The following is a 43,471-nucleotide window of genomic DNA, read 5'->3' on the forward strand; positions in this document are numbered from 1 at the left end:
AAATCAGAAATCAGAAATCAGAAATCAGAAATCAGAAATCAGGCAGGCAAAACCGGTTCAGGCATCCCCAACCGCCGCGCCACATACAAATCAATCAGATACCGCGCAATCGACCGCCCCGCCGGCAAAGGCGGCAACTCATGCACATTGAACCACTGCGCATCCTCGATCTCATCCGCCTGCATGACAATCTCCCCCCCAGCGTACTCAGCATGAAACCCGAGCATCATCGAATGCGGAAACGGCCAGCACTGGCTCCCCACGTACTGGATGTTCTTCACCTCGACCGCCACCTCCTCCCGCACCTCGCGCACCAGGCAGTCCTCGGCCGACTCCCCCGGCTCGGCGAACCCGGCCAGGGTGCTGTAGACCCCGGTGACAAAGCGTGGCGAACGGGCCAAAAGCACCTCGTCGCCACGAGTAATCAACACGATCATGCTCGGTGAAATCCGCGGATAGCTGCGCAAATCGCATGGCTGGCAGTACATCGCCCGCTCCCAGTGGATCTGCGTCATCGGCTGGCCACAGCTGCCGCAGAACCGGTGCTCGCGCGCCCAGGTACCGATCTGCGAGGCGTAACCGAGCACCTTGTACGTATCGAAGTCGCCTTCGAGCATGAACCGCCGCAGCCCCTGCCAGCCGCAACCCGATACTTCGCTGGCACTGCGCAGCTCCAGCAGGAACACCGGCTCGCCGTCCAGGTGACCGATGCCATGCTCGCACAACACGTCCAGGTCCTGGCGCTTGAGCCAGTCACGGGGGAACAGCGCGCCGTTGGCGTCCATCAGGAACCCGTCCGGGCTGCGGGCGACGGCCAGCCCCCCGGTGGTCTGCGGGTCGAGTACTGCGGTTGTCCAACGTGCTGACATGGTTCGGGTCCCTAGATGGCGCCCGCCACTGTCAGTCAGTCGGCGAACGTCGGTTGCTGTTTGCTCATGTGGGCGGCCATGGCCACGCGCAGGTCTTCGGACTGCAGCATGGCGGCGTTCCAGGTGGCGATGTACTCCAGGCCATCGTCGATGCGATGGTCGCGCATGTAGCTGATCATCTCCTTGGTGCCGGCCACGGCGATCGGTGATTTTGCGGCAATCTCGCGGGCAATGGCAAAGACCCCGTCGAGCAGCGCCGCCTGGTCATCATAGACGCGGTTGACCAGGCCGATGCGCAGCGCTTCCTGGGCATCGACCATACGGCCGGTGTAGGCCAGCTCACGCATGATGCCGTCACCGATGATACGCGGCAAACGTTGCAGGGTGCCGACATCGGCGGCCATGCCCATGTCGATCTCCTTGATCGAGAACTGCGCGTCGCTGGCGCAGTAGCGCATGTCGCAGGCCGAGACCAGGTCGATGGCGCCACCGATGCAGTAGCCCTGGATCGCCGCCAGCACCGGCTTGCGGCAGTTGTCCACGGCGTTGAACGAACCCTGCAGGCGCAAGATGGTGCGGCGCATCACCCTGGCGTTGCGGCCAACATCCTTGCCCAGCTGCTGGGCCAATGCGGCCAGCATCATCAGATCGATGCCGGAGGAGAAATGCTTGCCGGCGCCGCTGATGACCACCACCCGCACCGCGTCGGTGTCGTCGATCCACTGGAAGATCTGGACCAGCTCCTCCCAGAAGGCGGCGTTCATCGCGTTGATCTTTTCCGGGCGGTTGATCTGCACGTGGGCGATGTTGTCGGTCAGTTCGACCTTGAACGCGGTGTATTCGGTCACGGACGGCACTCCTGTGGGGAAAGGATTCACAACGGCGGATCTTAGCGCACCCGCAAGGCGGTGCATGTGCCAAAAGCCGGACTGGACAACTTGCACCCTGACGCACGATCCGGCACCGTGCGCCACTGCTGAATCAAAAGGATACAAATTCATGTCCCGTTCCCTGACCGGCGCCCTCGCCCACAGCTTCCTGGGCCAGTCGCCGCGTTGGTACAAGGCCGTCATCTGCCTGTTCCTGCTGCTCAATCCCTTGCTGCTGGCGACCCTCGGCCCGGTGGTCACCGGCTGGGTGCTGGTGATCCAGTTCATCTTCACCTTAGGCATGGCACTCAAGTGCTACCCGCTGATGCCCGGCGGCCTGCTGCTGGTCGAGGCGCTGCTGCTGCGCCTGACCACACCCGAAGCTCTGTACGAGGAGTTGCAGCACAACTTCCCGGTGATCCTGCTGCTGATGTTCATGGTCGCCGGCATCCATTTCATGAAGGAGCTGCTGCTGTTCCTGTTCTCGCGGATCCTGCTCGGCGTGCGCTCCAAGGCGGTGCTGAGCCTGCTGTTTTGCGTGTTGTCGGCGTTCCTCTCGGCGTTCCTCGATGCCCTGACCGTGACCGCTGTGATCATCAGCGCCGCGGTCGGCTTCTATGCCGTCTACCACCGGGTCGCCTCGGGCGCCAATCCGCGGGAGGAGTCGGCGCTGGACAGCGACCATCAGGTCGAACAATTGCACCGCGAAGACCTCGAGCAGTTCCGCGCATTCCTGCGCAGCCTGCTGATGCATGGCGCGGTGGGCACCGCGCTGGGCGGCGTCTGCACCTTGGTGGGCGAACCGCAGAATCTGCTGATCGGCCATGAAATGGGTTGGCACTTCGCCGACTTCTTCCGCAAGGTCGCGCCGGTGTCGATGCCGGTGCTGGCGGCGGGCCTGGTGACCTGCGTACTGCTGGAGAAACTGCGGCTGTTCGGCTACGGCACGCTGATGCCCGAGCGCGTGCGCCAGGTGCTGGCCACCTACGCCGCCGAGGACGATGCCGCGCGCACCCAGGCACAACGGGTGGCGCTGGTGGTACAGGGCCTGGCCGCACTGATCCTGATCGTCTGCCTGGGGCTGCACATCGCCGAGGTGGGCCTGATCGGCCTGCTGGTCATCGTGTTGATCACCGTCTTCACCGGCATCACCGACGAGCATCGCCTGGGCCGTGCGTTCCAGGACGCCATGCCGTTCACCTCGCTGCTGGTGGTGTTCTTCGCCGTGGTCGCGGTGATCCACCAGCAGCAACTGTTCAGCCCGCTGATCGCCTGGGTGCTGGCGCTGCCCAGCGAGCAGCAGCCGGGCATGCTGTACCTGGCCAACGGACTGCTGTCGGCGATCAGCGACAACGTGTTCGTCGCCACCATCTACATCACCGAGGTCAAGCAGGCGTTCGTCAATGGCGCAATGAGCCGCGAGCACTTCGAGACCCTGGCGGTGGCGATCAACACCGGCACCAACCTGCCCAGCGTGGCCACGCCCAATGGCCAGGCAGCGTTCCTGTTCCTGCTGACCTCGGCGATCGCACCGCTGATTCGCCTGTCGTATGGGCGCATGGTGTGGATGGCGCTGCCCTATACCGTGGTCATGGGCGGCCTGGGCTGGTGGGCGGTGACCTACTGGCTGTAAACGGACCATCTGTAGGAGCGGCTTCAGCCGCGATCACCCGCAAAGCGGGTGCCAGATACCGTGGTGCCTGCATCGCGGCTGAAGCCGCTCCTACAGATGACCGCGTATCCCGCACCTGCTTTCCCTCCTCCCGTGCCCTCCATCTGTCGAACCCTGACTATCGTTCAGCACTGCTGTCGATTCTCGCCACCCCCGTTCGACTATCCAGCACACCCACGAGGAGGTTCACCCCATGCGCAAGCTCATCGTCGCCGCCTTCGTCACCCTCGACGGCGTCATGCAGGCCCCCGGCGGGCCGGAGGAAGACACCAGCGGCGGCTTCACCTTTGGTGGCTGGATCCCGCCCCTGGCCGACGAGGCCTTCGGCCAGGCCATGCAGACCTTGTTCAGCCAACCGTTCGAACTGCTGCTGGGGCGACGCACCTACGATATCTTCGCCGGGTTCTGGCCAAAGGTCGGGCCCGAGGCGCCGGACCGGCCCTTGGCCGACCTGTTCAATGGCGTGGCCAAGCATGTCGCCACGCACCATCCCGAATCCATCGACTGGCAAAACAGTCACCCGTTGGGCGCTGACGTGCCGGGCGCTGTCCGCGCCCTCAAACAACAGGATGGCCCGGCGCTGCTGACCCAAGGCAGCGGCGAACTGGTACGCCAACTGCTGGCGGCCGGCCTGGTGGATGAACTGCGGTTGCTGATCCATCCCTTGCTGCTTGGGCGTGGCAAGCGCCTGTTCGGTGACGATGCCCAGGCCGCAGCCTTCACACTGGTGGAGTCGAGCAGCACGCCCAAGGGCGTATTGCTCGCCCACTACGTGCGCAGCGGCGAGGTGCGGACGGGATCGTTCTGAACCCAGTCAGTCGAGCAGGCGGGCGATGGCACTGGCGAAGCCTTGCGGGTCTTCGAGCATCATCAGGTGCCCCACCCGCGGCAACACCGTGAAGCTGGCCGCCTGTTCCTCGGCCCATGGCGGCACGTCCCAGCCAGCCCGAGAATGCTCGCCGGCAAACAGATGCACGGGCTTAGTGGCGAACAACCGGCGCAAACCCTCCAGATAACCTGGCACGCCGGTCACCGTCACCACTGAACGCGCCATGGCCTGCAATGTACTCGCCGGTTGATGGGCCAACCACTGACCAGCCAGCGTCAGGCGTGCGGCATTGGCCATGATGCCGGAGCGTGCCAGCCAGGCGCCGGCGTCGGCACGATAGCCTTGAAGCATGGCCTCTGCCTCGGCAGAGGCCATGCGCGCCACCGAGGCCGACCAGAACGCATCCTTCAGGGTGAAGTTACCTTCGACGCTGATCACGCTCGCCACATTGGCCGGGTAGCGCTGGGCAAACAGCATCGCAACCACTCCGCCCACGGAATGGCCGAGCAGATGCACACAAGGCAGATTATGAGCCTCCAGGCTCCGTCGCAGGTGCTCGACCTGGGCGTCGATGTCGATCAGCGTCGACGGCGTGTCGTCCAGGCGACCATAGCCGAGCAGGTCCGGGGCGATCACCCGCCTTGGACCCAGGACGTGATGAAACGCTGGATGGTCCAGGCAGCCGATCAGGCCATTGATCATTACCACGGGCGTATCCATTGCCTGCCTCACCAGAGTGTTCGCGGGAAAGGCGCAGCATGCTGCCTGTCAGGTCGGTTGAAAAGCGCTATCCCATTGCGCCGCGCCAATCACCGTTTGCCTCGGCGCCCTTGTTATCATCCAGGCTCAACCGGGAGGGAACCCATGCTCGACATACGCCGCGCCAGCCGTCACGACGCGCTGCAAACCTACGACATTCGCCGCCAGGCGATCCTGTGGCAGTGCACCCAAGCCTACGATGCCGCCCTGGCCCAGGCCTGGGCCGACGTACCGTTCACCGAAGGCTATGCGGCCCTGGTCGCCGAGCATTTCCACCTCGCCTGCATGGGCGACACGATCGTCGCCACCGGCATGCTCGACCTGCATAGCGGTGAACTGGGCGCTCTATTTGTGCTGCCGGCGTTCATGGGCCGTGGCATCGCCCGGGCGATGGTCGAACACCTCGAAGGCATCGCCAGGGCCGAAGGTCTGGAGGCGGTCAACCTGGACTCGACCTTGAACGCAGCGGCGTTCTATCGCCGCTGCGGCTACACCGGCGATGCGATGTCGGTCTACCAATCCCCATTCGGCCTCGAACTGTCCTGCATCCCCATGCGCAAGGTACTGGTCGGGGTATAAGATCAGGGCCCCCTGCGCCCCGGAGACTCGCCCCATGCTGCCCACCGCCACCTCCCAGCACAGTGCCCGTCGGGTCCGCTTGCAGGCCCTGCGCGGGCGGGTCGGCCTTGGGTTGGTGGCCGGATTGTCGGTGCTGGCCGGCATGACTGACGCCATCGGCCTGCTGGCGCTGGGCGACTTCGTGTCGTTCATGAGCGGCAACACCACGCGCCTGGCGGTGGCCATCAGCCAGGCGGACTTTTCGCTGATGCTGCGACTGGCCCTGGCGATCCTCAGTTTCGTGCTGGGCAATACCCTGGGCGTATTGCTGGCCCGCCGCTTGCGCCGCCGCGCCGCGCCCTTGCTGCTGATCGTCGCCAGCCTGCTGGCGTTTGCCGCGGCCTGGCCTGCGGCCACCACATTCCCTGCACTGATCGCGGCCACCCTGGCCATGGGCATGCTCAATGCCGTGGTCGAACAGGTGAACGGCCTGCCGATCGGCCTGACCTACGTCACCGGCGCGCTGTCGCGTTTCGGCCGTGGCCTGGGGCGTTGGTTGCTGGGTGAGCGGCGCCATGGCTGGCGGGTACAGTTGGTGCCCTGGAGCGGCATGCTGCTAGGTGCCGCGCTCGGGGCTTGGCTGCAGCAACGGCTGGGCTTGCAAGCGCTGGCGGCCAGTTGCGCCCTGGCCTGCGTGCTGGCGCTGGTGACGCTGTTCATTCCGCGAGCCTGGCAACTGGGCTACATGCCGCGCTGAGGGCCTCGAACGTGCGTTGAACAGCAGGCGCGCGGGCGTCGATAGTCACTATCGAGCACAGCGATTTCCATCGTGCCACCGTGGTCAATAACCTGGGTTCATCGATCCGACAGCCCCACGGAATCATCCCGATGAACACCACCGCCCGCCTCCTCCTCGCCGCCCTGGCCATCGCCGTGCTGAGCGGTTGCGCCAGCCATCCTGAGCTACGCCCCTACAGCGCCGAGGAAACCCGTCAGCTGCAACTCGAGGCACTGCAACGCCAGGGCCTGAGCCAGGAAGAGTACGAACGGCGCAAACTGGCCGTGGTGCGCGCCGATCAACAGCAAGCCGTGACCGACGCTGCCAGGGCCAAGACCGCGATCAGCGGTTGACCTCGACCTCCTCCAGGAACGCCAGCAGGTGCTCGTTGAACGACACCGGCGCTTCCTCCATGACGAAATGCCCGCAACCCGGCAGGATCACACCGCGCACCGAATCGGCATGCCCCTCCAGCGTTCGCAGCGGCGCGTCGCCCGTGGCGTGCTCGGCACCGATCGCCAGCACCGGCATGGGCAGCGGACGCCTGGCACGCTCGCGGTTCTGCCTGATGGTCTCGGGGATCGCCCGGTAATAGGCGAAGCCCGCCCGCATCCCGCCCGGCGAGGCGTAGGCACGGATATAGACATCCGCCGCCACCGCATGCCGATGGATCGCCCAACGGTCGAACATGAAGTTGAGGTAGCCCTCCTCGCGCCCGGCGATCAGGAACTCCGGCAGATCGCGCACCTGGTTGAACAGGAAGTGCCAGAGGAAGATGTTGTCCTGCGGCGCCACGAAGATCGACGGCGCCTCGGCAAGCCCAGGGATCACCGCTTCGGCCACTGTCAGCGAACGCACCGCCTGTGGTCGATCACTGGCCAGGGCATAAGCCACCCACATGCCCACATCGTGACCGACCAGGTGATAGCGCTCATGCCCCAGCTGGCTCATCGCAGCATGCAGCACGCCGGCAACGTTACCGGTGTCGTAGCCTTCCTCGGGGCGGTCCGAGTCCCCCAGGCCCGGCGGGTCGATGGCGATGGCACGGAACCCGCGCGCGGCCAGGATCGGCAGCACATGGCGCCAGGCGTACCAGGTCTGTGGCCAGCCCGGCACCAGCAGCACCGGTTCGCCGGCACCGGCCACGACACAGTGGATGCGCTGTCCCTGCACCTGCACATAGACATGCTCGAAGGCGTCAACCAAAGACTCGGCGGCCAGGTTCATACCCGAGCCCCCGTGTCGATGCCCAGCATGCGCTGGATCTGATGGGCGTCGATCGGTGCGCCGGCGAAATCGTCGAACACCTGGTCCGTGACCCGGATGATGTGGCGGTTGATGAACTCGACGCCTTCACGGGCGCCGTCCTCCTGATGCTTCAGGCAGCATTCCCATTCCAGGGTTGCCCACCCCGCGAAGTCGTACTGCGCCAGCCGCGAGAAGATGGCCTTGAAGTCCACTTGCCCGTCACCCAGCGATCGGAAGCGCCCGGCACGTTCGGTCCAGTCGCTGTAGCCGCCATACACGCCCTGCCGACCGCTCGGATTGAACTCGGCGTCCTTGACGTGAAACATGCGGATCAATGGGTGATAGAGATCCAGATAGGCCAGGTAGTCGAGTTGCTGCAGCACGAAATGGCTGGGGTCGAAGAGGATGCGACAGCGCACGTGCTCCCCCACCAGGGCATGGAAACGCTCGAAGCTGGTGCCGTCGTGCAGGTCCTCGGCAGGGTGGATCTCGAAGCACAGGTTGACGCCCTGTTCGTCACAGCAGTCGAGTATCGGCCGCCAGCGCCGCGCCAGCTCTTCGAAGGCAGCCTCGACCAGGCCCTGGGGACGCTGCGGGAACGGGAACAGGTAGGGCCAGGCCAGCGCGCCGGAAAAGGTCCCCATGTCTTCCAGGCCCAGGTTGCGGCTGGCCCGAGCCGCCAGTGTCATCTGCTCGGTCGCCCAGGCGGTGCGTTCTGCCGGCCGCCCAGCCAGCGCGGCCGGGGCGAAGGCGTCGCACATCGAGTCGTAGGCCGGATGGACCGCGACCAGTTGGCCGATCATGTGGGTGGTCAGCTCGCTGACCTGCAAGCCGCGCTCGGCCAGTCGCCCCTTGATTTCATCGCAGTACCCCTTGCTTTGCGCGGCCAGTTCCAGGTCGAACAACCGGGCGTCCCAGGCCGGGATCTGCAGCCCCTTGAAGCCCAACCGCCCCGCCCAGTCGGCAATGCTGTCCAGGCTGTCGAACGGCGCCGTGTCGCTGCTGAACTGCGCGAGGTGAAGGCTGGGGCCTTTGAGTGTTCGCATGATGTCATCTCATTGTTTGTTGATCGACAAACAATAGGATCGAATGGCGCTGCCCGTCAATCGCAAATTGGCTAGAATGCGCGTTCCACGTAATCAGGCAGGCGAGCGATGGCAGGGCGACCTCGGGAATTCGACAAGCAACAGGCGCTGCGCAAGGCGATGCGGCTGTTCTGGGAACATGGCTACGAGGGCACTTCGATGTCGGCCCTGGTATCCACCCTGGGCATCGCCTCCGCGCGCATCTACGCGGCCTTTGGCAGCAAGCAGCAGCTGTTCGAGGAGGCCGTGGCCCTGTACGAATCGGCCGAGGGCGGTTTCGCCGACCGCGCCCTGGCCCTGCCGGACATCCACCAAGCCATGGCGCAGATGCTCGAGGCCGCCATCAGCACCTACACCCGCGTCGACGAACCCCGCGGCTGCCTGGTGGTCAGCGCCGCCAGCGGCGTGGCGCCGGATAACCTGGGGGTCCAGCAATGGTTGGCCGGCCACCGTCGGCAGCGTACCGAGTCGATCATCAGCCGCCTGCGCGAAGCCCGTGACCAGGGGCAGTTGCCAGCCGAGACGCAGGTCGAGGCTCTCGGTCACTTCTATGCCACCTTCCTCCACGGCATCTCCGTGCAAGCCCGCGATGGCGTGCCGGGCGAGGACCTGCGCGGCGCCAGCCGCCAGGCATTGGCCCTGCTTCCAAACAGGCAGCCTTGACCTTATCGCCGCCCCGGCAAAGCTGTTAGCCTTGCCCTGTTCAGGTCACCACGGACAGCCCATGGCCAACCACAAGATCGAAATCCGCCGGCGCAATGTCGAAAAGATCCTGCAAGCCGCCGAGCAGGTGTTCGCCGACAAGGGCTACGCCGCCACCTCCATGGGCGATATCGCCGAACGGGCGCAGTTGCCGCGCTCCAACCTGCACTACTACTTCAGCACCAAGGACGACCTGTACCGCGCCGTGCTGCAGGACCTGCTGGATGTCTGGAAGCAGGATGCCCTGTGCTTCGAGCACTTCGACGACCCGCGGGTGGTACTGACCAGCTACATCCGCGCCAAGATGGGCCACTCGCGCTCGCGGCCGCTGGGCTCGAAGATCTGGGCCGAGGAGATTCTCCACGGCGCCCCGCTGCTGAGCCCCAGCCTGGACGAGATCCTGGTGCCCTGGGCGCAGCTCAAGCAGGCGAAGATCCGCAGCTGGGTCGAGGACGGACGCATCCTGCCGGTGGAGCCATCGGCGCTGCTGTACATGATCTGGGCGGCGACCCAGCACTACGCCGACTTCGGTTTCCAGGTCACCCTGCTCAATGACGGTGAGCCGCTGTCGGACATGGCGTTCGAGCAAGCGGTGCAGACGGTGACCGGCGTCATCCTGCGCGGCATCGGCCTGGAGCCCTGAGCGGCGCCCTCAGCGCCCGAGGTGCTCGCACAAGAAATCGATGAACACCCGGGTCTTGTGCGGCACATGGCTGCTGTTCGGGTACACCACGCTGATCGGCTGCCTGGGCAGGCTGTAGTCCGGCAGTACCCGCCGCAGGGTGCCGTCGGCCAGGTCCTGCTCGACCAGCCAGGCCGGCAGCACCGCTACGCCCAGGGCGGCGCAGGCCATCGCCCGGATGGCGTGGGACGCATTGGACTGGTAGGCCGCCCGGCCGACGACGCTTGCACTCCCCGCCTGCGCGCTGTGCAAGGTCCAGGCGGTCGGGCTCTGCAGGTTGCTGTTGGCAATCCAGGGTGTGTCCGTCAGTTCCTCGGGCCGTTCGATGGCATGGCGAACAAGAAAGGCCGGAGCAGCCACCAACACAATGTCGTACTCGGCCAACTGGCGACTGCGCAGGTTCGAATCCGGCAACGCGCCAAGACGCACCACCAGGTCAAGCCGTTCGGCAATCAGGTCGCTCAGCGACGAGTCGGTATCGTAGCTGAGCGACAACGCCGGGTAGCGCTCGGCGAACAGCGGGATCAGCGGCAGGATGAAGCGCTCGCCGTACTCCCCGGTGGTGCTGATGCGCAGCTTGCCCGATAGGCCGTTGTGCCGGCGCAGTACATTGGCGAAGGCGCCTTCGACATCGCTGACGATCACTTTGAAATCTTCATAGAAACTTTGGCCGGTTTCGGTCGGGGCGATAGCACGGGTGCTGCGCGCCAGCAGCGTCACCCCCAGGGCCTGTTCCAGCGCCTTGACGTGCTGGCTGGCCATGGCTTTGCTGATGCCGAGAAAGTCCGCCGCCTTGGTGAAGGAGCCGAAGTCGACCACTGCCAGAAACGTCTGCACCCGGTTGAGCTGGGTGTGGAGGGTCGTACGCAGCATTGTTCATTTCCATCAAACAGAGTTTCAAGGGTAGCGACATCGACAGGGCCAGTCCACGCACCTAGTCTGCGCCCCGAAAAGGAGTGGCAATGACGTACCGGTATCGCGTGGCAACGATCTTCCTGATGGGTTTTTTCATCGACTGCATCAACCTGTTCATGCCGACCGTGGCGTTGCCACGGATCGCCGCCGAGTTCGCCATTGGCAATGCCAGCAGCGCCTGGGTTGGCAATGCCTATATGCTCGGGCTGACCCTGGCCGTGCCGGTGAGCACCTGGCTGGCCAACCGCTGGGGCGCGCGGCGGCTGTTGAGCGCCGCCATGCTGGCGTTCAGCGTGGCGGTGTGGGGCTGCGGCGAGGCGCAGAGCTTTGCCGCGTTGATTGCCTGGCGCCTGGTCCAGGGCATGGCCGGTGGCTTGCTGATCCCCGTGGGGCAGGCGCTGACCTTCGAACGCTTCCAGGGCCCGGAGCGCGCCCGTGTGTCCACCCTGGTGATGGCCGTTGCGCTGCTGGCACCGGCACTGTCACCCACCCTTGGCGGGTTGATCGTCGACCATGGCCGCTGGCCGTGGGTCTTCCACAGCAACATTCCGCTGGCCCTGCTGACGGCGGCGCTGGCCTGGGCCTGGCTTGACCAGGCACCGGGCCCGACAGCGCCACGCCCGGACTTCAAGGGATTGCTGCTGGTCAGCGCCGCCCTCGCCTGCCTGCTGCTGGGCCTGTCGTTATATGGCGCCGGGCATGGTGCCCTGCTGGCCATCGCCTGCCTGCTGGCGGGTGTGTCCTGCGCCCTGGTGTACCGCGCCCACTATCAGCGCGCGGCGGCAGGCATCGTCGAACTGAAGCTGCTCGCCAGCCCGCGCCTGCGAGTCTCGATGCAGGTCTACCACGCGATCCCCGGCGTGTTCACCGGGGTCAACCTGCTGAACATCTTCTATCTGCAGGATGTGCTGCAACTGAGCGCCCAGGCCACCGGCCTGTTCATGCTGCTCTACGCCGCCGGGGCCTTCGCCGCCATGTTGCTGGCCGGCCGCCTGTACAACCGCGTCGGTGCCGCCCGCCTGTTGCTGCTCGGCATGCTCCTGCACAGCCTGGGTATCTGCCTGCTGGTCATGGTCGACGCCCCGACAGACAACGCCGTACTGATGGCGGCCTACGGCCTCATGGGCGTCGGTGGCGGCATCGGTGCCAACACCGCCCAGACCACCGCGCTGCTCGACTTCAGCGGCGAGCGGATGCAGCAGGCCAGCGTCCTGTGGAACCTCAATCGACAGATGGCCTTCAGCATCGGCGCCGCCTTGCTGCTGATGATCTTCAACCTGTTGCTGGTGGGCCTGAGCACGCCGGACGCCTATCACCTGACCTTCAGCCTGGCCGCGTTGCTGGGGCTGGCGCCACTGATGACACTGCACACACTACCCCCGGAGAACCCTCGCCATGCCTGACCACGCGATTGCCCGCGCCGAGCGCAGCATTCATCACGTCCATGAGCTGATCCACAGAATCTTCACCCGCCCAGCGGTCGAGACCCAGGCAGTGCTCGGCGGGCTGATGGCGGTGTTCGCCGATGATTTCAGCATGGTCGGCACGGCGGGCACGGTGGTGACCCGCGCACAGGTGGAGCAACTGTTCAGCCGGGCGGCCGGCGCACGGCCAGGGCTGGAGATCGTCGTCAGCGACGTCCAGGTGGTATGGCAGGCCGGGGTGAACGTAGCAGTGCGCTACAAGGAAACCCATCGGTTACAAGGTGGGGTGCAGGCACGCTGGTCGCTGGCACTGCTGGAGTGCAGCAACCGCGGCGTGGTGTGGCGCTGCCTGCACGAGACCGCAATCAGCTGACGCGGAGCTCGAGCAGGCGTCACCGCTACCGAGGCGTGTTTATCGCCCTCCTCCTCAACCCGCCTCGCGATAGGGGTTGCGCGGGTCCTGCGTCCAGTTCATGTACGGCTTGCCGGTGTCCTGCGCCTGCATGTCGATGCAACCTTCCACCGGGCAGGTGATCTGGCACAGGTTGCAGCCCACGCACTCGGCCTCGATCACACTGTAGGCGTGGGTGCCGTCGGCCTTCAGGGTGCTGGCGATGGCCTGGTGCGAGGTGTCCTCGCAGGCAATGTGGCAGCGCCCGCAGCCGATGCAGGCGTCCTGGTCGATCTGCGCCACCGACTTGTAGTTGATATCCAGGTACTTCCAGTCGGTGGTATGCCCCACGGCCTGGCCACGAAACGCCTCGAGGCTGCGGTGCCCATGCTGGTCCATCCAGCGCGCCAGGCCATCCTGCATGTCTTCGACGATGCGAAAGCCATGCAGCATCGCTGCGGTGCACACCTGCACCGCGCCGCTGCCCAGGGCGATGAACTCGGCGGCGTCGCGCCAGGTGCCGATACCGCCGATGCCGCAGATCGGCAGGCCACGGGTCTCGGGGTCGCGCGCGATCTCGGCGACCATGTTCAGGGCGATCGGCTTGACCGCCGACCCGCAGTAGCCGCCATGGGTGCTCTGGTCGCCGACGATGGGGTGGGCGACCATGCGGTCCAGATCGACACTGGTGATCGAGTTGATGGTGTTGATCAGCGACACCGCGTCCGCCCCGCCCCGGTGCGCGGCGCGCGCCGACTGGCGGATGTCGGTGATGTTGGGGGTAAGCTTGACGATTACCGGCAGCGTGCAATGGGTCTTGCACCAGCGGGTGACCATTTCCACATACTCGGGCACCTGGCCCACGGCGGCGCCCATGCCACGCTCGGGCATGCCGTGAGGGCAGCCGAAGTTGAGTTCGATGCCGTCGGCGCCGGTGGCTTCCACCAGCGGCAGGATGAACTTCCAGGATTCTTCGACGCACGGCACCATCAGCGACACGATCAACGCACGGTCGGGCCAGTCCTTCTTCACCTGGGTGATCTCGCGCAGGTTGATCTCCAGCGAGCGGTCGGTGATCAGCTCGATATTGTTGATGCCCTGCACCTGGCGGTTGGCGCCGTAATGCGCCGAGTAGCGCGACGACACGTTGACCGCCGCCGGGTCCTCGCCGAGGGTCTTCCACACCACCCCGCCCCAGCCGGCCTCGAAGGCGCGGACCACGTTATAGGCCTTGTCGGTAGGGGGCGCGGAGGCCAACCAGAATGGATTGGGTGCCTTGATGCCGGCGAATACGATGGACAAGTCGGCCATTTACGCAGCCTCCACGTTGAGCATGAGTTGGGCATGGATGGCTTCGGCGGCCAGCTTGCCATGTTGCACGGCCTGGACGGTGAGGTCCTGGCCCAGCGCGGTGCAGTCGCCGCCGGCATAGATGCCCGGGACGGAGGTGCGCATCTGCGCGTCCACCTGGATGCGCTCGCCGTCGCGGGCCAGTTGCGCCGCCAGCGGATCGCCGAGGCTTTGCTCATCGAAGCGCTGGCCGATGGCCTTGAAGATCGCGTCGGCGGCCAGCTCGAAGGTTTCGCCGGTATCGCCCAGGCGTCCGTCGATCAATTGCGTGCGCGCGAAGCGCATGCCGCGCACGCGCCCGGCATCATCCAGCAGCACGGCATCTGGCCGGGCCCAGGTGTGCAGGCGTACCTGGTTGTGCTTGGCAATTTCCTGCTCATGGCCGGTGGCGCCCATGTCGGCTTCGCCCCGGCGGTACACCAGGTTGACGTCGCGGGCGCCCAGGCGGCTCATCTGCACGGCCATGTCGATGGCGGTGTTGCCAGCGCCGAGCACCAGGCAGCGGTCAGCCAGCGGCAGCTGGGTGAGGTCGTCAGCCTGGCGCAGTTCACGGATATAGTCGGTGGCGGCAAGCAAGCCCGGCGCGTCTTCGTCCGCCAGGCCCAACTGGCGCACGGCCCCCAGGCCCAGGCCGAGGAACACCGCGTCGTACTGGCCATGCAGCTCGGCCAATGACAGGTTGCCGCCCAGGCGCTGGCCATGGCGGATCTCGATTCCGCCGATGCCCAGCAGGAACTCCACTTCACGCTGGGCGTAGTCGTCCACCAGCTTGTAGCGGGCGATGCCGTACTCGTTGAGACCACCGGCCTTCTCCCGCGCCTCGAAGATCACCACGTCGTGGCCGTGCATGGCCAACCGGTGCGCGCACGACAACCCGGCAGGGCCGGCGCCGACCACGGCGATGCGCTTGCCGCTGGCCGGCGAACGCTGGAACGGATGCTCGGTGAAGTTTGCATGGTCCAGGGCGTAGCGCTGCAATTGGCCGATCAGCACCGGGGCGCACTCCTGGGCGTTGTTGCGCACGCAGGCTTGCTGGCAAAGGATCTCCGTGGGGCAAACCCGGGCACAGCTGCCTCCGAGGATGTTGGCCGAGAGAATGCGTTCGGCGGCGCCTTGCAGGTTCTCGTCGCTGATGCGGTGGATGAACGAGGGGATGTCGATTTCACTGGGGCACGCATTGACGCACGGCGCGTCGTAGCAGTACAGGCAGCGCGCGCTCTCGACTGCGGCCTGGCGGGCGGTGAGCGGGGGCGCGAGGTCGCTGAAGGCCTCGGCCAGCTGGTCGGCGCCGGCGCGGGGGCGCGGCAAGTGGTTCAGGGCATCGATCACGGTTGTAGCCTCTCTCGTTTTTATTGGAGGCGGCGGTGGTCAGGCGCCGGTCCGTTCTGGGGATGGAGATCTACCTTTGTTGTCGGGGGCGCGAAGCGCCCCTTTCGCCGGCAAGCCGGCTCCCACAGGGGGCTGCGGTACGTGTGTGGGAGCCGGCTTGCCGGCGAAAGGGCTGTGCGGCAGCCCCAACTGCTTCAGCGCTGAACCGGCGTCGGTTTCTGCCGTTCGGCACGCCGCTCCAGCACCTCGTACACCGACGGATAGGCCGGGCGCTCCACGTAACGCCCCGCGCCCGGCTCGGCACGCAGGTCGCCATCGGCCCAGAGCACCTTGCCCTGGCTGATGGTGTGGCTGGGGATGCCGCGCACGGTGCGGCCTTCGAAGATGTTGAAATCGACCCGCTGGTGGTGGGTCTGGGCGCTGATGGTGCGTCTGCCCTGCGGGTCCCACAGCACCAGGTCGGCATCGGCGCCGACACGGATCGCGCCCTTGCGCGGGAACAGGTTGAAGATCTTCGCGGTGTTGGTGGAGGTCAGCGCGACGAACTCGTGCATCGACAGGCGCCCGCTGTTCACCCCGGCGTCCCACAGCACCGCCATGCGGTCCTCGATGCCGGCGGTGCCATTGGGGATCCGGCTGAAGTCGTTGCGGCCCATGGCCTTCTGCTCGGCGCAGAAGCAGCAGTGGTCAGTGGCCGTGGTGTGCAGGTTGCCCGACTGCAGGCCACCCCACAGCGCCTCCTGGTGCTCGCGCGGGCGGAATGGCGGGCTCATCACATAGCCGGCGGCGGTGGCCCAGTCCGGATCACGGTAAACGCTGTCGTCGAGCAGCAGATGCCCCGGCAGCACCTCGCCGTACACCGGCTGGCCCTTGGCCCGGGCGTAGGTGATCTCGTCCAGCGCCTCGCGGCTGGAGACATGCACCAGATACAGCGGCGTGCCCAGGGTTTCGGCGATGCGGATGGCGCGGCTGGCGGCCTCCCCTTCGACCTGGGACGGACGCGACAGCGGGTGTGCCTCGGGGCCGGTCAGGCCCTGGGCGAGCAATTTTTGCTGCAGGTGATAGACCAGCTCGCCGTTTTCGGCGTGCACCGTGGGCACCGCGCCCAGTTGCAGGCAGCGTTCGAAGCTGGCCACCAGGGTGTCGTCGGCGGCCATGATCGCGTTCTTGTAGGCCATGAAGTGCTTGAAGCTGTTCACCCCATGCTGGGCGACCAGCTCGCCCATCTCCTCGGCGACCTGCTCGCTCCACCAGGTGATGGCGACGTGGAAGCCATAGTCGCTGGCACTCTTCTGCGCCCAGCCGCGCCAGGTGTGGAAGGCCTCGAGCAGCGACTGCTGCGGGTTGGGGATGACGAAGTCGATGATCGAGGTGGTGCCCCCGGCCAGGCCCGCGGCAGTGCCGCTGAAGAAGTCCTCGCTGGCCACCGTGCCCATGAACGGCAGCTGCATGTGGGTGTGCGGATCGATGCCGCCGGGCATCAGGTACTGGCCACTGCCGTCGAGGATATCGCAGTCGGTGGGGGCTTCGAGGTCTTTGCCGATGGCGCGGATCAGGCCATCGGCACACAGGACATCGGCGGGGTAGCTCTCTTCATGGGTAACCACGGTGGCGCCACGGATCAACAGGGACATGCCGTCTTCCTCGCAGGCTGACCGGTCTTCTGGCCGGTTCTTGGAATTGTGTTGGCCGGGCACTGGAGGTGATTTCATCAATCCTGTCAGGCCTGACAAGAATCGAGGCTAGTATCTGATCGGATATTGATCAAGAAAAAATATATGCAACCATTAAAAACACTAAATCATTGATTTTTAATAATTTATTTCACTGGTAACCAAAAAGTTACACCCCCTCACCATTTTGACGCACTTGACAGGAAGCCAAATTGGTCAAGATTTTCTACGCAAAATCAGGTGTTTGTTTCCTGGCTGGATGGCGCAGGCCGCGCCGGTGGTTTTCCAGGTTGCACCCGTTTGAATCACGCGGGTGATGGACCGGCCAGACAGACGGCATGCGCGGGCGCTCCCGCTTCGCCTGCCGTGCTGATGAATGCCTTTGCAGGTCAGTGAGTTACCTCCGGTCGGCGGCGGCCCGCCGGGAAGGCGCGGGCTTTCCCGGCACGTTTGTTGAAAACGCAGGCCACAACCGCCTGGCCGGGCCGGAGGTGCAGTACTGGTGGTGTGTGTACTCCGGCCATCGCGTCAGCCCGATGAGCGACAACTACAAGAAAAAAGACCTGGAGAACCCCATGCAACAGAGCAGATCACAAGTGGTCGAGCAGCATGGCCTGTACGAGCTCGACGCCGGCAGCGACGTCCTCGACAGCCCCCGCTACAACCACGACATCGCCCCGACCAAGGTGCACCAGCGCACCTGGAACAAGTGGCACATCACCGCGTTGTGGGTGGGCATGTCCATTTGCGTGCCCACCTACACCCTCGGCGGCGTGCTCACCGCCTACTTCGGCCTGAGTGTCGGCGAGGCGCTGCTGGCGATCCTGCTGGCCAACCTCATCGTGCTCATCCCGCTGACCCTCAACGCCTTCCCCGGCACCAAGTACGGCATCCCGTTCCCGGTGCTGCTGCGCGCTTCGTTCGGCGTTTTCGGCTCCAACGTGCCATGCCTGATCCGCGCCGTGGTGGCCTGCGGCTGGTTCGGCATCCAGACGATGTTCGGCGGGCTGGCCATCCACCTGTTCCTGGGTTCGCTGTTCCCCGAGTGGAAGGCACTGGGCGGCACTGGCGAGGTGATCGGCTTCATGCTGTTCTGGTCGCTGAACCTGTGGGTGGTGCTGCGCGGCGCCGAGTCGATCAAGTGGCTGGAGACGCTCTCGGCGCCCCTGCTGGTGGCGGTCGGTGTCGGCCTGTTGTTCTGGGCGCTGCCGCACATGTCGATGAGCGAGCTGCTGGCGCAGCCGCCCAAACGCCCCGAGGGCGCCAGCGTGGTCAGCTACTTCTGCGCCGGGCTCACCGCCATGGTCGGTTTCTGGGCCACGCTGTCGCTGAACATCCCCGATTTCAGCCGCTATGCGAAAAGCCAGAAGGACCAGATTCTCGGACAGATCTTCGGCCTGCCGCTGACCATGTTCCTGTTCGCCGCCCTGGGCGTGATCATGACCGCCGCCTCCGCCTCGCTGGTGGGCCAGACGGTGTCCGACCCGGTGAGCCTGATCGGCCATATCCAGAGCCCCGGCTGGGTGGCCCTGGCCATGGCGCTGATCATCATCGCGACGCTGTCGACCAACACCGCGGCCAACATCGTCTCGCCCACCAACGACTTCCAGAACATCGCCCCGCGCCTGATCGGGCGCAGCCGCGCGGTCTGGCTGACCGGCTTCATCGGCCTGGCGCTGATGGGCCACGAGCTGCTCAAGAAGCTTGGCTGGATTGTCTCCGACCTGAGCCTGGAGAGCGTGTACTCCAACTGGCTGCTGGGCTATTCCAGCCTGCTCGGACCGATCGCCGGGATCATGGTGGTGGACTACTTCCTGGTCCGCCGCCAGCAGCTGGACCTCGCCGGGCTGTACCGCGACGACGTGTATCCGGCGTGGAACTGGGCCGGGTTCATCGCCTTCGGCGTGCCGGTGGCGCTGACCGTGATGGCCATCGGCAACAGCAGTTTCAGCTGGTTCTACGACTACGGCTGGTTCACCGGTTCGCTGCTCGGCGGCGGGCTCTACTACGCCCTCGGCGGCATCGCGGTGCGCGGCCCGGCGCGGCTGGCCAAGCCGATGCCCTGAGGCGCCGCATCGCGGGGCAAGCCCGCTCCCACGTGATGGTAAAAATAACAGCCTGAGGAGACACCCCATGACCACCCCCGCCAAGGAAATCCTGCAATCCAGCCAACGCCACATCGACAGTAACCGCCTGTGGCAATCGCTGATGGAGCTGGCCCGCCTCGGCGCCACGCCCAAGGGCGGCGTATGCCGCCTGGCGCTGACCGATCTCGATCGCCAGGCTCGCGACTTGTTCGTGCAGTGGTGCGAAGCAGCCGGTTGCACGGTGAGCATCGACGCGGTCGGCAACATCTTCGCCCGCCGCCCCGGGCGCAACGCCAAGCTGCCGCCAGTGATGACCGGCAGCCATATCGACACCCAGCCCACCGGCGGCAAGTTCGACGGCTGCTTCGGCGTGATGGCCGGGCTGGAGGTGATCCGCACCCTCAATGATCTCGGCGTGGAAACCGAAGCGCCGCTGGAGGTGGTGGTGTGGACCAACGAGGAAGGCTCGCGCTTCGCCCCGTGCATGATGGGTTCGGGGGTGTTCGCCAACAAGTTCACCCTCGAGCAGACCCTGGCCAAGCGCGACGCCCAGGGCGTGAGCGTCGGCGAGGCATTGAACGCCATCGGCTACGCCGGCAGCCGCGCCGTGTCCGGCCACCCGGTCGGCGCCTACTTCGAGGCGCATATCGAACAGGGCCCGATCCTCGAAGACCAACACAAGACCATCGGCGTGGTGCTCGGCGCCCTCGGCCAGAAGTGGTTCGACCTGACCCTGCGCGGCGTCGAGGCCCACGCCGGCCCCACCCCGATGCACCTGCGCAAGGACGCCCTGGTCGGTGCCGCCGCCGTGGTCGAGGCGGTCAACCGCACCGCCCTCGCCCACCAGCCCCATGCCTGCGGCACCGTCGGTTGCCTGCAGGCCTACCCCGGCTCGCGCAACGTGATCCCCGGCGAAGTGCGCATGACCCTGGACTTCCGTCACCTGGAAGGCCAGCGACTGGAGTCGATGATCGCCGAGGTGCGCCAGGTGATCGAGGCCACCACGGCCAAGCACGGGCTGGAATACGACCTGGTGCCCACCGCCGACTTCCCGGCCCTGTACTTCGACAAAGGCTGCGTCGAAGCGGTGCGTGATTCGGCGCGCAACCTGGGCCTGGCGCACATGGACATCGTCAGCGGTGCCGGGCACGACGCAATCTTCCTCGCCGAGCTGGGCCCGGCCGGGATGATCTTCGTGCCGTGCGAGGGCGGGATCAGTCACAACGAAATCGAGAACGCCGCCCCCGAGGACCTCGCGGCCGGCTGCGCGGTGCTGCTGCGGGCGATGCTGGCGGCTTCGGAGGCGATTGCCAGCGGGCGGTTGGCGGCGTAGCGGTGATCTCCGGGAAGTAACCCAGCCCTTGGGGTGGGCAAGCATCACCTGAGTGGGAGCGGCCGTGCGCCGCTCTCGCAAGGCCACCACCGACGGCAAATCACGGCAGCCCCTTCCCGACAGACGGCTTATCGCTATATATTCCGCACCATAACGATAATCCCTCAGGAGCCGTCTTCATGCGTATTCGCTTGCCCTATCTGGCCGCCAGCACCCTCGCCAGCCTGATCTGCCTCAACAGTGCCTGGGCCGATGAAGTCCAGGTCGCCGTCGCGGCCAACTTCACAGCGCCCATCCAGGCCATCGCCAAGGATTTCGAGAAGGACACCGGCCACAAGCTGGTCGCTGCCTACGGCGCCACCGGCCAGTTCTACGCACAGATCAAGAACGGCGCGCCATTCGAGGTATTCCTCGCCGCCGACGACAGCACCCCGGCCAAGCTGGAACAGGAAAAGGAAATCGTTGCAGGCTCGCGCTTCACCTATGCCATCGGCACCCTGGCGCTGTGGTCGGCCAAGCCAGGCTATGTCGACGCCAAGGGTGATGTGCTGAAGAAGAACGAGTACAAGCACCTGTCCATCGCCAACCCCAAGGCCGCGCCCTATGGCCTGGCAGCCACCCAGGTGCTGGACAAGCTGAAGCTGACCGAAGCGACCAAGGCCAAGATCGTCGAGGGCCAGAACATCACCCAGGCCTTCCAGTTCGTCTCCACCGGCAATGCCGAGCTGGGCTTCGTCGCGCTGTCGCAGATCTACAAGGACGGCAAGGTCAGCGAAGGCTCGGCCTGGATCGTGCCCGCCGAGCTGCATGACCCGATCCGCCAGGATGCGGTGATCCTCAACAAAGGCAAGGACAATCCGGCCGCCAAGGCCCTGGTCGATTACCTCAAGGGCCCGAAGGCCGCCGCGGTGATCAAGTCCTACGGCTATGAGCTCTGATGCCCCTCGACGCCAGTGACCTGGGTGCCATCTGGCTGACCATCAAGCTGGCCAGCCTCACCACCGCCATCCTCCTGGTGCTGGGCACGCCCATCGCCTGGTGGCTGGCGCGCACCCGCTCCTGGTTGCGCGGGCCGATCGGCGCGGTGGTGGCCCTGCCCCTGGTGCTGCCGCCGACGGTAATCGGCTTCTACCTGCTGCTGGCCCTTGGTCCCCATGGCTGGATCGGCCAGACCACCCAGGCCCTCGGCCTGGGCAGCGTGGTGTTCAGCTTCACCGGGCTGGTGATCGGCTCGGTGGTATATTCGATGCCCTTCGTGGTGCAGCCACTGCAGAACGCCTTCGGCGCCATCGGCCAGCGCCCCCTGGAAGTGGCCGCGACGCTGCGCGCCAGCCCATGGGACACCTTCGTCCACGTGGTGCTGCCCCTGGCTCGCCCCGGTTTCATTACCGCCAGCATCCTCGGCTTCGCCCATACCGTCGGCGAGTTCGGCGTGGTGCTGATGATCGGTGGCAACATTCCCGACAAGACCCGCGTGGTCTCGGTGCAGATCTTCGATCACGTCGAGGCCATGGAATACAGCCAGGCCCACTGGCTGGCCGGGGCCATGCTGGTGTTCTCGTTCCTGGTGCTGCTGATGCTCTATGCCGGCCGCCGTGGCAAGGCAGGCTGGAGCTGAAATGAGCGCATCGATACAGGCGCGCCTGAAACTGGCGCGTGACGACTTCACCCTGGACGTCGACCTTGACCTGCCCGGTCGCGGCATCAGCGCCCTGTTCGGCCACTCCGGCTCAGGCAAGACCTCCTGCCTGCGCTGCCTGGCCGGCCTGGAACGGGCCGCCAGCGCCTACATCGAAATCAATGGCGAGGTGTGGGAAGACAGCGCCCGCGGGCACTTCATCCCCCCGCACCGGCGCCCGGTCGGCTACGTGTTCCAGGAGGCCAGCCTGTTCCCGCACCTGTCGGTGCAAGGCAACCTGGAGTTCGGCTGGCGCCGCATTGCCCCCCAGGCCCGCAAGATCAGCCAGGAGCAGGCCTGCCAGTTGCTGGGCATCGGCCACCTGCTGGCGCGCAAGCCGGCAACCCTGTCCGGCGGCGAGGCACAACGGGTCGGCATCGCCCGAGCCTTGCTCAGCAGCCCGCGACTGTTGCTGATGGACGAGCCCTTGGCTGCGCTCGACAGCGCGCGCAAGCGTGAAATCCTCCCGTACCTGGAACGCCTGCACGACGAGCTGGATATCCCGCTGATCTACGTCAGCCATGCCCAGGACGAAGTGGCGCGCCTGGCCGACCACCTGGTCCTGCTCGAACAGGGCAAGGCGGTGGCCAGCGGGCCGATCGGCCAGACCCTGGCCCGCCTGGACCTGCCGTTGGCCCAGGGCGAGGATGCCGGGGTGGTGCTCGAAGGCGTGGTGGTGGGCCACGACCCGCATTATGAGCTGTTCGACCTGCGCCTGCCCGGCACGGAGGGGCAGCTGCTGCGGATCGCCCACCCCGCCTTGCAGGTGGGCAGTACCCTGCGCCTGAAGGTCCAGGCCCGGGACGTCAGCCTGGCATTGGCCGCCGACGGCGCGTCGAGCATTCTCAACCGCCTGCCGGTGCGGGTCCGCGAATGCCGCCCGGCGGACAACCCGGCCCATGTGCTGGTCAGCCTGGATGCCGCCGGCAGTGCGCTGCTGGCACGCGTCACACGCTATTCGGCGGACCAGCTCGACGTACGCCCGGGCCAATTGCTGTGGGCACAGATCAAGTCGGTGGCGCTGTTGGGCTGAGCAATGACGCGGCGGCTGCTGTCCATTGCAGCAAGAGTGCCCTTGATGGACTGCGCCGATGCCCGACTGCCCGTTGCCTGCCGCCCTGCATTATGTCGATGACAGCCAGCCCGGCCTGACCCGCCGGCGCTGGCGCGACCGCTTCCACTATTTCGACGCCGGCAACCAGCGGGTGCGCGATAAAGAGACCCTGGCGCGCATTGCCGCCCTGGTGATCCCGCCGGCGTACACCGACGTGTGGATCTGCGCCGACCCGCAAGGGCACCTGCAGGCCACCGGGCGCGACGCCCGGGGGCGCAAGCAGTACCGCTACCACACGCAATGGCGCGAGCTGCGCGACCAGCACAAGTACGCGCGCATGCTGGCCTTCGCCGAGGTGCTGCCGAGGCTGCGCAAACAACTGGACACGCACCTGGCCTGCCCCGGGCTTGGCCGGGAGAAGGTCATGGCGCTGGTGATCAGCCTGCTCGACACCACGCTGATCCGCATCGGCAACCGCCAGTACCTGCGCGACAACCGCTCCTACGGGCTGACCACCCTCGATACCCGCCATGTGCAGGTCAAGGGCAGCCGTATCCGCTTCCAGTTCCGCGGCAAGCGCGGCGTCGAACACAATGTCACCCTGACCGACCGGCGCCTGGCCGGCCTGGTCAAGCGCTGCATGGAACTGCCCGGCCAGAGCTTGTTCCAGTACCTGGACGAACAGGGGCAACGCCATGGCATCGGCTCGTCCGAGGTCAACCAGTTCCTCCAGCAACTGACCGGCGCCGACTTCACCGCCAAGGACTACCGCACCTGGGCCGGCAGCAGCCTGGCACTGAGCCTGCTCAGGCCGCAGGCCTGGGAGCCCGACAGCGAGGCGCGCCGGCAGGTCGCCGCCATCGTCCGCCAGGTGGCGACGCGCCTGGGCAACACACCGGCGGTGTGCCGACGCTGCTACATCCATCCCGCTGTGCTCGAGCACTTCCACCTTGGCCGGCTTTCGGCATTGCCCCGTGCACGTCCGCGCAAGGGCCTGGAAACCGAGGAAGTGGCATTGCTGCGTTTCCTGCAGTTGCTGGAGCGCCAAGACGATCATTGACGGTGACTATTTACTTCATCGAGCAGAGAAATTTCCCATATGGCGCCAAGCACCCTATCCTTGCCACCGAGCACCTTGCCGTGGGGTTGCCCCGCAGCCCTGCCGGCGCCTGCAACTAAAGATCGACAACAGAATTTGTCTGTCGGGGAATTACTATCCGCCGAAAGCGTCTTTAATGAGAAGGAAGAGGGACAGGCTCCCACCGCAGAGCACCTGGCTCGGCGGTTTTCTACATCACCAAGGAGAACTACATGCTGATACTCACCCGCAAGGTTGGCGAAAGCATCGTCATCGACGATGACATCAAAGTCACCATTCTGGGCGTCAAGGGGATGCAAGTGAGGATCGGTATCGATGCACCGAAAGATGTCCAGGTGCACCGTGAAGAGATCTACAAGCGGATCCAGGCCGGCAGCCCCGCGCCCGAGAAAAGCAACGACGAGTAACCCGCAAGCCAACCGCATCATGCCGCACGGATGCGCCTGATCGATTGCCCGCCCATGCGGGGAGCCTCTCCTGAACCTCAGGTGCCCAGCAATTCGCGCACCGTGGCGATCATCCGGTCCATGTCGAATGGCTTGTCGAACACCGCCGCGAACTTCCCGGGGCAGGCCCGGCCCTGGCTGGCCTGGGCGCCGCTCATGAGAATGACCGGCAGGTCCGCCAGTTGCAGCTCTTCGCGTATGGCCTGCAGCAGTTCCTCGCCGTTGAGCACCGGCATCATGTAGTCGGTGATCACCAGGTCCACGCGCTTTTCCTTCAAGGCCTCCAGGGCCTTGCGCCCGTTGCTCGCCTTTTCAACCAGGTAGCCTTCGTCCTCCAGGGCAAAACCGAGGATATCGGCAATCAGGTACTCGTCGTCGACGATCAGGATGCTGTTCATCCCATCAGCGATCTCCCGGCGGTGTCGCCGAGCCACTGAGCACGCCACTGGCACCGTCGAACGCCCGTGCCAGGCTGATGCCATGAGGCCCCAGATTCAGTGCCTGCAAAGCAGGGTCGTGGTCGCTGTCGCGCACCTTGATCACCGACAGGGCACGGTGCAGTTGCGCGTCGAGCTCGGCGAAGCGCATCAGTATCAGGTTGTCGACAATGCTCGACAGGTCGGGGGCCGGCGCGGTGATTTCCGAGCCGAAGATGTCACGCATCTCCCAGGTCAGCAGCACCGTCACACCACGGGCGCGCAGCTCACCGGTCAGCGCGCGGAAGAAGGCATTCAGGCGGGCAGGCTCCAGTGCCAGGCGACCGAAGGCTCCAAGGCTGTCGATTACCACGCGCCTGGCACCGAGCGCTTCGACCTGCGCCAACAGCTGGGCGCCGAGTTGGTCCAGCAGGCCTTCGGTGGTCGATTGCCAGCTCAGTTGCACGCTGCCTTCACGCTCGAGTGCCGGCAGGTCGAAGCCCAGCGCGCAAGCCTTCAAGCGCAACCGCGCCGGCGTCTCGTAGAAACCGAAGTGCAGGCCCGGCGCAGCCTTGGTCGAAGCGGCCAGGAACGCGATGCCCAGCGCGGTCTTGCCTACGCCCGATGGCCCCATCAGCAGGGTCACCGACGCCTCGGCCAGTCCGCCGCCGAGCATGGTATCGAGGTCGGCAACACCCGTGGCGACCCGGCTCAGGGTTTGCGCTCCTGCCTGGCTGGGGCGACTGTACAGCGACTCCAGGCGCGGGTAGACCTGCAACCCCGCCTCCGTGATCAGGCATTCGTGGCGCCCGGACAACGCACCACTGCCGCGCGTCTTGCGCAACTGGACATGGCGCACCGCCGTGCTGCCAACCAGGTGCTCGCCAAGTTCGATAACACCATCGACCATGGTGTGCTCGGGGCTACCCTCGTCCAGCCGCGCACTGGTCAGCAGCAGCAGCGTGCAGCCGGCGAACGCCGCATGCCCCTGCAGTTCAGAGACGAATTTCTTGGTGTCGAGGCTGGTTTCCGCCCTGGAGCGGGCGTTGAGCAGCCCGTCGACGATCAGCAGGGTGGCCTGCTGCCGGGCAATTTCCTGGCGCAACAGCCTGACCACCGCGTCCAGGCCGTCCTGCTCGAGGGTGTCGAATGCGCTGACGAACTGGATGGTGTCGCCCACCAGCGCCGCGTCGAAGAAGCTCAGGGTCGACAGGTACTGGAACAGCCGTTCATGGGACTCGCTGAGCAAGGTCGCCACCAGGACCCGCCCCCCCTCACGCACATGGTTGCACGCCAGCTGATTGGCCAGGATGGTCTTGCCCGAGCCGGGATGCCCCTGAACGATATAAGAGGCGCCGACCACCAGCCCACCTTTGAGCAGCGCATCGAGCCCCTCGATGCCCGTGGCCAGTCGCTTCAGTTGCTCTACCATGGCTGTCTATCCGTCGGTCGAAAGCGAATCGGGGCCCGTCCGGGCTGGCAGGTACAAGCTCATGCAGGTGCCCTTGCCAAGCCGGCTGGACACCTCGATCATGCCATTGCTCTGCCGGGCGAAGCCATAGGCCTGACTCAGGCCAAGGCCAGTGCCCTTGCCAAAGGCCTTGGTGGTGAAGAACGGCTCGAAGATCCGTGGCAGCACCTGCGGGTCGATGCCCTGGCCGTCATCACGTACATCGAAGCGCACGAAGCTCCCATACAGCCCATCCACTTCGCCGGACAACTGCACACTTTCGACCACCAGACGGATCTGCCCGGTGGCGGCAATGGCGTCGCGGGCGTTGAACACCAGGTTCAGCAAGACCATCTGCAACTGCCCGGCGTCCACCTCGATCAGCGGCAAGTCAGGCTGCACCTGGGGTAGCAATTCGATTTCCCGGGGCAATGCGTGCTCCGCCAGCCCACAAATGATATCGATCGCCTCGGCAGGCACGATGCGCGTGATGCTGAGTTGCCGATGCCGGGCAAAGCTGAGCAGTTGCTGAGTCAGCTGGGTGCCGCGCTGGCCAGCATCGAGGATATGCTCCAGCAAGCGCCTCACCCGTGCCGGATCCTGGCTGCTGCTGGCAAGCCGCGCAGAGCTGAGGATGATGGTCAGCAGGTTGTTAAAGTCATGGGCCAGGCCCCCGGTGAGTTGCCCCAGGGCCTCGAGCTTTTGCGCCTGGAACAGTTGCGCACGCATGGCATCGAGCTGCAGGGCCGACTCGCGACGATCAGTGATGTCGCGGGTGACCTTGGCCAGGCCGATGACCTCGCCTTGTGCGTCGCGAATCACATCCAGCGCCGCCAGCGCCCAGAACTGCGTGCCGTCCTTGCGCACGCGCCAGCCTTCGTCCTGCGCCTTGCCTTCTTCGAGTGCCTGGCGCAGCAAGCGTTGCGGGCGGCCGTCGGCACAATCCTGGGCGGTGAAGAACAGCGAAAAATGCTGGCCGATGATCTCATCGGCATCGTAGCCCTTGATCCGCTGCGCGCCAGCGTTCCAGGACACCACATGGCCGGTTGGGTCGAGCATATAGATGGCGTAGTCCACCACCGCCTGAACCAACTGCTCGTAGCGTGCCTCTGGCATCACCGAATGAGTGGGGCGGTCTGTCGAAACCATGCGAGCTCCACAAGCACCGCGAAAGGACATATTGAGCGTAGTCAAAAGTCCAGCCTGCACTGCACCTTATACGACGATCGTCAGCGCTCGCGCTCCACCACGGTCGGCACCAGCTTGCGCGGCATCGCCACCTTGAGCAGCCACACCCCCACCAACAGGATCAGCGCTGCGCCTGCAAAGGCGAGCAAGCGCCTGGGCTGCGCAGCCTCCTGGTCGAAGCCGAGCATCAGCAGGTAACCACCCAGGCTGATGAAGCCCGCATACAGGAACGCCGCCAGCAGGCAGACCAGCAGGAACAGCAGGCGCCAGAACACCTTCGGGCGGATACGCCGCGATGCGTCCGGACCAGGGGGAAGCGATGACATGGCAACAGGCCTGGTTGGATCCAATGCGCGACAGTGGCGCAATGGCAGCATCCTGTCAATTGAACTATAGTGCCCGCGCCCCGGATCCCACAGGAACCATCATGACCTCCAATCTTCGCATGCAAGGGCTGCAGGACGACCTGATGCGCAGCGCCAGCGAACTCGATGAACTGAGCCAGGCGCTGGACGGCCATGTCCGTTACCTGCGTCATTCGATTCATCAAGCCGATGCGCACGCCATGGGTGGGCACGTCGATGACCTGCGCTATAGCGCCTGTGAAATGCGCGATATCGCGCGTGCTATCGAACCCTGAACATTAGGCTGGTTGACGCTTCTATAACAATGGGTTATAAAGCGCGCCTGATTGTCTGGGCCAGGCTGCCCTGCGGCGCGCCAGCCAATCGTGCGAGTGTGGTGGAATTGGTATACACAGCAGACTTAAAATCTGTCGGCGTGAGCCTTGCGGGTTCGAGTCCCGCCACTCGCACCATCTTCTGTCGATGAAGGCGCCCTTGCGGCGCCTTTTTCGTACCCGCCGGAAATCCGCCGCGCAGCTGCTAGAGTGGAACCTGTCCCTGTTCACTGGAGCGCCGCCATGCGCTATAGCCTGCTCGACGGTCAACGCGACTTCATTCTGCTGCTCGCCCGCATCCTGCTGATGATCCTGTTCGTGCTCTCCGGCTGGAGCAAGCTGACCGGGTTCGAAGGCACAGTCGGCTACATGACCTCCCTGGGCGCCCCCGCCCCGATGCTGGCTGCGGCCATCGCCGTGATCATGGAGCTGCTGGTCGGCATCCTGTTGATCCTGGGTTTCTACACCCGCCCCCTGGCCCTGCTGTTCGCCCTGTTCGTACTCGGCACCGCGCTGATCGGGCATCCGTTCTGGAACATGGTCGAACCCGAACGCAGCGCCAACATGACCCAGTTCCTGAAGAACCTCAGCATTATTGGCGGCTTGCTGCTGCTGGCCGTCAGCGGTGCCGGGCGGTTCTCCCTCGACCGCCGCTGAGCACCCGCGTCGACATCAGTCGTCGCAGTCGTCGTGCCAGGCCGGGTGGTCCTCTTCGTCATCGAAGTCGTCGAGTGACTCTTCGTCCTCCTCGACTTCGTCAAGAGCCCCGTAGGCATCCGCCTCGGGGTCGTAGCCCTCGTGGAATTCTGGGTCGAGCAGATGGTCGTGCTCAGGTTCGTGCAGATCGTCTTCGTCGTGCATCACAGGCTCCGGTAACAACGGCAGGCCTGTATAGGCGTATTGGTGCATGGGGTCAATCCTCATGGCACTTAACCCCGGCTTAACCGACCAGGCGCACAGTACAGGCTCTCCCTTCAAAAACGTTCTTTGCCCGCCGCCCTGGCGGGCTTTTTTTGCCTGGACCTTCCTCGCCCGATGAACCGAGAGCCCTTTCAGGGCTCGCATGCGGTGCGGGATCTTTATCATCAAGGAGGTTTCCAGCATGACCGTGAACATCGACAACCTGATCATCACCACCCCAGTGGCGAAGTCATCCAGCAACCCAGTGGCGCTGGAATTGACCGGCGCCCAGGCACTCGCCACCCTGCCCCAGGTAATCAGCCGCCTGGCCGATGGCGCCGTGCACATGAACGCACCGACAAAAGGGGCGGCGAGCAAGAGCACCCATCGCACCCGCTGCGAGTGGAAGGAAGCGGTCTATTGGACGCTGGCCAGCGCCGGCCGGCATGTCAATCACCAACGCATGATGCTGGAGCGGGTCAACTCGGCACAGAAGGTGGTGATCGCGCAAATGCATGTAAAAGATGACGACAGCCCCGCGATCAAGGTGTTCTGGAACAAAGGGAAGATCACCCTCGGTTTTCGTCAGGACTTCAACCAGGTGACACCGACCAGCAGCACCGTCCTGTCCGATGTGCCGCTGGGCATGCCTTTCGACATCACCATCGAGGTCACTGCGGCAGGCGCCGCCACGGTGTCGGCCGCCTGCACCGGGCGCACCGGCAGCAGCGGGATGCTGAAAATGGCCGCGAGCTGGAATGGGCGAACGTTCAACTTCCATGGCGGCGTCTACAACCAGGTGGATTTCAGTGACAGCACGCCCCCAACGGACGCTTCGACCTGTGTGATCAGCCAGCTCGATTTGTTTCACCGCCAGGTCGATACATTCATCTGAATGCAATAAATCAAGGCATAGTGCCATCATCTCAGGTAGGATTTCGCCGCCTTGCCTTGGACTGCGAGGTAAATCACTGAAACGCCTAGGAATCCGCAATGCAATTTGCTCGTCATCTGATCGCCGCCAGCCTCATCGCCCTGACCACTGGGTGCGCCAGTGGCCTGAACTCCGTGCAGGAACAGGAACTCGGCTACTACCGTGCGCAGAATCTCGAAGTGAGGGAGAAAAGCCCAGGTACTGCAGCAGCCCTCGGCCTGCTGCCCGGTGGTGGTTCATTCTACGGCCGTGCCTATGGCTATGGCGTCGCCAACCTGCTGCTGTGGCCTATCTCGATCTTCTGGGACCCAGTCAGTGGCTACAACGCCGCCGAATCGATCAACTACCAAGCCACCCGCGTTCACGTCTCGCGCATGAAGAAAAGCCAGATGGACGCGCTCGACACCAAGTTGATCTCGGAAGAAATCGATCCCAAGCACTACGCATTGGAAAGACGCAAGATCGATGAAAAATTCAGTAACGGTTACTAAGCCCTTCTAGCTGTGGCCTTCACGAAATTCTGACATTCGAGAAGGCAGACTGGCCTGGCTTCGATACGTTCTGTTCAACCCGCCGATCTGGCGGGTTTTCTTTTTTCTGGGCTTTTCTTTCTTCAGGCCTCGGTCGTTGACAACATTTTCACGTCTGCTGTGGCAAGTTGACGACTCATCCGTGAAACACTTGGCCCGCCCTCCCCAGCGGGCCTTTCTTTGCGTGCAGCGCAAGCCCCGCGCGAGATCTAAGCTTCACCTGCGTATGCAGGAGAGGCTTGCGATGTGCGGAAGGCTCAGCCAGTACCGTGGCATCCACGAATTCGTCGAAACGCTCGGCATGCCGGATGCGTGGCGGAACGCCGTGGGCGACGGGACATTGCTGCGCTACAACGTCGCCCCCGGCACGCCCGTGGCGTTACTGCGCAGGGAGGCTGGCGGCCTCAGGGCCGACCTGGTGAAATGGGGCTGGCGCCCACACTGGGCCACGGGCCCTGTCACGCCGATCAATGCCAGGGCCGAGAAGGTCGCCCATGGACCCTACTTTCGCTCGATCTGGCCCCACCGCGCCGTCGTGCCCGTGGATGGCTGGTTCGAATGGGTCGATGAGGGCGCGGCAAAGAAACAGCCCTATTTCATCCGCCGCCGCGATGGTCACCCTGCCCTCTGCGCGGCTATCGGCGAATTTTCCGGCAATGAACGCAACGGCTTCGTCATCATCACTGCCGACGCCCAAGGCGGCATGGTCGATGTGCACGACCGGAGGCCAGTGGTGCTGTCAACGCAGTTGGCCGGGGCGTGGATGGCGCTCGACCTGCCCAGCGAAGCTGCCGAACAGATGGCCCTGAGCCTGGGCGAACCGGCTGAGCGCTTCGAGTGGTATCGGGTCGGCATGGCAGTGGGAAATGCACGCAACCAGGGCGCCGAGCTCATCCAGCCGCTACCATGAATGACTTGCACGCTGACTCATGGAGCAAGTCAACCATCGGCTCGAAAACCGCCAGCGTCGTGCGAAAGATTTCGTAACACTTACTCACCACCCACTCCATGAAACCGAATGGGATCGATGCTGTCCGATTGCCATCGGTAGCCGCAGAGGTCACCTCGAGGTGTCGTCGGACAACCCCGGTGCATCCTCGATCAACCCGGCTTACCGGCGCGCGCACCTCGCCTGCGAGGATGCCGCCCTTATTTTTCAAGGCTGAATGAGCGAACCATGAAACAGAATATTCTCCTCGTCGCCGTCTGTGCCGCCCTGCTTCAGGCCTGCACCCCGGCTTCCACCTCCCATGAAGGATCGCCTTCCATGCCGGCCACCACCGCGTCTGCCGCAGCCCAGCCCGAGCTCTCGGCCTACTACTGGGACCTGGCATCGGCCAGCGATGCAGCCGGCAAGCCTATCGCCGCCCTGGCCACAAGCAACGAGCGCAAGTTGCGCCTGAATTTCGGTGACCAGCGCCTGAACATCAGCGGAGGCTGCAACAACCAGTTCGGTGGCTACAGCTTCCAGAACGGTGTCCTGAAAGTGCAGCAACTGGCTTCGACCATGATGGCCTGCGACAAGCGCCTGATGGACCTGGATGCCGAGATCGGACGCCACTTGAAAGGTGATCTGCGCGCAGTCTTCAGCGGCGAAACCCATGCACCCGTGCTGCAATTGACCACCCAGGACGGCTCGGTACTGAAGTTCCAGGGCGAAGCCACCCCGGAGACCCGCTACGGCAGCAAGGGCGAGATCAAGTTCCTGGAAGTGGCCGCCAAAACCGTCAAGTGCAGCCATCCACTGATCCCCAACTACCAGTGCCTGCAAGTGCGCGAGCGTCGCTATGACGACGCCGGCCTGCAGCTGGCGACCCAGGACAGCTGGCACCCGCTGTACCAGTCCATCGAGGGCTTCGAGCACCGTGACGGCGTGCGCACCGTGCTGCGCGTGAAGCAATACGAATGGAAGAACCCGCCGGCCGACGCCTCGTCGCAGGTCTATGTGCTGGACCTGGTGGTCGAGCAGGACGCTTCGGGCAAGTAATTGCCAGTCGGCGCAGGCCGCCCTGCGGCGGCCTGTGCCTGGAACCGACGGCGACCGTGAAACGGCTCAGGTAAGCGCCGCGTTGACCTGCGCACTGTCGACGTATTGCTCCATGCTGACGATCTTGCCGTTGTTCAGCCGGTACAGATGGGCAAAGGTAGCGGTCATCGCCTTCCCGGTCTTGCGATAGGCGCCCGAATAGACGCCAAAGGCGGCAACCCGGTCGTGCTCGGCCACATAGGTATGCACCTTGGCCTGGTAGCCATCCCATTCGGTGGCCAGGCGATGAAACACACCATCCATGATCGCCTGTGGGCCGACATAGGTACCGGCATAAGAGAAGCCGGCCGCCTCGGTCCAGGTCACGTCCGCAGCCAGCGCCGCCAGCAGATTCCGGCCATTCTGTTCGGCTGAGCCTTCGTACGAGGCTCGGATGATGTCCAGGTTGCTCCTGCTCATGGTTTTACCCCCACGTTCAGCTCGCGAATGAAAGCCTGAGGATCTGAAAAGATAGCGCTGGCAGGTAACAACTGCATGGCGTCGTCCGCTTGTTGCAGAACGAATGTCGGCACGCCTCGACCGCCCACGCGACGCAACAAAGCACGCCCCTGCCCCACACGATCATCGTTGGCCTGCAGCAAGGCCGAATCCGGACGCGCCAGCCGCTGCGCGGCGGCATCCAGACCCAAGTCCGCCAGCACTGCTGTCAACGTCTCCAGTCGAGTCACGTCCAGGCCATCGACATAGCGCGCCGCCTGAATCGCCTTGAGCGCTTCGAACTCGTGCTCTGGCGAAGTCAGGTTCACTGCGCTGAGCGCCAGGGTAGACGGACCACTGTCGAACGCCTGGAGACGGTCGGCGAGTACCTGGTCGCGATAGCGTTCAGTGAAGGTTTGCCCGGTCAGGCGCTCGATACGCTGGTCGTTGCTCCAGGCGTAGGCCGCAAAGTCATCATCCATGGCGCGAGCACCGCTGCCGGAAAACAGCCCCGTCGGTATCAGGCGCAGCGCAAGGCCCGTGGATTCGAGGACCTGAGGCAGCGGTCCCCCTGCACCGTAGCACCAGCCGCACAGTGGATCGTAGAGGTAAACCAGGGTCTTGTTCATAGCGAAACGCCTTGAATGGAATGCCTCGAATCTTATAGACCGCGAATTGACATTTAAACGCATACAAAATAAACACGCTGTATGTTATTTGCATACATTAAGGACATATCAATGACCGGCGCTTCCAGCCTGAACAGGCTTGCGTACTTCACCGCGGTGGTCGAAACCGGCTCCTTCACCGCCGCTGCCGAGCGCCTCGGCATCACCAAGGCCGTGGTCAGCCAGCAGGTAGCGCGACTGGAAAGCGACTGCCGCACCACACTGCTGGTTCGCAGCACGCGGAAAGTCCGCACGACCGAGGCGGGCCAACAGTTCTATAACCGCTGTGCATTGATCCTCAAAGAAGCTGAAGAGGCTTTCGAGGAATTGTCCGAAGCCGCCAGCGAGCCGACGGGCACCCTACGCCTGACCGCCCCTTTCGATTACGGCATCGGTGTCGTGGTGCCGGCCATCACCGCATTCTCGCAGCGATATCCGCAGTGCAAGGTCGAGGCACACTTCAGCGACCAGACCCTGGATCTGGGCGCCAACGATCTGGACCTTTCCATTCGTGTTGGATGGATTACCGAGCAACATCTGCAGGCACGGCGAATCGGCGAGTTTGCGCAACGGTTGGTGGCCGGCCCTCAGTGGCAAGCGCGAGTGGACAAACTGCAGGCCCCGGCGGATCTGGCCGAGTTGCCGATCGTGGCGAACCTGGCGTTGCGAGAACCGACCCGTTGGCTATTTGCCAAGGGTGCCTCACAGCGCGAAACAGTGGAGATGAAAGCCAGCCTGTCGCTCAACGCCACCTTGGCAGTGCGCGAAGCCACGCTACTGGGGGCCGGGCTATCGGTCCTTCCGGACTATGTGGCTGAACCAGACCTGCAAGCAGGCCGGCTGATCGAAGTGCTGCCGCAGTGGTCGCTGCCCCGAGGCGAGATCCATGCGGTCTTTCCTACTGCCCGCTTTCGACCGGTCAAGGTGCGGGCGTTTGTCGAGCTTCTGGCAAGCCGCCTGGCTTAGGGTCTGTACGAAGTATGTCTGCGCGAAGGCCAGACAAGGCGAAACGAGGGGAGCAAGCGCAGTGTACTGGGATACATGAGCATTCCGAGCCCCGTTTCAACGCAGTATGGGCGAGTGCAGATACATTTCGTATAGAGCCTAATTAGACGGCGCAGACCATCAGGTCAACGAACAATTCGCAGGCATAAAAAAACCGCAGACCTGGATCTGCGGGGTTTTGAATGGTGGAGACCGAGGCCGGAATCCAACCGACGTAGATGGACTTTTCTCTTAACTGCTTGAAGAGATCAAGTTTTCACAGAGTCTGCGAAGGTGCCTTTCCAGGTTGCTCAAGGCTGGAATCGCGTGGCGCACGCGTGGCATAGCCAAGTGCGGCGCCATTCTTCCAGCTTGTCGTACTGCGCAACGTTGAACTTCCAGTGGCGCACAAATCCGATCACGCCGATGGTGGCGAGCGTGGCTCCGATGAAGAACCTGGTCCAGTCGACACCCCAGTAAGTGTTAATCAGCTTGAGACCATCGTAGAGGATGATGATACCTACTCCGGTCATGATCACAGGACCCAACAGGCGTTTGCCCGGGGGCGGACCTACGCTAGCAGCCAAATCGGTCTGATGCCGACCAGTCGTTTCGACCGTGACAGGACCATAGCTGGAGTTGGTCTGGTGAGTTGCTTGAATGCGAGTGGTACCAGCAGCGTGAATCACGGATAGCAGCTGGACATTTTGGCCTTGGCAATGCGGGCAGCAGATGGCGTTGTTGCTCACCACGTAATCATTCCTTTGAGGGGTGAAAAGCGGCCATTCTAAGGCAATTGCATACAGCAGGGCACTCAAAAAAAGGGATCACCGAGCGCGTTTACCGTCGAGTCGAGCGATCGCCAAGCCTTCCAAGTGATCCAGTTTTGGGACTGCGTGTAATTTGTTTTGGGACTTCGGAAGTTTCCGGCGCGCAAATAAAAACCCCGCAGACCTAGATCTGCGGGGTTTCGAATAGTGGAGGCCGAGGTCGGAATCGAACCGGCGTAGACGGATTTGCAATCCGGAGCATAACCACTTTGCTACTCGGCCTCAAAGTCGGAGTCAGCTTTCGCTATCTCCTTGAAACCGCTGGGCTTTTTCAAGTCAGCTGCGTTTCGATGGACGCCATTATGTCGGCATTCGATGGACCTTGCAACCCCCTTGAAGAAAAAAATCTTCAAGGGGTTCAAGGTGTTAGCGCAGACGCCCGAGTTTGCTCCACAAGCCGACCAGGGTGTTCTCCACTGCCCCGCTGGCGGCCACACCGATGCGCTCCTGCAGGCTCTTGCGCTCGGCGAAGCGCAGGTGGAACACGTTGGCCTCGCGGGCGCTGCGGCTCAGGTATTCGTCGCTGGTGCCCAGCTCGTCGACCAGCTGGCGATTGAGCGCGGCAATGCCGAGCCAGACCTCGCCGGTCGCCACCTCGTCTATATGAAGCTGCGGGCGGTAGCGGGCGACGAAATCCTTGAACAGCTGGTGGGTGATGTCCAGGTCTTCCTGAAACTTCTCCCGCCCCTTCTCGGTGTTCTCGCCGAACACGGTCAGGGTGCGCTTGTATTCGCCGGCGGTGAGCACCTCGAAATCGATGTCATGCTTCTTCAACAGGCGATTGAGGTTGGGCATCTGCGCCACCACGCCGATCGAGCCCAGCACGGCGAACGGCGCACTGACGATCTTCTCGCCGATACAGGCCATCATGTAGCCGCCGCTGGCGGCGACCTTGTCGATGCAGATGGTCAGCGGGATGCCGGCCTCGCGGATGCGCGCCAGCTGCGAGGCCGCCAGGCCATAGCTGTGCACCATGCCACCGCCGCTCTCCAGGCGCAGCACCACCTCGTCACGCGGGGTGGCCAGGGTCAGCAGCGCGGTGATCTCGTTGCGCAGGCTCTCGGTGGCCGAAGCCTTGATGTCGCCATCGAAATCGAGGACGAACACCCGGCGCTTGTCCTCAGGCTTTTTCTTCTGCTGTTTTTCCGCCTTGGCCTGCTGCTTGCGCACAGCCTTGAGCTGGGCCTTGTCGAGCAGGCCCGACTCCAGGCGCTCGCGCAGCTCCTTGTAGAACTCGTTGAGGCGGGTGACCTGCAATTGCCCGCCCGGCTTGCGCCGCCCTTTGCCACGCAGGCCGGCGATGGCCGACAGCACCACCAGGATGGCGATCACCAGGGTGGCGGTTTTGGCGAGAAAGCTTGCGTATTCGGCAAGAAACTCCACATTGACTCCTTGATAAACCAGCGCCGCAAGGGCGCGAACTGGATGCAAGCATACCGGGGCGCCAGAGCCGCTGCCAGCGGGTGAAAATGCTGGCAACACAGTTCAAACGACCTTTTCAAACGCTTGTATGTTTTTTCGTTGACAGCCCGCCTGGGGCAACCTAACCTCGCAGCAACCTCCAACCGGGCCGGACTTCAACGTGGGCAATCTCTACCTGATCCGACATGGCCAAGCCTCCTTTGGTGCCGCCGACTACGACGTGCTGTCGCCTGTGGGCGAACGTCAGAGCCAGGCGCTGGGTGAACACCTCGCCCAACTGGGCCTGCGCCTGGACCGCTGCGTGGCCGGTACCTTGCGTCGCCAGCAGGACACCGCCCGCCTGGCCCTGGACGCACTGCATGCCCATGGCAACCCGGTGCCGGCCATTGAGACCGACGCGGCCTTCAACGAGTTCGACGCCGATGGCGTGATCCGCGCCCTGCTCCCGCGCCTGCTGCCTGAAGAGCCTGAAGCCCTGCATGTACTGCGCAACGGTGCCCAGCACCGCAGCGAATTCCAGCGCCTGTTCGCCCTGATGGTGCAGCGCTGGCACGATGGCGATCACGACCACGACGACCGCCTGGAAACCTGGCAGTCCTTCACTGGCCGGGTCGGCGGCGGCCTGGAGCGCCTGCTCGACAGCGCCGCCAGCGGCGACAACATCGCCCTGTTCACTTCCGGCGGCACCATCGCCGCCCTGCTCCACCTGGTAAGCGGAATCACGCCGGCTCAGGCATTCACCCTGAACTGGCAGATCATCAACACGTCGCTCAGCCACCTGAAGTTCCGTGGCCGCGACGTCACCCTGGCTTCCTTCAACAGCCAAGCCCATGTGCGGCTGTTGCGGTTGCCGGAGCTCGTCACCTACCGATGAGCCCGGTCTGTTGTGTCCTTGCGGACGCGAATATCACTTAACAAGGAATACACCATGAGCGATGTAGCTAAAGCCGTCGAGGCGATGAAGGCAAAATTCAACCCTGCAGCTGCCGCCGGCCTGGACCTGGTGTTCGGCTTCAACATCACCGACGAAGACAAGCACTACGCCCTGCTGGTCAAGGACGGTACCTGCGAGATCCAGGAAGGCGAGAACGCCGACGCCAACTGCACCCTGGTAATGGACAGCGAAACCCTCAAGGGCATCGTCAGCGGTGACACCGACGGCATGCAGGCCTTCATGGGCGGCAAGCTGCGCGTCGAAGGCGACATGATGCTGTCGATGAAACTCAGCGAGCTGTTCCCGGCCTGATTGGCGCGGTAGATCGCCAATGATAAAGACCGAAGCCTGATGCGCTTCGGTTTTTTTTCGCCCGCGCAAAGCCGGTCCATCAGGGCCATTGATCGGCCGGCAACACCCAGGCCAATAAGCGTCTGGCACGCTTGTACCAGCTCCGACAGGAAATTAGATTAGCCAATAGTCCTTGCTATCGATCATAAGGAAATCGCATGACGCTCACCGACCAGTCCACCCAGGTACGCCCCGGCGAAGAACTCGACGCGGCCGTCATCGATCCGTACCTCAAGGGTCATATACCTGGCCTGCAAGGCAGCCCGACCATTAGCCAGTTTCCAGGTGGAGCCTCTAACCTCACCTACCTGGTGGCCTACCCGGGCAAGGAATTCGTCCTGCGCCGCCCGCCATTCGGCCACAAGGCCAAGTCGGCCCACGACATGGGCCGCGAGTTCCGTATTCTCAACCAGCTCAATGCCGGTTTCCCCTATTGCCCCAAGGCCTACGTGCACTGCACCGATGAAGCGCTGATCGGCGGCGAGTTCTACGTGATGGAGCGGGTCAACGGCATCATCCTGCGCTCGGACATCCCCGCCGAGCTCGACCTGGACGCCGGCCGCACCGAAGCGCTGTGCAAAAGCTTCATCGATCGCCTGGTCGAGCTGCACCAGGTGGACTACCAGGCGTGCGGCCTGGCCGACCTGGGCAAACCGGAAGGTTATGTGCAGCGCCAGATCGAAGGCTGGGCCAGCCGCTATGAAAAAGCCCTGACCCCCGACGCACCGCGCTGGGAGCAGGTGATCGCCTGGCTGCGCGAGAAGATGCCCGCCGACCACCCGCGCCCAGGCATCGTGCATAACGACTACCGCTTCGACAATGTCATCCTCGACAGCACCAACCCGATGCGCATCATCGGCGTGCTGGACTGGGAAATGGCCACCATCGGCGATCCGCTGATGGACCTGGGCAACAGCCTGGCCTACTGGATCGAGGCCGGCGACCCTGCGCCAGTACAGCTGATGCGTCGCCAGCCGAGCAATGCGCCGGGCATGCTGACCCGCCAGCAGTTTGTCGACTACTACGCCGAGCGCGCTGGCATTCGCATCGACAATTTCGACTTCTATTACTGCTACGGCCTGTTCCGCCTGGCCGGCATCGTCCAGCAGATCTACTACCGCTTCTTCCACGGCCAGACCCAGGACAAACGTTTCGCCCAGTTCATCCACATGAACAAGCTGTTGGAGCACATGAGCCTGCAACTGATCGGCAAATCCAGCCTGTAACCCGGCCCACAACAAGGAATACCCGAATGTCCAAGACCCACCTCTTCGACCTCGACGGCAAGATCGCCTTCGTTTCCGGTGCCAGCCGTGGCATCGGTGAAGCCATTGCCCACCTGCTGGCCCAGCAGGGCGCCCATGTAATCGTCTCCAGCCGCAAGCTCGACGGCTGCCAGCAAGTGGCCGAGGCGATCGTCGCCGCCGGCGGCAAGGCCACCGCGGTGGCCTGCCATATCGGTGAGATGGAGCAGATCCAGCAGGTGTTCGCCGGCATCCGCGAACAGTTCGGGCGCCTCGACATCCTGGTCAACAACGCCGCCACCAACCCGCAGTTCTGCAACGTGCTGGATACCGACCTGGGTGCTTTCCAGAAGACCGTCGACGTCAATATCCGCGGTTACTTCTTCATGTCGGTGGAAGCCGGCAAGCTGATGCGCGAGCACGGCGGTGGCAGCATCATCAATGTGGCCTCGATCAACGGAGTGTCACCGGGGCTGTTCCAGGGCATCTACTCGGTGACCAAGGCGGCCGTGATCAACATGACCAAGGTGTTTGCCAAGGAGTGCGCGCAGTTCGGCATCCGCTGCAACGCCCTGCTGCCAGGGCTGACCGACACCAAGTTCGCCTCGGCGCTGGTGAAGAACGACAGTATCCGCAATGCCGCGTTGCAGCAGATCCCGCTCAAGCGCGTGGCCGACCCGAGCGAGATGGCCGGGGCGGTGCTGTACCTGGCCAGCGACGCCTCCAGCTATACCACCGGCACCGCGCTCAATGTGGACGGCGGGTTCCTGTCCTGACGGTGCCCCAGGCCTGACTGGCTTGTGGGAGCCGGCTTGCTCCCACAAAGCTTGCTGCCTAGACCTTTATCGCCTGCAACGTGTAGCTCAGCGGTAGCCGCCATGGCGCCTCGATCAGGCGCCACTCGCCGTCATCGCCCAACGCCATCTGCCCAGGCAAGGCCTCCCAGGGAATGCTCTGGTGCTCCTCCAGGGCGGTGATGCGCAGGCCGCTACGCAACAGCGCGGTGATCACCTCACCGAGGCCATGGTTCCACTCATGGGTTTCGGTCTGCGTCAGGGCCTGCTCGGTGTCGACGTAGGTCTGGTCGCTGATCCACACGGTCGGCGCCTCGCGCTCGAAGTACGGATACTCCAGCTGCAAGCGGTCCTCATGGTCTTCGTTGACCGCCATCAGCATCGGATGGCCATCGCGCAGGAACAGGCGTCCGCCCGGCTTGAGCAATGCCGCCACTGCCTGCGCCCAGCGCTCGATACTCGGCAGCCAGCACAACGCGCCGATGCCGGTGTAGACCAGATCGAAACTATCGGCAGGCAGCACCTGCGCCGTCTGGTAGACGTCCGCTTCGACATAGGCGATGCCAGCGCCGCAACGTTCGGCCAGGTCACGCGCCTGGGCCAGCGAGGCGGCAGAGAAGTCCAGGCCACAGACATCCGCCCCCAGGCGCGCCAGCGACAAGGTGTCGGTACCGATATGGCATTGCAGGTGCACCGCGCGCAGGCCATGGATATCGCCCAGGCGCGGCAGGTCGAAACGCACCACCTCGGACAGGTGGCCGGGTTCGGCGACAAAGCGTTCGACCTCGTAGTCCTTCGAGGCGGCGTGCAGTGGCGCCCGTTCATTCCAACTGGCGCGGTTGAGTTCCAGTGATCGGCTCATGCGGTGCATCCCTGTCCTGAATGGGTCAGGCGCCACGTTAACCGGTGCCGTCGAGCGCGACAACCGCGCTGTCAACCTGAAGTTGACAGCTCAGGTATACTGACTGCCTCGTCCACGCCCAAGGATCCAGCACCCATGACGGAAAACAGCTTCGCCTTTCGCCTCAAGGAACTGCTCGAACACCACAAGCTGACCCTGCAGGCGGTGGGCACGGCCTTGGGGATCTCGCGCACGGCGGTGCACAAGTGGACCCGCGGTGGCGAGATCGACTACGCCAACCTGCGCAAGCTGGCCGACCTGCTCAAGGTCAACTGGATCTGGTTGCGCTACGGCGAAGAGGCCCTGCACAGCGTGCAGCAGGCCGAGGTGGTCGAGCTGCCGATGACCGACGTGCGCCGCCGCTACACCGCCGAGATCATGGAGAGCGAGACACGCATGAAGCTGGCCCAGGAGGGTGCGCGCATCGTCACCTGGGAATGGAACCTGGTCACCGACGAAGTGACCTACTCGCCCAACGTCGAGGCGGTGTATGGCTGGCCACTACGGCGCAACGAGGACTTCTGGGAACACATCCACCCCGAGGACGCCAGCCACATGCAGGGCATGTATGCCCAGGCCGTGGCAGACGGCACCGGCTGCGAGTGCGATTTTCGCATCACCCGCCCCGACGGCGACCAACGCTGGATCGCCTCGCGCGCCACGGTGCTCAGCGACAGTGCCGGGCGCCCGGTGAAGATGCTCGGCATCAGCATGGACAACACCGAGCGCAAGGTGGCCGAAGAGGAATTGCGCCAGAGCGAGGCGCGCTTTCGCACCATCTTCGAACTGGCCTGGGGCGCGCTGGCCTACATCGACCCGGATGGCAGCTGGCAGCGGGTCAACGGCAGCCTTTGCGAACTGCTGGGTTACCGTGAGGACGAGTTGTACGGCACGACGTTCCAGCAGCTCACCCACCCCGACGACCTGCCGGACAATCTGGCGCTGCTGCGGCGCATGCTGGCCGGCGAGATTGAACGATACGAAGTGCAGAAGCGAGTGCGCCACAAGGACGGGCACTACCTCTGGGTGCGGGCACGCACCTCGCTGGAGCGCCGCGCCGACGGGCAGCCGGAACATCTGATCAGCGTGTTCGAGGACATCGGCGCCGAACGCGAGGCAAGCCCGCGTTCTATCTGATACCTGCCCAGCGCCGAGCCTGGCAGGTGCGGGTGAAGGTCAGCGCTTGACGCCGTGCTGGATGACAATCGAGTCGGTGCCCAGCTTGGCCATCACCTCGGCCTTGCGCGCATCGGCCTCGACCTTGGCCGGGAACGGCCCCATCAGCACCACCGGCTTGCCGTCGCGGTACTCGACCCAGGACGGGATGCCCTTTTCGATCAGGCGTGCGGTCATGTCGGTCAGGGCGCCCATGTTCGGCCCCTGGATCACCTCGACATCCCAACCTTCCGGCGCCGGCTGGTCGGCCAGCGCCTCGGCGCGGCGCTGCAGATCGGCGCCACCGCAGACTTCGCGGATACGCAGGTTGTTGCCGGTCTCGTCGATGAGAATCTCGTACTGACCGTCGTGCTTGATCGCCACGTAGCTGCGATAAGCCTCGTACTGACCGGCATCATCCTTGCCGCGCACCTGGCCGCAGATGGAGCCCTGGGTGTCGAAGCGCACGTTGGCGAACTTGGCCGTCTTGGGGTTGTTCAGGTGTTCGGCCACCTGCTTGTGCACGCCTTCGACCTCGTTGTTACAGCCCGCCAGGGCCAACACCGCCATTACCACCGCCAGTTTGCGCACGCCTGTACCTCCAGATTCGAAGGGGCGGATTCTAGCATGAGCGAACCGCTCGGCCGCAGGGATGAGGCGAAGGTGGAAAGTTGCAGCGTATGTCAGCGCCCATGGAACGGCGGAAAGCAAAAAGGGCGATCCTTTCGGATCGCCCTCTTCTGATTTGGTAGGCACAATTGGACTCGAACCAACGACCCCCACCATGTCAAGGTGGT

At 64.2% G+C, this 43,471-nt stretch carries 48 protein-coding genes and 2 tRNA genes; 29 read left to right on the plus strand and 21 right to left on the minus strand.

The window, feature by feature from the left end; all coding sequences use genetic code 11:
* Positions 1-38 precede the first annotated feature (38 nt).
* The gene (gene nudC, locus ACODS9_RS23400; protein WP_489094871.1) at positions 39-869 is read right to left on the minus strand and encodes an NAD(+) diphosphatase; all 831 of its coding nucleotides are present in this window, start codon (positions 867-869) and stop codon (positions 39-41) included.
* A gap of 35 nt (positions 870-904) precedes the next feature.
* Positions 905-1,717 (minus strand): crotonase/enoyl-CoA hydratase family protein, encoded by an 813-nt coding sequence (locus ACODS9_RS23405; RefSeq protein ID WP_046856187.1) that lies wholly within the window; start codon positions 1,715-1,717, stop codon positions 905-907.
* A gap of 151 nt (positions 1,718-1,868) precedes the next feature.
* Between ACODS9_RS23405 and nhaB the strand changes: the two genes are divergently transcribed.
* Positions 1,869-3,371, plus strand: coding sequence for a sodium/proton antiporter NhaB (gene nhaB, locus ACODS9_RS23410; RefSeq protein ID WP_489094872.1), 1,503 nt, complete (start codon positions 1,869-1,871; stop codon positions 3,369-3,371).
* A gap of 232 nt (positions 3,372-3,603) precedes the next feature.
* Positions 3,604-4,218, plus strand: a complete 615-nt coding sequence (locus ACODS9_RS23415; RefSeq protein WP_489094873.1) for a dihydrofolate reductase family protein — start codon at positions 3,604-3,606, stop codon at positions 4,216-4,218.
* Positions 4,219-4,224: 6 nt separating this feature from the next.
* Here ACODS9_RS23415 and ACODS9_RS23420 read toward each other — a convergent pair whose 3' ends face one another.
* Positions 4,225-4,959: an alpha/beta fold hydrolase gene (locus tag ACODS9_RS23420; RefSeq protein WP_489094874.1), complete on the minus strand. Its 735-nt coding sequence runs from the start codon at positions 4,957-4,959 to the stop codon at positions 4,225-4,227.
* 144 nt (positions 4,960-5,103) lie between these two features.
* Here ACODS9_RS23420 and ACODS9_RS23425 point away from each other — a divergent pair, with 144 nt between their 5' ends.
* The 3 genes from ACODS9_RS23425 to ACODS9_RS23435 all read left to right on the plus strand — a co-directional run bounded on the left by ACODS9_RS23425 (position 5,104) and on the right by ACODS9_RS23435 (position 6,687).
* Positions 5,104-5,577 carry a GNAT family N-acetyltransferase gene (locus tag ACODS9_RS23425; RefSeq protein ID WP_489094875.1) on the plus strand — a complete coding sequence of 158 codons (474 nt, stop codon included), beginning with the start codon at positions 5,104-5,106 and terminating at the stop codon, positions 5,575-5,577.
* Between the two features lie 34 nt (positions 5,578-5,611).
* Positions 5,612-6,313: a YoaK family protein gene (locus ACODS9_RS23430; protein WP_489094876.1), complete on the plus strand. Its 702-nt coding sequence runs from the start codon at positions 5,612-5,614 to the stop codon at positions 6,311-6,313.
* Between the two features lie 131 nt (positions 6,314-6,444).
* On the plus strand, positions 6,445-6,687 hold the full coding sequence (locus ACODS9_RS23435; protein ID WP_367856469.1) for a hypothetical protein: 243 nt from the start codon (positions 6,445-6,447) through the stop codon (positions 6,685-6,687).
* On the opposite strand, the gene ACODS9_RS23440 is transcribed toward ACODS9_RS23435, so the two are convergent.
* Positions 6,677-7,561, minus strand: a complete 885-nt coding sequence (locus ACODS9_RS23440; protein WP_489094877.1) for an alpha/beta fold hydrolase — start codon at positions 7,559-7,561, stop codon at positions 6,677-6,679. The two genes, ACODS9_RS23435 and ACODS9_RS23440, sit on opposite strands and share 11 nt — an antisense overlap.
* Positions 7,558-8,628, minus strand: coding sequence for a sugar phosphate isomerase/epimerase family protein (locus ACODS9_RS23445; protein ID WP_367856471.1), 1,071 nt, complete (start codon positions 8,626-8,628; stop codon positions 7,558-7,560). Before ACODS9_RS23445 ends, ACODS9_RS23440 begins: the two co-directional genes overlap by 4 nt.
* Before the next feature lie 108 nt (positions 8,629-8,736).
* Here ACODS9_RS23445 and ACODS9_RS23450 point away from each other — a divergent pair, with 108 nt between their 5' ends.
* Entirely contained in the window at positions 8,737-9,330 is a 594-nt protein-coding gene (locus ACODS9_RS23450) for a TetR/AcrR family transcriptional regulator (protein WP_489094878.1), read from the plus strand.
* 61 nt (positions 9,331-9,391) lie between these two features.
* Positions 9,392-10,012: a TetR/AcrR family transcriptional regulator gene (locus ACODS9_RS23455; RefSeq protein WP_023631488.1), complete on the plus strand. Its 621-nt coding sequence runs from the start codon at positions 9,392-9,394 to the stop codon at positions 10,010-10,012.
* A 9-nt stretch (positions 10,013-10,021) separates the two neighbouring features.
* Here ACODS9_RS23455 and ACODS9_RS23460 read toward each other — a convergent pair whose 3' ends face one another.
* Positions 10,022-10,924 carry a LysR family transcriptional regulator gene (locus ACODS9_RS23460; protein ID WP_489094879.1) on the minus strand — a complete coding sequence of 301 codons (903 nt, stop codon included), beginning with the start codon at positions 10,922-10,924 and terminating at the stop codon, positions 10,022-10,024.
* A gap of 89 nt (positions 10,925-11,013) precedes the next feature.
* On the opposite strand from ACODS9_RS23460, the gene ACODS9_RS23465 reads away from it, so the two are divergent.
* The gene (locus ACODS9_RS23465; RefSeq protein WP_489094880.1) at positions 11,014-12,369 is read left to right on the plus strand and encodes an MFS transporter; all 1,356 of its coding nucleotides are present in this window, start codon (positions 11,014-11,016) and stop codon (positions 12,367-12,369) included.
* Positions 12,362-12,763 carry a DUF4440 domain-containing protein gene (locus tag ACODS9_RS23470; protein WP_401105984.1) on the plus strand — a complete coding sequence of 134 codons (402 nt, stop codon included), beginning with the start codon at positions 12,362-12,364 and terminating at the stop codon, positions 12,761-12,763. Before ACODS9_RS23465 ends, ACODS9_RS23470 begins: the two co-directional genes overlap by 8 nt.
* A 54-nt stretch (positions 12,764-12,817) precedes the next feature.
* Here the strand turns inward: ACODS9_RS23470 and preA are convergent, their stop codons facing one another.
* The 3 genes from preA to hydA all read right to left on the minus strand — a co-directional run bounded on the left by preA (position 12,818) and on the right by hydA (position 17,094).
* Entirely contained in the window at positions 12,818-14,092 is a 1,275-nt protein-coding gene (preA, locus tag ACODS9_RS23475; RefSeq protein WP_401105983.1) for an NAD-dependent dihydropyrimidine dehydrogenase subunit PreA, read from the minus strand.
* Positions 14,093-15,460 (minus strand): NAD(P)-dependent oxidoreductase, encoded by a 1,368-nt coding sequence (locus ACODS9_RS23480; RefSeq protein WP_401105981.1) that lies wholly within the window; start codon positions 15,458-15,460, stop codon positions 14,093-14,095. It lies immediately after the preceding gene.
* A 194-nt stretch (positions 15,461-15,654) separates the two neighbouring features.
* Positions 15,655-17,094, minus strand: a complete 1,440-nt coding sequence (gene hydA, locus ACODS9_RS23485) for a dihydropyrimidinase (RefSeq protein WP_489094881.1) — start codon at positions 17,092-17,094, stop codon at positions 15,655-15,657.
* A 614-nt stretch (positions 17,095-17,708) separates the two neighbouring features.
* Between hydA and ACODS9_RS23490 the strand changes: the two genes are divergently transcribed.
* The 7 genes from ACODS9_RS23490 (at position 17,709) to csrA (ending at position 24,791) form a co-directional block, all read left to right on the plus strand.
* The gene (locus ACODS9_RS23490; RefSeq protein ID WP_489094895.1) at positions 17,709-19,199 is read left to right on the plus strand and encodes an NCS1 family nucleobase:cation symporter-1; all 1,491 of its coding nucleotides are present in this window, start codon (positions 17,709-17,711) and stop codon (positions 19,197-19,199) included.
* A 67-nt stretch (positions 19,200-19,266) separates the two neighbouring features.
* A complete protein-coding gene (locus ACODS9_RS23495) occupies positions 19,267-20,553 on the plus strand; it encodes a Zn-dependent hydrolase (protein ID WP_489094882.1) in 1,287 nt (428 codons plus the stop codon).
* Between the two features lie 179 nt (positions 20,554-20,732).
* The gene (modA, locus tag ACODS9_RS23500; protein ID WP_110698472.1) at positions 20,733-21,491 is read left to right on the plus strand and encodes a molybdate ABC transporter substrate-binding protein; all 759 of its coding nucleotides are present in this window, start codon (positions 20,733-20,735) and stop codon (positions 21,489-21,491) included.
* Positions 21,491-22,171 (plus strand): molybdate ABC transporter permease subunit, encoded by a 681-nt coding sequence (gene modB, locus ACODS9_RS23505; protein WP_217866420.1) that lies wholly within the window; start codon positions 21,491-21,493, stop codon positions 22,169-22,171. The genes modA and modB overlap by 1 nt, the downstream gene beginning before the upstream one ends.
* Position 22,172: 1 nt before the next feature.
* Positions 22,173-23,264, plus strand: a complete 1,092-nt coding sequence (gene modC, locus ACODS9_RS23510) for a molybdenum ABC transporter ATP-binding protein (protein WP_401105976.1) — start codon at positions 22,173-22,175, stop codon at positions 23,262-23,264.
* Positions 23,265-23,322: 58 nt separating this feature from the next.
* Entirely contained in the window at positions 23,323-24,345 is a 1,023-nt protein-coding gene (locus tag ACODS9_RS23515; protein WP_489094883.1) for a DNA topoisomerase IB, read from the plus strand.
* Between the two features lie 251 nt (positions 24,346-24,596).
* Complete coding sequence (csrA, locus tag ACODS9_RS23520) at positions 24,597-24,791, plus strand: carbon storage regulator CsrA (protein ID WP_023628788.1); 195 nt, start codon at positions 24,597-24,599, stop codon at positions 24,789-24,791.
* A gap of 77 nt (positions 24,792-24,868) precedes the next feature.
* Here the strand turns inward: csrA and ACODS9_RS23525 are convergent, their stop codons facing one another.
* The 4 genes from ACODS9_RS23525 to ACODS9_RS23540 form a co-directional block, all read right to left on the minus strand.
* The gene (locus ACODS9_RS23525) at positions 24,869-25,228 is read right to left on the minus strand and encodes a response regulator (protein WP_046856207.1); all 360 of its coding nucleotides are present in this window, start codon (positions 25,226-25,228) and stop codon (positions 24,869-24,871) included.
* 4 nt (positions 25,229-25,232) lie between these two features.
* Positions 25,233-26,678 carry an ATPase domain-containing protein gene (locus ACODS9_RS23530; RefSeq protein ID WP_046856208.1) on the minus strand — a complete coding sequence of 482 codons (1,446 nt, stop codon included), beginning with the start codon at positions 26,676-26,678 and terminating at the stop codon, positions 25,233-25,235.
* 6 nt (positions 26,679-26,684) lie between these two features.
* Positions 26,685-27,845, minus strand: a complete 1,161-nt coding sequence (locus tag ACODS9_RS23535; RefSeq protein ID WP_401105972.1) for a two-component system sensor histidine kinase NtrB — start codon at positions 27,843-27,845, stop codon at positions 26,685-26,687.
* Between the two features lie 80 nt (positions 27,846-27,925).
* Entirely contained in the window at positions 27,926-28,210 is a 285-nt protein-coding gene (locus tag ACODS9_RS23540; protein WP_489094884.1) for a hypothetical protein, read from the minus strand.
* A gap of 101 nt (positions 28,211-28,311) precedes the next feature.
* Here ACODS9_RS23540 and ACODS9_RS23545 point away from each other — a divergent pair, with 101 nt between their 5' ends.
* The 3 genes from ACODS9_RS23545 (at position 28,312) to ACODS9_RS23555 (ending at position 29,220) form a co-directional block, all read left to right on the plus strand.
* A complete protein-coding gene (locus tag ACODS9_RS23545) occupies positions 28,312-28,524 on the plus strand; it encodes a hypothetical protein (protein WP_489094885.1) in 213 nt (70 codons plus the stop codon).
* A 92-nt stretch (positions 28,525-28,616) separates the two neighbouring features.
* Positions 28,617-28,701: transfer RNA gene (locus ACODS9_RS23550), tRNA-Leu, on the plus strand.
* 105 nt (positions 28,702-28,806) lie between these two features.
* Positions 28,807-29,220, plus strand: coding sequence for a DoxX family protein (locus ACODS9_RS23555; protein ID WP_102683315.1), 414 nt, complete (start codon positions 28,807-28,809; stop codon positions 29,218-29,220).
* 15 nt (positions 29,221-29,235) lie between these two features.
* Here the strand turns inward: ACODS9_RS23555 and ACODS9_RS23560 are convergent, their stop codons facing one another.
* On the minus strand, positions 29,236-29,424 hold the full coding sequence (locus tag ACODS9_RS23560; RefSeq protein WP_046857840.1) for a hypothetical protein: 189 nt from the start codon (positions 29,422-29,424) through the stop codon (positions 29,236-29,238).
* Between the two features lie 241 nt (positions 29,425-29,665).
* Here ACODS9_RS23560 and ACODS9_RS23565 point away from each other — a divergent pair, with 241 nt between their 5' ends.
* The 4 genes from ACODS9_RS23565 to ACODS9_RS23580 all read left to right on the plus strand — a co-directional run bounded on the left by ACODS9_RS23565 (position 29,666) and on the right by ACODS9_RS23580 (position 32,914).
* The gene (locus tag ACODS9_RS23565; RefSeq protein ID WP_489094886.1) at positions 29,666-30,358 is read left to right on the plus strand and encodes a polysaccharide lyase family 7 protein; all 693 of its coding nucleotides are present in this window, start codon (positions 29,666-29,668) and stop codon (positions 30,356-30,358) included.
* 98 nt (positions 30,359-30,456) lie between these two features.
* Positions 30,457-30,888 (plus strand): hypothetical protein, encoded by a 432-nt coding sequence (locus ACODS9_RS23570; protein WP_401105966.1) that lies wholly within the window; start codon positions 30,457-30,459, stop codon positions 30,886-30,888.
* A 283-nt stretch (positions 30,889-31,171) separates the two neighbouring features.
* Positions 31,172-31,837, plus strand: a complete 666-nt coding sequence (locus ACODS9_RS23575; RefSeq protein ID WP_489094887.1) for an SOS response-associated peptidase — start codon at positions 31,172-31,174, stop codon at positions 31,835-31,837.
* Positions 31,838-32,104: 267 nt separating this feature from the next.
* Positions 32,105-32,914 carry a DUF4377 domain-containing protein gene (locus tag ACODS9_RS23580; RefSeq protein WP_489094888.1) on the plus strand — a complete coding sequence of 270 codons (810 nt, stop codon included), beginning with the start codon at positions 32,105-32,107 and terminating at the stop codon, positions 32,912-32,914.
* A gap of 66 nt (positions 32,915-32,980) precedes the next feature.
* Here ACODS9_RS23580 and ACODS9_RS23585 read toward each other — a convergent pair whose 3' ends face one another.
* Together ACODS9_RS23585 and ACODS9_RS23590 are read right to left on the minus strand one after the other, a co-directional pair.
* Positions 32,981-33,373 carry a nuclear transport factor 2 family protein gene (locus ACODS9_RS23585; protein ID WP_489094889.1) on the minus strand — a complete coding sequence of 131 codons (393 nt, stop codon included), beginning with the start codon at positions 33,371-33,373 and terminating at the stop codon, positions 32,981-32,983.
* Positions 33,370-34,020 (minus strand): DsbA family protein, encoded by a 651-nt coding sequence (locus tag ACODS9_RS23590; RefSeq protein WP_489094890.1) that lies wholly within the window; start codon positions 34,018-34,020, stop codon positions 33,370-33,372. Before ACODS9_RS23590 ends, ACODS9_RS23585 begins: the two co-directional genes overlap by 4 nt.
* 111 nt (positions 34,021-34,131) lie before the next feature.
* Between ACODS9_RS23590 and ACODS9_RS23595 the strand changes: the two genes are divergently transcribed.
* Positions 34,132-35,025, plus strand: a complete 894-nt coding sequence (locus tag ACODS9_RS23595; RefSeq protein ID WP_489094891.1) for a LysR family transcriptional regulator — start codon at positions 34,132-34,134, stop codon at positions 35,023-35,025.
* A 329-nt stretch (positions 35,026-35,354) separates the two neighbouring features.
* Here the strand turns inward: ACODS9_RS23595 and ACODS9_RS23600 are convergent, their stop codons facing one another.
* The 3 genes from ACODS9_RS23600 to sohB form a co-directional block, all read right to left on the minus strand.
* On the minus strand, positions 35,355-35,792 hold the full coding sequence (locus ACODS9_RS23600) for a hypothetical protein (RefSeq protein ID WP_156177633.1): 438 nt from the start codon (positions 35,790-35,792) through the stop codon (positions 35,355-35,357).
* Positions 35,793-36,021: 229 nt separating this feature from the next.
* Positions 36,022-36,095, minus strand: a tRNA-Cys gene (locus ACODS9_RS23605).
* 144 nt (positions 36,096-36,239) lie between these two features.
* Complete coding sequence (gene sohB, locus ACODS9_RS23610) at positions 36,240-37,256, minus strand: protease SohB (protein WP_094010465.1); 1,017 nt, start codon at positions 37,254-37,256, stop codon at positions 36,240-36,242.
* Positions 37,257-37,455: 199 nt separating this feature from the next.
* Here sohB and ACODS9_RS23615 point away from each other — a divergent pair, with 199 nt between their 5' ends.
* The 4 genes from ACODS9_RS23615 to ACODS9_RS23630 all read left to right on the plus strand — a co-directional run bounded on the left by ACODS9_RS23615 (position 37,456) and on the right by ACODS9_RS23630 (position 40,600).
* Complete coding sequence (locus tag ACODS9_RS23615; protein ID WP_489094892.1) at positions 37,456-38,169, plus strand: histidine phosphatase family protein; 714 nt, start codon at positions 37,456-37,458, stop codon at positions 38,167-38,169.
* Positions 38,170-38,223: 54 nt separating this feature from the next.
* Complete coding sequence (locus ACODS9_RS23620) at positions 38,224-38,541, plus strand: SCP2 sterol-binding domain-containing protein (protein WP_023630010.1); 318 nt, start codon at positions 38,224-38,226, stop codon at positions 38,539-38,541.
* A gap of 197 nt (positions 38,542-38,738) precedes the next feature.
* A complete protein-coding gene (locus ACODS9_RS23625) occupies positions 38,739-39,806 on the plus strand; it encodes a phosphotransferase family protein (protein WP_489094893.1) in 1,068 nt (355 codons plus the stop codon).
* 26 nt (positions 39,807-39,832) lie between these two features.
* The gene (locus tag ACODS9_RS23630; protein ID WP_046856224.1) at positions 39,833-40,600 is read left to right on the plus strand and encodes an SDR family oxidoreductase; all 768 of its coding nucleotides are present in this window, start codon (positions 39,833-39,835) and stop codon (positions 40,598-40,600) included.
* Between the two features lie 58 nt (positions 40,601-40,658).
* Here the strand turns inward: ACODS9_RS23630 and ACODS9_RS23635 are convergent, their stop codons facing one another.
* Entirely contained in the window at positions 40,659-41,480 is an 822-nt protein-coding gene (locus tag ACODS9_RS23635; RefSeq protein ID WP_489094894.1) for a class I SAM-dependent methyltransferase, read from the minus strand.
* 135 nt (positions 41,481-41,615) lie between these two features.
* Here ACODS9_RS23635 and ACODS9_RS23640 point away from each other — a divergent pair, with 135 nt between their 5' ends.
* Positions 41,616-42,656, plus strand: a complete 1,041-nt coding sequence (locus ACODS9_RS23640) for a helix-turn-helix domain-containing protein (protein ID WP_046856225.1) — start codon at positions 41,616-41,618, stop codon at positions 42,654-42,656.
* 39 nt (positions 42,657-42,695) lie between these two features.
* Here ACODS9_RS23640 and ACODS9_RS23645 read toward each other — a convergent pair whose 3' ends face one another.
* Positions 42,696-43,265 carry an SPOR domain-containing protein gene (locus tag ACODS9_RS23645; protein WP_367856500.1) on the minus strand — a complete coding sequence of 190 codons (570 nt, stop codon included), beginning with the start codon at positions 43,263-43,265 and terminating at the stop codon, positions 42,696-42,698.
* Between the last annotated feature and the right edge of the window lie 206 nt (positions 43,266-43,471).

The sequence above is a fragment of the Pseudomonas sp. FG36 genome (assembly GCF_057809275.1).

Bases quoted from the DNA above. Each gene is read 5' to 3' on its own strand.
- ACODS9_RS23450 (WP_489094878.1), top strand. From the start codon at position 8,737: ATGGCAGGGCGACCTCGGGAATTCGACAAGCAACAGGCGCTGCGCAAG.
- ACODS9_RS23620 (WP_023630010.1), top strand. From the start codon at position 38,224: ATGAGCGATGTAGCTAAAGCCGTCGAGGCGATGAAGGCAAAATTCAAC.
- ACODS9_RS23415 (WP_489094873.1), top strand. From the start codon at position 3,604: ATGCGCAAGCTCATCGTCGCCGCCTTCGTCACCCTCGACGGCGTCATG.
- ACODS9_RS23555 (WP_102683315.1), top strand. From the start codon at position 28,807: ATGCGCTATAGCCTGCTCGACGGTCAACGCGACTTCATTCTGCTGCTC.
- ACODS9_RS23590 (WP_489094890.1), bottom strand. From the start codon at position 34,020: ATGAACAAGACCCTGGTTTACCTCTACGATCCACTGTGCGGCTGGTGC.
- ACODS9_RS23530 (WP_046856208.1), bottom strand. From the start codon at position 26,678: ATGGTAGAGCAACTGAAGCGACTGGCCACGGGCATCGAGGGGCTCGAT.
- ACODS9_RS23440 (WP_489094877.1), bottom strand. From the start codon at position 7,561: ATGAACCTGGCCGCCGAGTCTTTGGTTGACGCCTTCGAGCATGTCTAT.
- ACODS9_RS23545 (WP_489094885.1), top strand. From the start codon at position 28,312: ATGACCTCCAATCTTCGCATGCAAGGGCTGCAGGACGACCTGATGCGC.
- ACODS9_RS23460 (WP_489094879.1), bottom strand. From the start codon at position 10,924: ATGCTGCGTACGACCCTCCACACCCAGCTCAACCGGGTGCAGACGTTT.
- ACODS9_RS23495 (WP_489094882.1), top strand. From the start codon at position 19,267: ATGACCACCCCCGCCAAGGAAATCCTGCAATCCAGCCAACGCCACATC.
- ACODS9_RS23445 (WP_367856471.1), bottom strand. From the start codon at position 8,628: ATGCGAACACTCAAAGGCCCCAGCCTTCACCTCGCGCAGTTCAGCAGC.
- ACODS9_RS23455 (WP_023631488.1), top strand. From the start codon at position 9,392: ATGGCCAACCACAAGATCGAAATCCGCCGGCGCAATGTCGAAAAGATC.
- ACODS9_RS23435 (WP_367856469.1), top strand. From the start codon at position 6,445: ATGAACACCACCGCCCGCCTCCTCCTCGCCGCCCTGGCCATCGCCGTG.
- nhaB (WP_489094872.1), top strand. From the start codon at position 1,869: ATGTCCCGTTCCCTGACCGGCGCCCTCGCCCACAGCTTCCTGGGCCAG.
- ACODS9_RS23425 (WP_489094875.1), top strand. From the start codon at position 5,104: ATGCTCGACATACGCCGCGCCAGCCGTCACGACGCGCTGCAAACCTAC.
- nudC (WP_489094871.1), bottom strand. From the start codon at position 869: ATGTCAGCACGTTGGACAACCGCAGTACTCGACCCGCAGACCACCGGG.
- ACODS9_RS23565 (WP_489094886.1), top strand. From the start codon at position 29,666: ATGACCGTGAACATCGACAACCTGATCATCACCACCCCAGTGGCGAAG.
- ACODS9_RS23515 (WP_489094883.1), top strand. From the start codon at position 23,323: ATGCCCGACTGCCCGTTGCCTGCCGCCCTGCATTATGTCGATGACAGC.
- csrA (WP_023628788.1), top strand. From the start codon at position 24,597: ATGCTGATACTCACCCGCAAGGTTGGCGAAAGCATCGTCATCGACGAT.
- ACODS9_RS23585 (WP_489094889.1), bottom strand. From the start codon at position 33,373: ATGAGCAGGAGCAACCTGGACATCATCCGAGCCTCGTACGAAGGCTCA.
- ACODS9_RS23570 (WP_401105966.1), top strand. From the start codon at position 30,457: ATGCAATTTGCTCGTCATCTGATCGCCGCCAGCCTCATCGCCCTGACC.
- ACODS9_RS23465 (WP_489094880.1), top strand. From the start codon at position 11,014: ATGACGTACCGGTATCGCGTGGCAACGATCTTCCTGATGGGTTTTTTC.
- ACODS9_RS23430 (WP_489094876.1), top strand. From the start codon at position 5,612: ATGCTGCCCACCGCCACCTCCCAGCACAGTGCCCGTCGGGTCCGCTTG.
- ACODS9_RS23580 (WP_489094888.1), top strand. From the start codon at position 32,105: ATGAAACAGAATATTCTCCTCGTCGCCGTCTGTGCCGCCCTGCTTCAG.
- ACODS9_RS23625 (WP_489094893.1), top strand. From the start codon at position 38,739: ATGACGCTCACCGACCAGTCCACCCAGGTACGCCCCGGCGAAGAACTC.
- ACODS9_RS23630 (WP_046856224.1), top strand. From the start codon at position 39,833: ATGTCCAAGACCCACCTCTTCGACCTCGACGGCAAGATCGCCTTCGTT.
- ACODS9_RS23640 (WP_046856225.1), top strand. From the start codon at position 41,616: ATGACGGAAAACAGCTTCGCCTTTCGCCTCAAGGAACTGCTCGAACAC.
- ACODS9_RS23420 (WP_489094874.1), bottom strand. From the start codon at position 4,959: ATGGATACGCCCGTGGTAATGATCAATGGCCTGATCGGCTGCCTGGAC.
- ACODS9_RS23595 (WP_489094891.1), top strand. From the start codon at position 34,132: ATGACCGGCGCTTCCAGCCTGAACAGGCTTGCGTACTTCACCGCGGTG.
- ACODS9_RS23560 (WP_046857840.1), bottom strand. From the start codon at position 29,424: ATGCACGACGAAGACGATCTGCACGAACCTGAGCACGACCATCTGCTC.
- ACODS9_RS23635 (WP_489094894.1), bottom strand. From the start codon at position 41,480: ATGAGCCGATCACTGGAACTCAACCGCGCCAGTTGGAATGAACGGGCG.
- ACODS9_RS23575 (WP_489094887.1), top strand. From the start codon at position 31,172: ATGTGCGGAAGGCTCAGCCAGTACCGTGGCATCCACGAATTCGTCGAA.
- ACODS9_RS23540 (WP_489094884.1), bottom strand. From the start codon at position 28,210: ATGTCATCGCTTCCCCCTGGTCCGGACGCATCGCGGCGTATCCGCCCG.
- ACODS9_RS23525 (WP_046856207.1), bottom strand. From the start codon at position 25,228: ATGAACAGCATCCTGATCGTCGACGACGAGTACCTGATTGCCGATATC.
- preA (WP_401105983.1), bottom strand. From the start codon at position 14,092: ATGGCCGACTTGTCCATCGTATTCGCCGGCATCAAGGCACCCAATCCA.
- modC (WP_401105976.1), top strand. From the start codon at position 22,173: ATGAGCGCATCGATACAGGCGCGCCTGAAACTGGCGCGTGACGACTTC.
- modB (WP_217866420.1), top strand. From the start codon at position 21,491: ATGCCCCTCGACGCCAGTGACCTGGGTGCCATCTGGCTGACCATCAAG.
- ACODS9_RS23470 (WP_401105984.1), top strand. From the start codon at position 12,362: ATGCCTGACCACGCGATTGCCCGCGCCGAGCGCAGCATTCATCACGTC.
- ACODS9_RS23490 (WP_489094895.1), top strand. From the start codon at position 17,709: ATGCAACAGAGCAGATCACAAGTGGTCGAGCAGCATGGCCTGTACGAG.
- ACODS9_RS23535 (WP_401105972.1), bottom strand. From the start codon at position 27,845: ATGGTTTCGACAGACCGCCCCACTCATTCGGTGATGCCAGAGGCACGC.
- modA (WP_110698472.1), top strand. From the start codon at position 20,733: ATGCGTATTCGCTTGCCCTATCTGGCCGCCAGCACCCTCGCCAGCCTG.
- hydA (WP_489094881.1), bottom strand. From the start codon at position 17,094: ATGTCCCTGTTGATCCGTGGCGCCACCGTGGTTACCCATGAAGAGAGC.